This window comes from Gardnerella sp. DNF00497B, from assembly GCF_049262725.1.
GTDB classification, from domain to species: domain Bacteria; phylum Actinomycetota; class Actinomycetes; order Actinomycetales; family Bifidobacteriaceae; genus Bifidobacterium; species Bifidobacterium leopoldii.
The window spans coordinates 1,325,119-1,382,789 of the sequence record NZ_CP058400.1 but is presented as its reverse complement, the minus strand read 5'-3'; the positions used below and the strand labels follow the sequence as shown (position 1 = coordinate 1,382,789).

The following is a 57,671-nucleotide window of genomic DNA, read 5'->3' as shown; positions in this document are numbered from 1 at the left end:
GTTGCTGCATTATTGCCACTTAATTCTATTGCGTATGCGAAAAACAGCTATAACGCAGCCAAAGGATTGCATATAGCAAATGTTTCTGTTATGACAAAACAGAAAACTGTTCGCACTCAAGGCGAGTACATGTTTACTAAACGTTCTGCTTCGCTACTTATAACTTTTGATGGATTGGACGCTTCGGAAATTAGGAACGCGCATAAAGCTACTGTTAGCGTTGGAAGATATCAAATAGTGAGTGCCAAAGCTGATTTAGCTAAGATTGAGGCGGTGTCGTCGCTAGTTAATATTCGTTATAAGATCCGACCTCGAGTATTAGGAATAGTAAGAGTTGAATTGCAAAAAGAAGGAATATATGATTTGCAAGATATCTCTATAAGACTTGCTGCTGTAACAATGCATCCTAAACGCATATGGGGAGGAGTTGACTCTAATCCTCATGTTTCAAAGCAAACTAACTATATTTCTAATGAAAATAGACTTTCTGGCAACAAATTGTGCTCTCGTAAGCCAATATTAAGCATTCCTGATTCAGTTCTGAATGCCTCAGATTTAACAAAAGATAACTCTTATAGCAAGCGTTCACGATATATTGTTATTGATAAAATTGCTCCTCGCTTGAGTGTTAGCTATGATAACAACGCATCGTATGAAGGCAAATATTTTCGTAATAATCGAGCTTCAAGAATATTAATACAGGATGATTCGTTCGTTTTCTCGTATTTGCTTCATGATTCTTATCCTATTGCGAAAGTTTTTGCTGATGGTAAACAGGTTATGGTACTTACAGCTAAAAGCTTTAAAAACGATGGCGTGCATACAAATATGTGGTATGCTGATGTTTCTTTTTCGGGGGATGCTTCTTGGAATGTTCGCTATTGTGTTGAAGATCTATCAGGTAATGTGAGTTCTTCTATCAGTAATAAATTCATTATTGATACGCTTGCGCCAACTGTTTCTATTACTGGAGTGCAACAAGGCGGAGCATATTCTCATGCTGTAGTTCCAACATTAGTTATAAAAGATCGTTGGTTAAAACCTGAAAGCGTAACGTATTCGCTGAGAAGAATGCGATATGCTAAGGAATTGCATTCTTTTGTGCCTAAAAAAGCTGATTCGCAAAGCGTAAGTGTGCAATACGCAGGTTTTTATAATGGAACTCAAGACGATGACGTGTATCAACTTCAGTGGAGTGCTAAAGATTTAGTAGATCATGTTATTTCTGGTAAGTTGCAATTTTCTATAAATAGAAGCGGTTCATCATTTAGTATAGATAGTTCCACTAAAGCAATGAATCGTAAACAATTGCAAAATGCTAAAGATATTCATATTGAAGAACTCAATCCTAGCGGATTGGCAAGTCCTGCAAAAATTAGTGTTATGCGAGACGGTGTAGAGAAGATTTTGTCAAAACAGGATTTTTCTGTAAACAGTCGCATAGATCATGGCTGGCAACGATTGACTTACACTATTTTCAAACGGAATTTTGCCGATAATGCTCATTATCGTGTACGTGTTATGTCAGTAGACAAAGTAGGAAATCATTCTTGTAGCGAAAGTGCAGTTAGCAAAAAAGAAGGAATGTTGCAATTTGCACCAGCTTCCGTGCAATTTACAGTAGATAATCTTGCTCCAATCGCAACAGTGTTTGATATGCAAAATAATTCTACTTATCGCACTAATAAAGAAGGAAAAACTTTACGTATTAGTGCAAAAGATAACATAGCATTGCAATATGTAACAATCGATGTTGATGGTAAAACAAATCGCATTTGGAACGGTAAAGATGTGAATAAATCAGTTTTATCTACAAAACTAAAACCAGACGGTTTTACTCATGACGTATTAGTAAAAGCTGCAGATTATGCGGGAAATATAACAATTTTGCAATATAAAAATGTAAAAATTGTTTCTATTGCAAATAAGCTTGTAAAAAAATCTGAAGCAGATAAAAAATCTAAAAATAGCGAGAGTAAAGACACTGATAGTTCTGATGATGGTTCAGATGATGGCTCCGACAATAGCTCCGATAACGATGATTGGATAGCTCGTTCGCAAGTGAAAAAATCGGAAAAATCTTTTGAAAATGCTGATTCCTTTAAACGAAACTCGGTAAATTATATGGGAATTGTGGCTTATATTTGTGCTGGAATTATAGCAATTCTTTGTGCTGTATTAGGAATTAGCATTATTTTTAAAAAGAAAATTAACGTAAGTAAGCTGTTTTAATAGTTTTAATGGTTTTGATAGTTTCGATAGATTTGATAGGCATTGTGCAAGAAAATAAAAAGCCCACTGCGGTGGAATGAATGCAGTGGGCTTAGTGGAGCTAATGGTAATCGAAACCACGACCTCTTCGATGCGAACGAAGCGCTCTACCAACTGAGCTATAGCCCCAATGTCTAAGACAAATCATCTTACGACAACTCTGCACACTGTACTACAAAGCTTGTATAAAAACAACATTTCTTGTAGTGCAGCGTGCTTGAGTGTCGTAAGTTAAAATACTAGTTTATTTGTTTTCTTTATTAAGTTTTGCTGTTTTCTTTGCTTTGTGTGCTTTGTATAAACCAATAAAAGTTGGCACAAGCGAAATAAGCAAAATTGCAACAATTACTAATTCAAAATTCTTCTGTACGAAATCAATCTTGCCGAAGAAATATCCAAGAAATGTGAAAAGCGACGACCAAATGAGACCGCCTAGTACAGAAAATGGTGTGAAGCGTATCCAACGCATTCCAGAAATTCCGGAAATAAACGGCATAAAAGTGCGTATGAATGGGAAGAATCTACCCAAGAATACTGCCAGCGGACCCCATTTATCAATCATTTTTTCGGTTTTTGCAACTCGTTCTGGAGTGAGCGCTTTTACTTTCCCAGATTCTACAATCTTTCGTCCGAAGAAATGACCAATAAAGTAATTGCACTGATCGCCAATAATTGGGGCTAGCCACACTACGGCAAGTAATAGTGGAAGTGGAAGCGCGCTATGACCTGTTTGAGCGTCAGGAGCTGCAAAAAAGCCTGCTGCAAAAAGAAGTGAATCTCCTGGGAGGAATGGGAAGAATACTACGCCTGTTTCAATAAAAACAATGAGAAAAATAAGGCCTAATGCTGGAGCTGTGCCCATTGCAATCCAACTTGCAATAGCTGAGCGTGGATCCTTGAGTAGGTTAACAATAAAATGAATAAATCCCATAATGTCCTGTCATAAATTTTGCGTATTTAGTGACGCTTGTTAATTAAAAATCAAGCGAAACAACTGTTATTTTGAGCCTAGCAGTCGCCATAAACGGTTGACACTTTTTGTGCACACGCTATCAGTTAATTGCGTTATAACATACAATAATAATTAGTAATGTAATGTTGCATGGTTAAAACTTGAGAAATTGCTTGGCGATTAAAGATTGGCAGGAGAAGTAACGCATGAAGTTAAATGATGAGCATGATGGTGAACATCCACAAAGTTTTGCTCCGCTAAGGCCTAGGAAACGTTCTGCTCGCGTAATCAATGCTAATGAAGTTCCGAAAAAGAATGATGATTCGAAAAGCAAAATTCCTGACGAATATTTAAACATTGGTTTGCCGGAAACAGACTTATCGATTGCTGATTTTTCTCGTAAGCATTCTAATCCAAAGAATTGGTGGATTTATTTTGGCGTTCTGCTTGTTGCTATTGTTATTCCGTATTGGATTGGTCGCACTATGGCAGCTCGTCATACTTCGTGGGTTATTTCGCATTGCTCTGGATTATCTTCGCAAGGTGTTGTTTTTATTTCGTGGGTAATCACAGTGTCTGCTTTTACAAGTCTTGCTATGGCGTTAATTGACACTCATCGTTGGATTTGGCGGATAATGTTTGCTGTTTTTCTGGCTTTAGAACAACTTATTGCCGGATTATGCATGCTAAACATGAGCTTTTGGTATTCGACGTATGTGGTTTATGGTCACGCTTCAGGTTTAGCGAATGCGGCAAATCTTGGCATTATTTCTGCAGGTATTGGAGTAGCTGTATTTGCTGTCATTTTTGTTGGTTTGCTTGTCATTGTTCCTAAAACCTCGGCTTTGAATGTTCTTACGCGTAGTTGGGCGTCGTTCATAATGTTTTATGCAATTGAGGTTTTGGCAATATTAGCGGTTATTTTTGGTGGTTTTTTGACAGCAATGTAATATTTAGATTTTGCGAAAATAAGTTGTTTGCAAGTGGTTGTACAATAGACATTTGGCGTGTAACGCCCGCGGATTGAGAGCGCTACAGCAGAAGGTTGTGGCACCGCGCAGTGATATTAAGGAGGACGCCGTGGCATTAACGGCTGAAGATAAGAAGAACATTATCAACGAATACGCGACGCACGAGGGTGACACGGGTTCCCCAGAAGTGCAGGTCGCTTTGCTTAGCAAGCGCATTGCTGACCTTACTGAGCACTTGAAGGAGCACAAGCACGATCATCATTCTCGTCGTGGTTTGTTGCTTATGGTTGGTGATCGTCGTCGTCTTCTCGATTACTTGAAGCGTGTTGATATCAACCGTTATCGTTCTTTGATTGAACGACTCGGCTTGCGTCGATAGTCTTATTGCCCGGGCTTAAGCTCGGGCTTTTGTATTATTTATACGTTTTGCTTAATTGTTAAATGCATAAATTGTTCACTCATGCGCAATATTTGGGGAAAGTGTAGTGGGCAATATTTAAAATTTATAACTAAAAAGTAATTTATAACTAAAAAGAATTAACAAATAATTCAACACATAATTGAAAATTGAAGCATAACTTAATACGGATGATTGAAGTAACCGAAACAAAAAACACTACGAAATATTGACGTAACGCAAGTGTTGCAAAGAGTGCAAATATTCGCATATAGGTAATAATGCGAAGTCGTCAATGTTATTACGCATGTTGGTTGATTAGGTAAGTTAAGAAAAGGAGGAACCCGTGGAGGGTCCCGAAATTAAGGCTGTAGAAGCCGTTATTGATAATGGTTCATTTGGTAAGCGTACGCTACGCTTTGAAACTGGTCGACTTGCTCAGCAAGCAGATGGTGCTGTTGCCGCATATTTGGATGACGATTCCATGATTTTGTCGACGACGACTGCAGGATCTAGCCCGAAGGAAAATTACGACTTCTTCCCATTGACTGTTGATGTGGAAGAAAAAATGTATGCTGCTGGAAAGATTCCAGGTTCGTTCTTCCGCCGTGAAGGTCGTCCTTCTAACGAAGCAACGTTAGCATGCCGTATTATTGATCGCCCGTTGCGTCCATTGTTCCCACACACTTTACGTAACGAAGTGCAAGTTGTTGAAACAATTTTGGCAATTAATCCAGATGATGCTTACGATGTTATTGCTTTGAATGCGGCGTCTGCATCTACTATGATTTCTGGCTTGCCATTTGAGGGTCCAGTTTCCGGCGTTCGTTTGGCTTTGATTGATGGCCAGTGGGTTGCTTTCCCACGTTGGAGTGAGCGCGAGCGTGCAGTATTTGAAATTGTTGTGGCTGGTCGTGTGATTGAAAATGGCGATGTTGCTATTGCAATGATTGAAGCTGGTGCTGGTAAGAATGCTTGGAATTTGATTTACAATGATGGTCAAACCAAGCCAGATGAGCAAGTTGTAGCCGGAGGTTTGGAAGCTGCAAAGCCATTTATTAAGGTTATTTGCGATGCTCAAAATGAGTTGAAGCGTATTGCAGCTAAAGAAACTAAGGAATTCCAACTCTTCCCAGAATATACTGACGAACTTTATGCTCGTATTGACGAGATTGCTCATGCTGATTTAAATGAAGCTCTTTCTATTGCTGAAAAGCTTCCTCGTCAAGATCGTATCGCTGAAATTAAAGAAGGCGTGCGTGCTGCAATCGCTGAAGAATTCACTGATATGGACGAAGCCGAAAAGGAAAAGGAACTCGGCAATGCGTTTAAAGAATTGCAGCGTCAAATTGTTCGCCGTCGTATTTTGACTGAAGATTATCGTATTGATGGTCGTGGTTTGCGCGATATTCGTACGCTTTCTGCAGAAGTTGATGTTGTGCCTCGCGTGCACGGTTCTGCACTCTTCCAGCGTGGTGAAACCCAGATTTTGGGTGTGACTACTTTGAATATGCTTAAGATGGAGCAGCAGGTTGATGCGCTTTCTGGTCCACAGACTAAGCGTTATATGCACAACTACGAAATGCCTCCATACTCCACTGGTGAAACTGGTCGCGTTGGTTCTCCAAAGCGTCGTGAAATTGGTCACGGTGCTTTAGCTGAGAAGGCTTTGGTTCCAGTATTGCCTGGACGCGAAGAGTTCCCATACGCTATTCGTCAGGTGTCTGAAGCTATTGGTTCTAACGGTTCTACTTCTATGGGTTCCGTTTGTGCTTCTACGCTTTCTTTGCTTGCTGCTGGCGTGCCTTTGAAAGCTCCAGTTGCTGGTATTGCTATGGGCTTAGTTTCTGGCGATGTTGATGGAAAGCATATCTTTAAGACTTTGACTGATATTCTTGGTGCAGAAGATGCATTTGGTGATATGGACTTCAAGGTTGCTGGTACTTCTGAATTCATCACTGCTTTGCAGCTCGATACGAAGCTTGACGGTATTCCAGCTGATATTTTGGCTGCCGCTTTGCAGCAGGCACATGAAGCTCGTACAACGATTCTTGAAGTTATTAACGAGTGCATTGATTGCCCAGCTGAGATGAGCCCATTTGCTCCACGCATTATTACAACCACAATTCCTGTAGACAAGATTGGTGAAGTAATCGGACCTAAGGGCAAGATGATTAACCAAATTCAGGAAGAAACTGGTGCTGAAATCGCTATTGAAGATGACGGTACTGTTTACATTTCTTCTGAAGGCGGCGAAGCTGCTGAGAAAGCTAAGGGAATCATCGATTCTATTGCAAATCCTCGCGTGCCAAAAGCTGGTGAAACTTTCACAGGCAAGGTTGTTAAGACCACAAGTTTTGGAGCTTTTGTGAATTTGACTCCTGGAACTGACGGTTTGCTTCACATTTCACAGATTCGCAATTTAGCAAATGGTGAGCGCATTGACACTGTTGAAGATGTGCTGAAGGAAGGCGATAATGTTGAAGTTATCGTACAAAGCGTAGATGAGCGTGGCAAGATTTCTTTGGCTATTCCAGGTTTTGAAGATCAAGAATCTTCTGCTCCAGCAGTGCGTGAAAATCGTTCCCGCGGTTCTCGCGACGATCGCGATTCTCGTGACTCTCGTGGCGATTACCGTCGTTCTCGCCGTGACGATCGCGATAATCATGATCGTGCGGATCGTGCAGAGCGTCCTCGTCGCCGCATGCGCGATGATCGTGACGATCGAGATCGCATGGATCGAAATGACCGATACGCGGATCGCGATAACCGTTATGATGACCGCAGCACTCGTCGCGACGACCGTCGTGCAGATCGTGATGACCGTTACAGTGATAACGATTTTGATGAGCGTCCTCGTCGCCGCGTGCGCGATGACCGTGACGATCGTTACGAAAATCGCGACGACCGTGAAGAGCGTGCCGACCGTGACGACCGTGAAGATCGTTCAAATCGTCGAGATTCAGAAAATCGTCGCGTATCTGATCGAAAGCCGCGTTATGCAGCTGATGACGATCACTATGACGAGTATCGTTCGGCTCGTGAAGAGCGCGCAGAGCGTCCTCGTCGCCGCGTGCGTCGCGATTTTGATCCATTTGAGGAAGATTAATCGCGCAAATAGTATTAAAGCAAAATTATTGCTAGATACTAAGTAAAAAATAAATATTCGTAGAAATGCCTTCAAGCTGCGTTTGCGTTTGGAGGCATTTCTTTTAGATAGCTATTTAAATGTTTTATGTAATCTGTGCAATAAAATAAAATATAAAAAGTAGTAAAATATTGTGACTGCGTAAAGTAGCGTAATGCAATAATAAATACTTACGGAAAATATAAAACTTACAAAATAGGGGTGAAATATGGTCATGCATCGCGCATTAGGTTCGTTTGATACAACCGCTATTGGTTTTGGCGAAATGCCATTGACAATAGAAAATAATCTTGGTCACGATATGGGAATTAAGACAATTCACGCAGCTCTTGATGCAGGTTGTACGCATATTGACACAGCTTGGGCATATTACTGCTCTGGCGGCGAGGAACAAACTGGTGAAAAGCTTGTTCGTGAGGCTTTAGAAAGCTGGAAAGGCGACAAATCTTCTATTTTAGTTGCAACAAAAGTCGGTCACTTCCGTAACTTTACTGACGGACGACCAACGTGGGGTAAGGATGGTAAGCCAGAGCATTTGATTCGTCACGCTAAAGAGTCTGCAATGGCTTTAGGTGTTGACACTATTGACTTGCTTTACTTCCACAGGCCAGATCCGGAAGTTCCATACAATGAGTCTATTGAAGCAATGCAACAGTTGCTTGACGAAGGTGTGGCTCGAGAAATCGGTATTTCTAACGCTTCTGTAGAGCAAATCGATATTGCACGCAATATTTTAGGAGAAAAGCTAGTAGCAGTGCAAAATCAATATTCTCCAGTTCATTTAGAGAATGAAGATACGTTGCAATATTGTGAAAAGCTTGGAATTGCTTTTGTTTGCTGGAGTCCTCTTGGTGGATTCCGTCATCCTTATGACGAGCATCTTTTCGATCCATTCCGCAAAGTTGCAGAAAATCATGGCGTAAGCTATCAGCAAGTAGTTTTGGCTTGGGAGCTAGCTAAAGGCGATCACATATTCGTAATTCCTGGAGCTCACAGACCAGCTACAATTTTAGATAGTTTGAAAGCTTCCGATTTGCAATTAAGCAATGAAGAATTGGCTTATTTAGGCTGAAAGAAAACAATAAAATGCAAGAAACAAGCGTAACTGGTATGCCGTTGCCTCACGAAGATGAGGACGGTACGCCAATTCCTGTGACTATTCCGGTGGCTTTAGGAACTCACACTCATGCAGTTTTTACTACTAGATTGGGTGGAATTTCTGAAGGTTCATTTGCTTCACTTAATTTAGGCGGACGCGCAGGAGATAGTGAGGAGGCTGTAGCAAGCAATCGCGCAGCTTTACAAAAAGCTTTGCAAGCTGACTTGTCGCTTGTTGCTCAAGTTCATAGCAGAGAAGTATTTGACGCAGATAGTGTAGTAGATTCATGGAATACTTCTTACGGCTTTGATGCAACAGGTTTTGCGGATTCGCAATTGAGAATTGAAGCAGATGCGCAAGTTTCAACTGCGTGCTCGCTTGCATTAGGAATGTTTGCTGCAGATTGTTTGCCAGTTTTACTTGCGGACGACGAAGCTGGAGTAATCGCTGCAGCGCATTGTGGGCGAAAAGGATTGATGGCTGGAGTGCTTGATGCTGTTATCGAAGCAATGTGCGAAAAGGGAGCTGAGCGTTCTCGTATAACAGCAGTGCTCGGTCCATGTATTTGTGGAGATTGCTACGAAGTTGGTGAGAGTATTGCGCGCGATTTTGAAAAACGTTACCCGCAAACTGTAACAAAAACTCGTTTCGGTGGAATCGGTATTGATATTGCTGAAGCTGCTCGCATTGATTTAGCACTCGCAGGAGTTGCGAATATTGTTGACGCTTTGCCGCGAGTTACAGCTGCAGCGCAATATTTATCTGAAGATGAGGAATTGCGTACGATTTGCGAAGTAGATAGGGAAGGTGAATCTTTGCCAGAACGTTTGCAAAATTTGCAAAACCCAATGTGCACTTTGGAAAATCCACTCTGGTATTCTCATCGACGTGCTAGTTTAGCTGGAAAATCGCATGAAGGCAGACTTCTTGCTTTAGTAATTCGCGACAAATAAGCGCATATGCTATATAAACAGTACTGTATTTGAGCTAGGTAGTAAGTGCAGTTGTGTGAGCTTAGCAAAAACGTGCGCAACACACGAGTGTTTTTTGCTTGTAAGTGATAGCGTTGATTCTGATGGTGTAGCACAGCGTTTTGTGCAGCTGTGTGGGGGCTTGTGAAAGGAATATTATGGTGGCTGATTTATTCCCAACCGCGTTGCGTGGGTACGATAAAGACAAGGTAAATGAAGCATTTGCAAACTATGAGCGTACTATTTCTCGTCTGCGTGAACAAGTGCGTTCAAGTGATGAATCAATTTTGCAATTACAAGCGCAATTGCAAGAAGAAAAAAATAATGTAAAACGTGCCAAAAGCGGAAATACTTTTGCGTCTTTAGGTGCAAATGCGCAACAATTGCTGGCATCTGCAGAACAAACTAGTTCTCAATTGCTTGAGCGCGCTAAGCAAGATGCTGCATCAATTAAAAAGAATGCACAAGCACAAGCCGGAACTTTGCTGAACAATGCAAAGCTGGATGCTGCACATTTAATGCAAGAAGCACAAACTAAAGCAGACACAATGCTTTCCAATGCCACGCAAAAGTCGACACAACTTATGCAAGCTGCGCAAGAAGATTCTGCACGTTTGCGCGATACTACTGCTAAAGATGTGCAAGCTCAAAAAGACGCTGCAGAATTAGCTTTACAAAACGCTCAAGAAGAACATACAAAGCGTATGGCTTCAGAGCGCGCGCAACAAGAAAGCAGTATTTCGCAACTTAAGTCGGAAGCTGCTCAAAAAATTGCTGAGCAGCGTGCGGCTGCAAACGAAGAGATTGCGCGTGCTAAGGCTGAAACAAACGATCAGATTGAATCTGCTCTCGCTGAAGCAAATAAAAAGCTTGCTGATATGCGCGAACACGCTTCGAAGATGATGGCTGACGCACAGCGCAAAGCTGGCGAAATTACGGATGCTGCTGCCGCTAAAGCTCAAGAAATTGCAGATGATGCTCAAGTTGAACGTACGCGTACGTTAAGCCAAGTTAGTGCAGAAGTTGAGCAGATTCGCGCAGATATTGCTGCTCAACAGGAGGAAGCTACAAAGAAAGTCAATGCCTTGCTTTCTGGCTTGAAAGAGAAAGAAAGTGCAGCTCAGGAAGAAGCAGATGCTTTGGTTGCTCGCGCAAAAACTGTTCATCAAGAAGCTGACGAATATGCAGCGCAAACGCATCAGGCTGCGGATAGTCAGGCTGCTGATATTGTGCGCAAAGCTATGCAGGAGGCGACTGCTCAGGTTGAAGAGCGTAGAGCTGCAGCACAGCAAGAGCTTGATGGCATGACGACTCGATTAACCCAATTGCAGCATCGTGAGGCAACTATTACGCAGCGAGTTACGGAATTGCGCTCGCTGTTTGCGAATGCTTTCTCTGGATTTGATTTTGGAGATGCTCAACAAAACCAACAAGTTGTGCAAGCTTCTGACGATAATGAGGATTCGGCGAATGCTCAATCTTCTGCGGATGCGAAGCAGGCTCAGCGAGATGTTCAAGCTGCGTTGGCTGAATCTGAAGAAGCTAGTGAAGCTAACGAGTCTCAAGAAAACCAAGACACAGATAATCAATAAAGAAAATATTGTAAAATTTGTAGATTGGCTTAAGTATCGTACGTTAGAATGTGCTGGTATTTGAATAAATATTTGAAATAAATATTGATAATTAACAGGAAAGGTAGCATTGTGACTGAAATCACTGCTCTAACTGATGAAAAATTACAAGGTTTGCGTGAGGATTTTGACGCAAATCCTTTAAACCGTTTAGCTATGAATGGTGTGACTGCTGCTGGTATTGATAAAGTCGCGCGTAATTATGATCGTGCGCGCTTATTGCAGCGTCGTTTTTCTACCATTGTTGATAACGGAGATGCAACACATCAGGATCGTTCTGGCCGTTGCTGGCTGTTTAGCTCGTTGAACGTGGCTCGTTTCATTGCGAAGAAATCCCTTGGATTGAAGGAATTTGAGTTTTCTCAGAACTACGCAATGTACTATGACAAGCTTGAGCGAATTAACTACTTCTTGAAGGATGTTGCTGCTTTGGTGCGTGCAGGTGAGCCTTCAGATTCTCGTTTGATTCAGCATTTGTTGCATGACGTTATGGGCGATGGCGGTCAGTGGACCATGGCTATGAACGTTTACAAGAAGTATGGTGCTGTTCCTAAGGATTTGTTCCCAGAAACCGCTTCTTCTAAGAATACTGGTGCTATGAATACGCAGTTGCGTGCGCTTTTGCATACTGCTGTTGCTCATATGTATGCGAATGCCACTGAAATTGATGAGATTATTGCGGATGCTACTGCTGCAGGTCACAGGATTTTGACAATTCACTTGGGTGAGCCACCTAAGAGCTTCGATTGGGAGTGGACTGATAGCGACGGCAAGTTCCATCGCGATGGTGAGATTACGCCAGTTGAGTTCTGGAAGAAGTACGTGAATGCTGGTCTTGAGGATTATGTGTGCTTGGTTGACGATCCTCGCGCTGAACATCCTAAGGGCAAGAAAATTGCTATTGAGCACTTGGGTAATGTTGCTGGCGGAGACGCAACCGAATATTTGAACGTGCCAAACCAGTTTATGAAGGATTGCGTGCGTAAGATTTTGGTTGAGAAGGGCATTCCAGTGTGGTTTGGTGCCGACTGCCATCCTATGATGGATCGCGAGAATGGCGCTTGGGCTACTGATTTGTTCGAGTATGGTCGCGTTTATGGCGTTGATTTTGATTTGGATAAGGAAGCGCGTGTGCGTTTTGCTGATTCTGCCATGAATCACGCTATGGCTTTTGCTGGTGTGGATGTTGCTGACGATGGCACTACTACTCGCCGCTGGCGCGTTGAGAACTCTTGGGGCACTGATATTGCAGATAAGGGTTACTTTACGATGAGTGACGATTGGTTTACTGAGTACGTGTATGAGGTTGCAGTGCCGAAGAATCTGCTTCCGGAAGAATATCGCAAAGCCCTAGAAGAACCAGCAATTGTTTTGCCGGCGTGGGATCCAATGGGCGCTTTGGCTTAGCTTAAGCGCATTGGGCGCTTAAGCTAAGCCAAAGCGCCGCGCTCACTATTGCGAAAAGCACAGTGTGCTTTTCGCGTGAGCGCGGCGGTGCTTGCATCTTTATTCAAGATGCAAGCACCGACCACATCAAATGTGGTTGTGCTTTCAACGCAAGCTCGGCGGTGTACGCATCTTTATTTCAAGATGCGTACACCGACCCCACCAAGTTAGGTTGGACTCTCTGCATAAACACCGACCCCACCTAATTAGGTTAGACTTCCAACGCAAGCTTATCGTTAAAACGTTTAAGAATAAAGCGACGAAGGCACGCTCGCGCGGGTAGCGCGCTCGCTACGAAACTCGCGTTGGAAGTCCACTGGACTTCCAACTTAAGCGAGTTTCCGCTCCGAGTTGCCTTCGCGCGCTACGCTTTAAGCGCTTCGGCAGGTCGTCGCGCACACCAAGCACAGTTTTTATAGGATGGTGACAAATGTCTTCTGCAGCTGAGCAGCGTACTTCTCGCGCGGTAAAGAAGGAGGTTGAGGAGGGGCGCAACCCTCTTAACTCTGCGAAGTTCCAGCGCTGGGAGGACCAGGTTGGTGTGGATCGCATTATTAACCGCCGCGTGCTTGAGCTGGAGCCGCTGCCGACTCCTGCTCAGGTGCTTGGCGAGTTGCCATTGTCGTCGTATGCGCAGGATATTGTTGCGCAGTCGCGTGATGAGATTCGTGGCTGTTTGAATGGCGACGACGATCGCCTTCTTGTTATTGTGGGCCCGTGTTCTGTGCATGATCCTAAGGCTGCTCTTGATTATGCGAATCGTTTGGCTAAGTTGCGTTCGGAGCTCGAAGATGAGCTTCTTATTGTTATGCGCGTGTATTTTGAAAAGCCGCGCACAGCTCTTGGCTGGAAAGGTTTGATTAACGACCCGGATATTGATGGAACGCATGATATTCATAAGGGTTTGTTGCTTGCGCGTAAGACTTTGCTCGGCGTGTTGGATGCTGGTTTGGCTGCTGCTACTGAATTTTTGGAGCCGACTAGCCCTCAGTTTATTGCGGATGCTGTGAGTTGGGGCGCGATTGGTGCGCGTAATACGGAGTCTCAGATTCATCGTCAGCTTGCTAGTGGTCTTTCTATGCCGGTTGGTTTTAAGAATGCTACGGATGGTTCCGTTTCTGCGGCTGTAAATGGCTGCTTAGCTGCGAGCCAGCATCATACGTTCTTTGGTATTGATCATCTTGGTCGCGCTTGTGCTGTGCAGACTCTTGGCAACCCTGATTGTCACGTGGTTTTGCGCGGTTCTAGTAAAGGTCCTAATTATGATGCTGCGTCGGTTGCTTCTGCTGTTGCTTCGATTCGTTTGCGCTTGGGCACTGGTTGTATGGCTTCTAACGGCGTGGTTGTGGATTGTTCGCATGGTAATTCTGGCAAGGATGAGCGTCGCCAGATTGAGGTTGTGCGTGAGATTGCAGATCGTTTGGCTGATGGCGAGCAGGGTATTAAGGGCGTTATGATGGAGAGCTTCTTGCAGGGTGGCAATCAAGATCCTGCTCCTCTTAGCGAGCTTGAATACGGCAAGTCTATTACAGATCGTTGCATTTCTTGGGAAGATACTGCCAATTTGCTAAGAATTTTAGCTAAATCTGTAGCAACTCGCCGTAGAGCTTAGAGATTAGAGATTGTAGTAAGATAATCTCAATTAATTTCTACTTGGCTTATATTCCTTACTGTATTTGCCGCCTATTTTTGCATTATATTTTGCGTACAAGGGAGTGTGTTGAAATGTATAACAAAGACTTGAATAAAGCTAATAAAGCGAATAAAGGTTTTATGTGTAAAGCATTACCGGTGGTGCGTTATATATTGTTAGCTTTGATTTACAACGGTGTGCTTTTGTTGGCTCTTGCATGGTATCGTGGCACGCATAGCGCTGGGTATACGCTTGTTACGTTTTCTGCTTTGTGGTTTAGCGTTTTTATGCCGTTTGTAACTGGAATTGCTTTAATTGTTTTTGCTAGCGGATGGCGTCGCATTGTTGGTACTTTAGTTTGTGTGCTTCTTATAGCTGGATTTTTTGCTTTTCTTGCTTTGCAGGATCAAATTATTGCGTTTTTCAATGTTCCTGTTGTGAATCCTTGGTTTGATTTTACGTGCGGAGCATTGCTGAAGATTGCGACTTTGACTTTTGTTATTATGACTTTAGTATGCGTGTTTTTGGTTAAGAATAACGATAAATGCGTAAGTAGCGAAGTAAAAAAGGATGATTCTGCTAATGCCTAGTACTGAGAAAATTACGAAAGTCGCTGTTGTCGGTGCTTTAGAGGAAGAAGTTGCACATATTGCTAGCGCGCTTGAAAACGTGACTCACGATAAGTCTGCAAGTCTTGATGTATCTTGCGGCACTCTTGACTCGGCGAATGGCAGTAAAATCGAAGTTGCAGCTACGGTTGGCGGAATGGGCTTAGTAAATGCTGCTGCAACTGTGCAGTATCTTATTGACACATACAATCCTCAAGCTGTAATTTTTTCTGGAATTGCAGGAAATCTTAATAAAAATTTGCATACGAACGATGTTGTTCTTGGAAAGACTGTAAAATATCTCGATACTGATATGCGTCTAATCGGTCAGTGGAAGCCGTTTGCAAGCGAATTTCATTCGGATGATTACTTGCTTAAAGTAGCTAGCAATGTATTAACTGACATGAAAATCACGCATATTGCTGGAACGATTGCGTCCGGCGGATATTTTGTTGATTCGCAAGAAAAAGTTGCGGAAGTAATTGCAGCTACTAAAGCAGATGCAGTTGAAATGGAAGGTGCTGCTGTCTTGCATGTTGCTGCTCGTAATGACGTTCCTGCGCTTATTGTGCGCGCAATGAGTGATAATGCAGACACTGAATACGAAACTTTCCGCGCTTTCGATATTTCCGAATACGCGGACACTGCTGCAAAAATTACTGTAAATATAATTCGCAATTTGTGACATTTCGACACGCCGATGTAGTCGCCGACCTTCATTTTGCTTAGGTCGCGTCAAATATAACGCCAAATACCGCCGTTTTTGATACCCACTTTATTTTTGCCGGTGAGGTTTTACCCACCTGTTTACGATGGTTGCGTTAATAAAAAAAGATAGGGATTAATTAAGAAAATGCGCCCAATTCGCAATACGGCTATAGGAACGCGAAAATGTGGTGGGGCGCAAGGCAATTCTTCGCGAAAGGAAAGAAGAATATGCGTAACGATATGAATAAGTCAAATATGAATAAATTTAATATGAATAAAAGCGCACTTAAGTTCCGTAGTATTGCTGCTGCGGCGCTCACTTTCGGCTTGTGCGCAACTTGCGCTGCTTGCGGCGACAATAGTCCAGCGGGCAGCAACAACGCAACCGGAGCGCAGAATGCAAAAATTTCCGGCAATTTCCAAGGCTCGGGTGCTTCTTCCCAGCAGGTTGCAATGGAAGCGTGGATTGCAGGATTCCAATCTAAAAATCCGGGTGCAAAAATTGCCTACAATCCAACCGGTTCTGGTGCTGGTGTTACCACTTTTATGACAGGAGCCACGGCTTGGGCTGGTTCAGACAAAGCGTTGAGTAACGACGAAGTTGAAAAGTCTAAGTCGGTTTGTGCTCATGGAACTACGGCTTTCGACGTGCCTGTGTATGTTTCACCAATTGCGATTATTTTCAACCTTAAAGGTGTTTCTGATGCTGGCAAGCATATTAATTTGGACGCTTCGACGATTGCTAAAATTTTCGACGGAAAAATTACGCGCTGGAATGATGACGATATCAAGAAGCAGAATCCTAAACTAAAGCTTCCAGACACCCCGATTACTGTTGTTCACCGCTCCGATAAGTCTGGCACAACGCAGAATTTCTTAAGCTATGTGAAGGATGCGGCTCCAGACGATTGGTCGCACGATCTTAGCGAAAACTGGCCAAATAGCGTCGGTCAAGGCGCAAAGGGAACTTCGGGCGTTGTATCTACTATTCGCATGGCGAATGGTGCGATTGGTTACGCTGATTTTTCACAGGTCGGTAAGCTCGGCACTGTTGCAGTGAAAGTGGGGGATACTTACAATGAGATTTCTCCGGAAGCTGCTTCTAAAACTTTAGCTGATTCTGAAATTGACGCAGACGCTTCTGCAAAATATCCTAATCGCGTTGTTATGAAAATTAATCACAATACGCAATCTAAGGGCGCTTATCCAATTGTGTTAGTTTCTTACGATATTGCTTGCCCGGTTTATAAAGATGCAGGAACTGCTCGATTTGTGAAGTCTTGGCTGAGCTACGTAACTAGCGCGGAAGGGCAGAATGCTGCTTCTGCTGCTGCTGGAACAGCTCCACTCCCACAAAATTTGGTAAGCAAAATTAACGCATCGATTAAGTCTGTTAAAACAAGAAAATAAAAACTTTACAAACTGATATTATGAACGTATCGGTTATAAAGGAGAATGATTGAGTTCTACGAAAAATGCGAAAGCAGTCGCGAATAGTGCAAACGAAACTGCTAAAATTTCTGAGAGCAATAGAAAAAATTATGTTGGCACTCATCTTGCAGACCGTCTTTTTAAAGGCGTGGCTGCAGGCTGCGGCATGCTAATTTTGCTTGTTCTTACGGCAGTTGCAGTATTTCTGCTGTTTTGTGCTTTGCCTTTAATAAGTGGAAATCACGATCAAGTAAGTCATGTGTTTGCTGATTTTACTGGTGGTAAGGCACATGATTTTATAAGCTATGTGTCTCCGCTTATTTTTGGCACAGTGCTTATGTCTGCGCTCGCGCTGCTGTTCGCATTTTTTGTGGCAATTGGTATTGCTCTATTTATTTCTTATTATGCACCTAAAAAAATTGTTCCGCTTTTCAGTGGAGTAATTGATTTGCTTGCGGCAATTCCATCCGTAATCTATGGTTTGTGGGGCGGATTGGTTTTGGTTCCAGCTATGTATCCTTTCTGGGATTGGGTTTCTAAACTTTTTGGCTGGATTCCGTTATTTTCTGGTCCGGCGGCTAATCCTTCTCGTTCTGCTGCTACAGTTGCATTAGTTTTGGCTGTGATGATTTTGCCGATTATTACTTCTATGGCTCGCGATATTTTCCAGCAGGCTCCGCGTTTGCAGCAAGAAGGTGCGCTTGCGCTTGGCGCTACAAAGTGGGAGATGATTAGATTAGCGGTTCTGCCGTTTGCAAAGTCTGGTATTGTGTCGGCTTCTATGCTTGGGCTGGGTCGTGCTTTAGGCGAAACGATGGCAGTTTTGATGATTTTGTCTCCTGGATTTACTTTTGGTATCAATATTTTCAAGGCTTCTCAAAATCAAACTATCGCAGCAAATATTGCAGCGCAGTATCCGGAAGCAAACGGACTTGGTGTAAGTGCGCTTATTGCAACCGGCTTAGTTTTGTTTGTTATTTCTTTTGCAGTCAACTTTATTGCTCGCAAAATCACAGGAAAGGCGGGCGCATAAATGGGGAATCAAATTAATAATATTGAAGTGCTTAGCGAGAATACTTTTGCCGAAAAGTCTGTCGAAAGTTCTGTTGAGAATTCCGCAGAAAATTCCGCAGCTCCGGTTATTGACTTCAACAAATTCCGCCCAACTCGCTCACACATAGCTGCGCGCAAACGTAAAGACATGCTTATGCGCGTGCTGATTTTCTTATCTTTTGTTGTGGCACTTATTCCGCTTATTTCTTTGCTTTTAACAACCATTATTAATGGTATTAAGCGCTTGAATTTTGATTTTCTCACTCATAACATGACTTACGTTGTGGGCGGAAATGCTACTGGAACTGGCGGTTATGGCGGAATTTTGCACGCGATTATTGGAACTCTTGAAATAACGCTAGGAGCTATGGTTATTTCAATTCCGATTGGTTTAATGTGTGCTGTTTATTTGGTTGAGTATTCTCGCGGAAACAAAATTTCGCGCATAATTAATCTGCTTGTTGACGTTATGAGTGGTATTCCGTCTATTGTTGCTGGCTTGTTTGCGTTTTCAATGTTTGCTTTTCTTGCTGGCCCAGGTACAATCAATGGTTTTGAAGGATCTGTTGCTCTTTCGCTTCTTATGATTCCAACAGTTGTGAAGTCTTCTCAAGAAATGCTAAAAATCGTGCCTAACGATTTGCGCGAGGCGTCTCTTGCGCTGGGAGTTACTCAGCAGCGCACAATTACCAAAATCGTTTTGCGCACTGCTCTTCCGGGAATTGTGTCTGGCTGCATTCTTGCGGTCGCGCGCGTTATTGGCGAAACTGCGCCACTTCTTATGGCTTCAGGCTTTATTGTTTCCACGAATCTCAATTTATTTGACGGGCAAATGACGACTTTGCCGGTGTATGTTTATCAGGAATATTCCAAGCTTTCTGCGAATTGCCCGGCTAACGCGCCGGCTTCTTGCGTAACGTCAATTCCAATGGAGCGCTCGTGGGCTGCAGCTTTAACGCTTATTGTGTTGGTGTTGTTGCTAAATATTTTGGGGCGAGTTGTAGCTCGAGTGTTTTCTGTAAAGGCGAAATAAAGCGAAATAAAGCAAAGCAAAATAAAGCAAAGCAAAATAAAGCAAAATAAAGCGAATTAAATTTTTAGAAAGTGAGTACAAAATGGGTCAACGAATTGATGTGCAGCATCTGAATATTTACTATGGTGATTTTCTTGCTGTAGAAGATGTGAATATTAATATTGAACCAAATAAAGTGACGGCTTTTATCGGACCTTCCGGATGTGGAAAATCAACAGTTTTGCGCACTTTAGACCGCATGCACGAAATCACTCCGGGCGCGCGCGTAGAAGGTCAAGTGCTTCTTGAAGGCCGCGATTTATACGGCAAAGATGTGGATCCTGTGGCTGTCCGCCGCGATGTTGGCATGGTTTTTCAGCGACCAAATCCTTTCCCAACTATGTCTATTCGCGAAAACGTGCTTGCTGGAGTTCGCTTGAATAATCGCAAAATTGCTAAAAGTGATGCTGACGATTTAGTTGAGTGGGCTTTGCGAGGCGCGAACTTGTGGAATGAAGTTAAGGATCGCTTAGATAAGCCGGGTATTGGTCTTTCTGGCGGTCAGCAGCAGCGACTTTGCATTGCTAGGGCTGTGGCTGTGCATCCGCAAGTTTTGCTTATGGATGAGCCTTGCTCGGCACTCGACCCAATTTCTACGTTGGCTGTAGAAGATTTGATTAATGAGCTTAAAAACGATTACACGATTGTGATTGTGACGCATAATATGCAACAAGCTGCTCGTGTTGCGGATTACACGGCATTCTTTAATTTGAAGGCTGTTGGCAAGCCTGGTCATCTGGAATACTTTGCAGACACGACTACTATGTTCAACAATCCGCGCAACGCTGAAGCTGAGCGTTATATTTCCGGTCGTTTTGGCTGATTTGTTATATACTTTTTTGATTTCGGTGTATTTCCTTGGTCAGCACGTGCGCGTAAGGTCAGAGCTGTTCGGTTGTTCAAAGGTTTCGCAATTTTCATAATTTTATGTGAGATTTTGTGATGCCTTCGTTCATTCGACGAGTCGCAGTAACCTCTGCGTGAATGCCCAAATGTAATTGCGTACGCGATTGCTCAAGTGCTTTCGCTGCGCTTTTCTGGTCTTTTGCGCTTGTAAACCAAGGAACAGAGAGTATATGGAAAAGTTCTTCCATCTCAAAGAAAACGGCACGAATGTATCAACGGAGATCACTGCAGGTCTCACTACATTCTTCGCGATGTCGTACATTATCATCGTAAATCCAAATATATTAAAAGAAACTGGTATGCCATGGGGTGGCGTGTTCTTAGCAACAATTATTGCCGCTATTATTGGCACGCTTGTTATGGGCTTATTTGCTAACGTGCCTTACGCTCAGGCTGCTGGTATGGGCTTAAATGCATTCTTTACGTTCACAGTCGTAAAAGGTTTAGGCTTTAGTTGGCAGCATGCAATGTGCATGGTGTTCTTGTGCGGTTTAATTAACATTATTATTACCGTTACTAAAATTCGTAAAATGATTATTCGTGCCATCCCGACTTCGTTACAACACGCAATCGGCGGTGGCATTGGTTTATTTGTGGCTTATGTTGGCATGGTGAACGTTGATTTGATTAAGTTCACTCCAAAGGATGATAAAGCTGCAAAAGTTGCGTCTCATTTTGGTGCAGCTCCTGCAATTCCAGGTCTTGCTGTTTTAAAGAACCCGGTATTGTGGTTGTTCCTCATTGGATTGCTTTTGGCAATTATTCTTACTGTTTTGAATGTTCGCGGATCTTTGCTTATTTCCATTGTTGTTACAGCTATCATTGGTATTCCAATGGGTTTGACGACTATGAACAACTCTGTGTCAATCATGGGAGCTTTCCATGATTTGCCAACTACTTTCTGCGCAATATTTAGCGACAAAGGTTTCCCAACGCTGTTTGCAGACTCTTCGCGCGTTCCGCTTGTTTTGATAACTATTTTTGCATTCTCAATGTCTGATACTTTCGACACCTTGGGTACCTTCATTGGCACTGGTCGTCGTACAGGTATCTTCTCTGAGGCTGACGAAAAGGCTCTTGAAAACGGCTCCGGATTTAGCTCCAAGATGGATCGCGCTTTGTTCGCTGATTCCATCGCAACTTCTGTTGGTGCAATTTTCGGTACTTCTAACACCACTACTTATGTAGAGTCTGCTGCAGGTATTGGTGCTGGTGGCCGTACCGGTTTGACTTCCGTGGTTGTGTCTATTTGCTTCGCGCTTTCTATCGTGCTTGCTCCTGTAGTTTCCGCTGTTCCTGCTGCTGCAACTGCCGGCGTGCTTGTGGTTGTTGGTTGCATGATGGCAAGCTCTTTGAAGGAAATTGCTTGGGATGATATTTCTGAGGCAATTCCTGCATTCTTCGCTGCAGTGTTCATGGCATTCTCTTATAACATTTCTTATGGTATCGCCGCCGGCTTTATTATGTACTGCTTGGTAATGACTTGCAAGAAGCGTGCTAAAGAAGTTCATCCAATGCTTTGGATTGTTTCTTTGCTGTTCTTACTTGATTTTGTTGCTAATGCTGTGCTGTAAATGTGCATTTAATGTAAGGGTGCATTTTACAAGTAGTGAACTTGTGAAACAAAAAATATAAAAGTAAAAATTAAAAAATTAGAGGGTATGTAAATTGTATGCCCTCTTTTTTATTTCTATAATATTTCTCTTGACATTGTCCTAACAGCGTATTAAAATTACCCAACGTAAACCACAGACCGTTGGTGGGATCGCGAGATTCCTGAAATTGATGTGTCATGCCAGCACAGGTTGAGCGAGGATTTATAGCGGATCTCGTTATGAGTCGAAAATTTAGCACGCTTTAGTGCTTCTTATGTTGCTCTGCCAGTGCGCAGGGCTTTTTTATTGCCCTGTTTAATTAAGCTTGATGCGTTTCTTTCACCTACGGCCAATTTAGGAAGGAACGCCATGAAGAGGCCCGAAAAGGAAGCGGTAGTTGCCGAGCTTACGGAACTTTTCCGTAATGCAGACGCTATCTACCTCACCGAGTACCGCGGGCTTACCGTTCCGCAGATTTCTACTCTGCGCGAAAAGCTAGGCCGCGATACTTCCTACTCTGTGGCTAAGAACACGCTTGCTCGTATTGCTGCTAAGGAAGCGGGCATTGAAGGTCTCGACGAGCTTCTCGCCGGCCCAACTGCAGTCACCTTCGTTAAGGGTGATTTCATTGAGGCTGCTAAGACCTTGCGTGATTTTGCCAAAGAGAATAAAGCCCTCGTCATTAAGGGCGGTTTCGCAGATGGAACCGTTTACGATGCCGAAGGTGCAAAGCAGCTCGCCGACTTGAAGTCGCGCCCACAGTTGCTTTCCGAAATGGCCGGCGCGCTCAAGGGCACCATGTCCAAGGCCGCTTGCCTGTTCAACGCATTGCCAACCAAGGCAGTTCGTACAATCGACGCTTTGCGCGAGAAGCAGGAAAAGGCCGCTTGATTCCCTTGCAGCTTGCTGCATGAGACCAACCAAATATAAAAATGTTATGGTCGTAAGGCATAAGGTATGCCCGGCCAAGTAAGAAAGGAAGCCAATTATGGCTAAGCTCACTAACGAAGAGCTTCTTGAAGCTTTCGGTGAAATGACCCTCGTTGAGCTCTCTGAGTTCGTCAAGGCATTCGAAGATAAGTTTGATGTCGAAGCTGCTGCTCCTGTAGCCGCTGTTGCTGCTGCTCCAGCTGCTGCTGGTGCTGCTGAGGAAGAGAAGGACGAGTTTGACGTCGTTCTCACCGCTGCTGGCGATAAGAAGATTGCAGTCATCAAGGCTGTGCGTGCTTTGACCAGCCTCGGCTTGGCTGAAGCTAAGGCTCTCGTGGACGGCGCTCCAAAGGCTGTTCTCGAGAAGGCTAAGAAGGAAGATGCTGAGAAGGCTAAGGCTGCCCTCGAAGAGGCCGGCGCTTCCGTTGAACTTAAGTAGTTCTAACTTTTTGTTGCTTTGCGCGTAACGCAGTTTTATGCGTGTGTGCATAGTGAAAATTAGGCGGTAGGATTATTCCTGCCGCCTTTTTTGTTGCGTCCCAACCTTTTCTTTACTCGCGCGTAAAGTTTTTGCCGCTATTTCGCACGCAAACGACCTTTTATTTACACCGCTGTAAAGTTTCTGCCGGATTAAGGCGCGTAAACGACTTTTCCTTTACACCGCTGTAAAGTTTTTGCCGCGTGCGATACGCGAGAAGTGGGTTGTTGGCGTGTCGCGAGGGAATGGCGGTTTTGCAACGGTTTTGCGGCTGGTTGGGGGAGTATTCAAGAGTTTCCTGAGAGTTTTCTGAGAAAAATCTTTAAAAACCTTGAAATTGACATTTTTACGAAAAATAACGCATAATACTGTATTTTTTACTTTTAAAAATAATTTGACTGAAATATTTTCATAAAAATATGAATGTTTTTTATTAATGAGTTGTGTGTTGGCTCTTGACTTTTTCGAACGGGGGGGGGTATGTTAATAGCAAACGCCGGTCGGTCCTAGTTTGACGGGCGTGTGTGGCTCCGTTTGGAGTTGCACAGCAAATTTTTCTTCGTGTACCTAGCACGAAGGAGAAGAAGAAAGGAAATTATTATGTTGAATAAGAAGGCTATCGCCGCATTTGCTGCTGGCGCCACCCTCCTCTCCGGTTTCGCTTTTGCTGCCCCAGCAATGGCTGATAGTGCGAATTTACCTCAAACAGCCATTGAGAATGCTAAGAAGCAGGAAAAGGCTGATGCAGCTGAGTTGGCTAAAAAAGTTGAAGAGAACAAAGCTAAGGAAAATAAGGCAGTTTTAGATAATCTCGATAAGTCCAAGGCTTTTGACAACTTCCTTAACGGTTCCGAAAAGGGAGACATTGTAAATGGTTCTTTGGGCACCTTGAATGGTCGTGGTGCTGCAGAGGTTTCAGCAGCTAGGTCCAAGGCTAATGAAGCTACTGCTGCTTTGAATGCTTTGAAGGCTAAGTGGGCTGATATGTTGGCTCAGGCTGATTATCTTGACGCTGAAGGTGAACATGAAGCTGCTGCTGCTTTGCGTAAGGCTTACTACACTAATGTTCCATTCTTAGATAGTATTTCTGCTGCTACTAAGAATGAGAAGGAAGCCAAGGATGAGCTTGCTAAAGCTGAGAAGGCTTACAAGGAAAGTAAGGAACGCTTTGCTAAGTTCTTGAACAATCTTGGTGGCAAGAAGGCTGATGTTAAGAAGTCTGATAAGAAGTCTGATAAGAAGTCTGCTGCTAAGACCCCAGTTGCTGCTGCTCCATTGGCTAAGACCGGTGCTGCTGTAGCTTTGGCTGCTGTTGCTGCTTCCGTGCTTGCTGGCATGGGTGCTGCTCTTCGCAAGATTCGTCACTAAGCTGTTAGCACATTAAGTGTGTTGATTGTTTAATGATTTGTGAGCGTGCTGTATGTAAGTATGGTGCGCTCACTTGTTAAATCTTTCACTCAACGTGCCGTAAATACTGTTCAGTGTTTTGCGGCGAGTTGCTTGTAGGCTGTTTCATAATTTTACTGTTTTGCCAGATCTCTTTCTTGACAGTGGGATTGTGGTATGGTTTGTGAGTGGGACTGTTGAGTGTAAGGCTGGTTTATTTTTAGGGAGATAGGCCAGTTTATTAAGGGCTTGGGTTTAGTGCTTTTATTTGGTACTTATTCTCCGAGCCCTTTTCTTTGTATTTACGTACTTATTTACTTACTTGCTTACCTACCTATCTACTTAGGCACTTACTCTTTTTGCTTTTCCTATTCTTTCTTATACTTGAATCATTAAAGGAAAATAAATAGTTTTCTTAGTTATTTAGATTATTTTGCTTATGGATAGGTGGTGTTTCATGTTACAGACAGAGCAACTTATAGATAAGCTAAAAGGTAAGGGTGTTACTTTTCAAAAATGTACAATTAAGGATGCTATTTCATTTTTGAATGAGCATAATTATTATGTTAAGGTCACTGCCTATAAAACCAATTTTCATAAGCATAATGGTAAATATGTGGGTCTTGATTTTATGGCTCTAAAAGATTTATCTACTATTGATATGTATTTACGACGTTGGATTATTAGTGCAAGTCTTAGCGTGGAACATTCTTTAAAAGTTAATATATTAAAAAATATACAAGAAAAAAATATTGATGAATTCAGTATAGTAAGTGAATATATCGCAAAGTATCCACGCATTATAACAGAGCTTAATAACAGACGTTCTACTGCGTATGTAAAGACTATATTGGGTAAATATACTCACCCCAAGTATCCTATATATGTTTTTCTGGAAGTGATTCCATTTGGAGAATTTGTTAATTTTTATAAGTATTACTGTTCAAAGTATGAATATAATGAATTTAATTGTACATTGTTGGATAGCATAAGGAATATACGAAATGCTGCCGCTCATAGCAATTGTATTATTCATGATTTAACGAATAAAGATGGTTTTTACAATAGTTATTTAGCTTCTAGACTTGTTGAATTATTGCCTGATATAAGAAAAAGGACTATTCAAAACCGATTAAAAAATAACTGTGTGCAAGATTTTATTTCGCTGCTTATTGCGGTGGATGATGTTATAAAAAGTGAGGATTTGAAGAATCATTGTTTACAGGAAATCAAAGAATTGTTTGACGGTAGGATGATTAGTAATAGGGACTTGTATAAGTCATCTACATCAGTGCAACAGATGTATACTTTTTGTAAAGAGATTGTATATAATGTACAGCCATCATAGTAATTTATTAGATACGATTTGAAAACGAAAGTTTTGCGGGCGATGCATTTATGCGTCGCCCGATTTTTTTTATTTGCTGGGTTATAGGCCAAGAAGCGGTATTGTTTTTGTATGAACGTAGAGGAACTGCCGCGCGCGTCATGTAAAAGTGGGTTGTTGGCGTGTCGCGGGGGAATGGCGGTTTTGCAACGGTTTTGCGGCTGGTTGGGGGAGTATTCAAGAGTTTCCTGAGAGTTTTCTGAGAAAAATCTTTAAAAACCTTGAAATTGACATTTTTACGAAAAATAATGCGTAATACTGTATTTTTTACTTTTAAAAATAGTTTGACTGAAATATTTCCGTAAAAATATAAATGTTTTTTATTAATGAGTTGTGTGTTGGCTCTTGACTTTTTCGAACGGGGGGGGGGTATGTTAATAGCAAACGCCGGTCAGTCCTAGTTTGACGGGCGTGTGTGGCTCCGGTTGGAGTTACACAGCAAATTTTTCTTCGTGTACCTAGCACGAAGGAGAAGAAGAAAGGAAAATATTATGTTGAATAAGAAGGCTATCGCCGCATTCGCTGCTGGCGCCACCCTCCTCTCCGGTTTCGCTTTTGCTGCACCAGCAATGGCTAATGTTAACGTTCCAGATTGCCCAGTAAATAGGGAAGAATGGAATCTTAAGAGCGAGAATGAGTCTATCGCTGCTTTAGCTAAGAAGGCTTGGGATGATGCAAAGGCTGATGTCCCAGCTGTTCCACAAGAGCCACAAGAGCCATCTAAGGCTGAAGTTAAGGCTTTGTATGTGGCTGATGGCAATGATGGCAAGCTTAAGATGGTGACTCCTCTTCCTAATGGCACCAAGCCAGAAGATGCTGCAGCTGCTCAGGCATATGTAAATCAGAAGAACCTGTATGTTGCCAACAAAGCCAACTACGATGCTAAGCTCGCTGCTGCTAATGATGCTCATACCCAGTATCTCAAGGCTTTGGACAACGTTAATAACTGCTCTAACCCAGATCCAACTGAGGATCAGATTAAGAGGGCTCTTATTAACAAGGTTCGTCTTGCTAAGATGAACTTGGACAACAAGGATGATGAACTTGCTGTTGCTAAGAATAAGTTCAATGATGCTTATAAGGCTTTGGTTGCTGCTCTTGCTGAGTTCAATGCACGCGTGAATGCTTTCAATGATGCTCAGGAAAAGCTCAATGCATTCTTGACTTCTGGTACGAATGATTCTGCTACCGAGACTCGTTTGCGTGATGCTGTGGACCGCGCTAAGGCTCATCTTGTCCGTGCAATGAATGCTCTTGACAAGGCTACTGCCGACTATAATGCTGCTTTGGCTGCTGCCAAGGCTGCTGTAAAGGCTTATAATGAGGCTTTGGCTCTTTACAAGGCTGTTTACAATGAGGCTGTTGCTGCCGGTGTGAACCCATCTTTGTTGCCACCAGTTGTGACTTCTGATCCTTTGGCTCCAACATTCCCAGCTGTTCCTGGTTTGAAGCATGCTTATGCTTCTGCTATGAGCGGTAAGTTTGGTAAGGAAGTTCAGGCTGCTGCTAAGCAGGGTCAGAAGGGTAAGGATACCAAGGCTTCTGCTCAGCAGAACAACAATGCTAACGGTGCTGCTGCTGGTGCAAACGGTGCCGCTGCTGCTGGTTTAGCTAAGACTGGTGCTGCTGTAGCTATGGCTGCTGTTGCTGCTTCTGTGCTTGCTGGCATGGGTGCTGCTCTTCGCAAGATCCGTCACTAAGCTAAAAGCTGATTCAGCGATGAATCATTTGGGCTTTAGCTTACTGGTTGATCGTTGAGTCGATTTTACTGTGAATTACTTAGTCTAGTGTGCTAAAAGGTGCGCTAGACTAAGTGCTTTTATAAAAATTTTGTGCTTGGCACGCTGTGTAGATCTTTTAGTTTTATACAGCAATTACTTGGTTTGCGTTTGCTTGTTGATATGGTTTGCCAAATTTCCTTTTTTACTATTGATTCAGGCTTCGTTAACCGATTAATGCTGAGCGCTTTGCGTTGTTGCTTTCCGCTAGGGACGGTTGGCAATATCGCAAGTTTCGAGGCTCGGGAGTTTCTTCCGAGCCTTTTGTTATTTTTATGCTTAAAATCAACAAATACTAGCGCAATATACACAAAGCATGACACAATAGTAGGTAGTATGTTTTTTGAAGGGAGCAGATCACGTGAGTGAGCGACAAACCGTGCAGCGCTGGATGATTACAGTTGGTGGTGTCGAGCAGGCACGTGTGGGTGCAGGTCAGTCTGTAGAGATTGGTCGAAAGCCTATACGCCCGTTGCGTGAAGATGGTTTCGCGCGCGTCGACATAGTAGATAACAAACGTTCTATGTCAAAGAGGCATGCGCTGCTAATTGTAGACATGCGAGGCGTGGCAACAATACGAGATTTGCATTCAACTAACGGTACGTATTTAGTCAGCGAAAATGGTGATTTGCTGCGTCTAGAGCCTGATGTTGATTTTCAGCTTCCAGATAACTTAATGCGCATGCAATTCGGTGATGTTCCTGTTGATTTTGTGCGTGTAGAAGAAGAATCTGCTGAAGTTGAAAAAGATAACGCAGTGCGTAATCTGTTCTCTTATGCTACAGATGAATCGCATGATGAGCCTGCAGCTTCAGATTTATCGGTAGACCAAATTCTTGATTTGCGCGCTGGTGAGCCAACAGGTGTTTTCCATGCTCAATCAGTTTCGCATCCTGGGTTGTCTTGGAAACAAGGCATGCAAAATCAAACTCAGCTCAATGATGATTCGCAAACAGATGTTGCTCCAATCAATCATGATGTAACTTTGCCTGTTATGCGAGAGCAGCAGGAGGCTCCTGTAGAGCCGCGTAATTTATTTGCAGATGCGCAAGCAATTCAGCAAGAAAGTGCGACTAAAGAAGAACCTTCTCAACAAGATTCTGTGGTTTCTGCAGTTGATTCGGTTTCTGCAGTTGATCAAGCTGATTCGGTTGCTCAGGTTTCTCCGGTTACTCAAGCTTCTCCGGTTACGCCAGTTAATTCGGAAGCAAATGTATTGCAAAACGAAAGTTCTCAAGAATTTCCAGTATCTCCATTAAATTCAACTGAAACTTTTGCTGAAAATATTGCCAATACTTCAGCTTTTAATAGTGCAAATACAAGTTCTAATAATCTCGATATTAACAGTTTTGGCTCTACGAATCTCGGTACTACAAATCTCGATATTAACAATTCTGATGCGGAGTACACACCTGCATTTGAGCCAGGCTCCGTATTTGAAAAAGTATCAAAAGGCGAATTTGACTCTCAAGAAAATGTAGTGGAAGCCGGCGGATTCACGTCAAAAGAAGCTGAAGAAAGTAGTGATTTTTCAAAGCAATTTGAGATGGCGCAATATTCGCAGTTGCTTCCGTTCTTGGCTGCAAACACTGGGTTATACGATGACTTATACGCGTGGCTCGCAGCTCAAGGTAATTCTGAAGTAGATGCTGCACTAGCTAGAAACAGCGGTTATAGTGCATATCGCAAAGCTATTGAACAGTAAGCAAGTAGGGTGGGAATATGAGTGATACAAACAACGTGGAGCAGGATTCGTCAGAGCAAGTTTTTACTGATGCAGTAGTTGAAAATACTACGTCAGAGGATGGTTCTTTAGAAAAATCTGGCTCTAATAATACGAACAGCGCTCGTACTAACGCTTTACAACATATAGTTGAGTGGAAGCAGCAATATCAGGCTCAGCTATCTCCTTCTCCACTAGAAGATGTAACGCAACTTGCTGCTCAATTAGAGTTGACGCATGCTCATCCTTCCGGAATTGCGCAACTTTTTGCAAGCGGAAAAGTAACATTAAAATCTTTATTCCGGGACGCTGGAATGTTGCGAGCTGCTGGGCGAAGGCTAGATCGAGTTTTTGAAGATAGAGACGCAAAAGCGCACGAAAGTGGTGTTTCCGAGCTTTCTTTAATAGTCGGTGTTGCATCGTGGAATGGCAACCATGTGCCTGTTCTTACGTATCCTGTGAAAGTTGTTCGTGACACTAATCAAGATGAAACCTCCGCCACTATTTATTTCTCTGGAAGTGTTGGGCTGAACAATTCGCTTGTGTCGCGTTTAAGTGAGCGTGGTGTTCAACTTAGGGAAGATGTTTTATTCGACGGATCTCAATATGAAAGTGGAACGCCAGAAACTTCTGTAGTGTTTGATGCTATTTGTAAGCAAGCTCGCTCAGCTTTTCCAGATTTTGATATTGAGCGCGATATTATACTTGGCTGCTTCACAGATGCTGGTTCGCGTTTCGTAGCAGAAAGTGAACAAATTATTAACGCTTTGCAATCTGGCAATGTTGGGAATGCAATGATTGACGCTATGGCTGGCGATGATCGAGCTATTCATAAGCTTCAGTCTGCAAATAAGCCAGAATATAGTCCTTTCGACGCAGATCCTCATAGCGAATGCGAAGTTGGTGAAGTAGATAACGTTGTGCGTTATGCAGCGGAGCTTGTTGCTTCTGGAAACTCTCTGTTCGTGGATATTGATTCGGGATCGGATTCAGCTGCGATTGCTGCTGCGATTGCTTCTCGTTCTGTAATTGCAGGACGTTCTGTGTTGTATGTGCCTAATGTTGTTGAGCAGCAGAGGCGTTTCCGTTACACGTTGAATGCGCATGAAATTTCCTCATTAGCATTAGACGTTGCGGATGGTCATATTGCTAAGCATGTCGATGCGCAGTTGATTGCAGCAGTTGGCGCTAGACATAGTATTGCGACTTCACGATTTGAGCAGGTTGCAGATGAGTTGGTTGGAGTGCGTTCTCGCCTTACTCGTTATTTAGGTGATCTTCATGGTATCAACGAAACTTGGGGAGTATCTGCATATCAAACAATCCAGAATCTTGCAGCAATTGCGATGTTCCCAACCCATCCGTCTACGCATGTGCGTTTAGATGTTGCCGCAGCGCACGCTATGACCGGTCATATTGAGGAGTGGTCGAAGAAATTCCACCAAGCCGATGAACTTGGAGAGTTTAGGATAAATCCTGAAGATACTCCTTGGTTTGGCGCGTCGATATTTGACGAAAATGAAGCTATATCTGTATATCAGCGTGTTGTAGACGTGCTTCTTAAGCTTCTTCCAGCAACTCGAGAACAAGTTAAAAGCACTGTGCAAAGCTGTGGTTTCCCTGTGCCAACAACAGCTCGTGAGTGGAGTCGTCAAGTTACAGTTCTCAAAAATTTGCGACGTGTACTTGACGTATTCCAGCCTGAAATTTTTGAGCGCGATTTAGATGCAATGATTGAAGCGAGTAAGCCGAAAGCTCAGCGTAAAGCCGAAGGCACAATTATGGGCTTCTGGGAACGTAGACATCATGTTCGAGAAGCGCGCAGCTTGCTAAGAGTTGGAGCTAAAGTCGATGATTTGCATGAGGCATTAAAGATTGTTGCGCAGCAAGCAGCTCAGTGGCGTACTTTCGTGCCTCACGGCGGATGGCCTGTTTTGCCGCCAAAATTGGATGATATTGTAAATACTCAAGAATTATTAGCAAGGCATTTAGTTGCTCTTGATGCAGTGTTAGCAACAACTCTTAAGGGCGCAGATCTTGAAAATATTGAATTTGCGCAGCTCGAAGCTCGTTTGCAAGATTTACATGACGACAGAGCATCTCTAGATACTCTCCCTGGTCGTTGCAATTTGGAACGCGAGTTCAGCAAAGCGGGCTTATCTGATTTAGTCAGCGATTTGCGTCGTCGCAACGTTACAGGTAATGCAATTGACGGTGAGTTGCAATTAGCTTGGTGGACTACTGTTTTTGAAGATATCGTTAATTCTTCTGCAATTATTTCTCACCAAGATGGCTCAGCAATGCAAGATGCTTCTGATCGATTCGTGCAAGTTGATACAGAACATGTGCGTTCAATCGGTCCAATGGTTCAGCAAGAAGCTATGAGGCATTTGTGTGATTTATTGTTCTCGCATACGCAAGAAGCTAATCAGTTACATACTATGCTTGCCGGAAACCGTTCTGGAATTACTTTTAATAAATTATTGCGCAATTATGCGGAACTTGTTTTGGCTGCGAAACCAATACTTGTAGCTATGCCATCTACTCTTACTATGATGACTCCATTGAGACCTATTGCAGATACTGTAATAATTGATTCGGCATCTCATATATCAAATATTGAGTTGCTATCTATTTTGTCTCGTGCTCATCAAGTAGTAGTTTTAGCACATAAGCAAACAATAAGTTCTGAAAGCTTGCGTTCGCTTATTTCATTACTCCCATCTGTAACAGTAGTTTCTAGAGCAACAAGGCGCTCGCTTCGTTTAGCGCGATTCTTGGAAGAACATGGTTACGGAAAGTTGCGTCACGACGTTCCTGTTGAGCGTTTGCAAGGCAAAGTTCGTTTGCATCAAATTGAAGCAACTGGAGTTCCAGTAATGTCTTCTGGGCTTATTGAAAGCAGCCAGCGTGAAATTGATGAAGTAGTTGAGCTTATTCGTCAGCGCGCAAATACGTTTACGGTTGTTCCTTCAAGCTATGTGCTTGTCGTAGTTACGTTGACAAACGTGTTCCGTAGTCGTTTGGGAGCGGAGTTGAAGTCTTTGTCTATTAAAGACGAAAACATGGCTAGATTCTTGCGACATGTGAGACTTTTGGGCGTTAATGAAGCTTCTGGAGCAATAGCAACAGATGTAATTATGTCGCTTTGCTATGCAAAGACATCTCATGGCAGACTTCTTCAGCAGTTTGGATTGCTTGAAGAAGAAGGTGGAAGCAGTATGCTTCTTGACGCTTTGGCTCTAGCTCGTCGTCATCTAGATATTGTTAGTGCGTTTACATCTAAAGATATGGAAGATGAGCGTTTGCACCAAGATGGTCCAAAGCTTTTGAAGAGTCTTTTGCAATGGGCTGAGAAGTTAAGTGATAAGCCGCTTCGTCCAGAAGATGCTAACGATGTTGAAGCGCAAATTGCTGCAGAAGCTGCGCAAAGGAATGTGCTATTTACTGATTTAGCTGAGCGTATTCGCTCGCGTGGATTAAAAGTTGCAGTCAACTATGGCTTCGATAATGGCGTTAGAATTCCTCTAGTAGTTGGACTTGCGGATAAGCCATTTGCTGTTGCTGTGCTTACGGATGATGCGCAATTTATGAGCATGCAATCAACTCGTGAACGTCATCGCATGATTATTCAGGATTTGGAATCCTTGGGCTGGTCAGTTATGACAGTGTGGAGTGTTGGAGCTTTTGTCAATCCTGAAAAAGAGGTTGATCGTGTTGTTTCTCGTCTCGGGGAATTGTATGGTGACAACGAATGAGTAAATACGATCCCAATAGAAGATCTCCCCGCAGGTCGGTTAGGGTTGTTCGTGAAGGCTCAGAGCTTTTTGATGCAGATGGCGTTAAACTCGAGCCTTCTGACGAGCTTACTTTGCAACAGCGCAATCAAGACGACGATAATCGCATTTTAAGCGAATTGCCGCCTCACTGGGCTGTATTTTCCGAGCGTATGAGTTGAGCTTGAAATACGCGAGAAGTAGCAGAATGATTTATTCTTGTTGCTGACTGGCTATTATCGCTAATTGCTAGTAATTACCGCTGATTTCTACTAATCGTGTACGTATTCCATGACGGCAATCTCATTGTGACAATTTCATGGCAATAATTGCCAAAGAGGGGTTTGCAGACTGAGCTTGTAATAATCGCAACGCATCTGCAGCAGGCATAGCAAGAGTGGTAGTATTCTGCTGATTTTGTGAAGCTTGAGTGCTTTGAGTTATTTGCATTACCATAACATTATGAACTACGCTAACATAGCGTTCGTCAATTTCTGCAATATTGTTTTCTTCAATATCGTGGTTTTTGTTTTTATCGTTATTTGTCACAGTGTTGCTTTTGGATTTTTCGCTGTTGTGGATTTCTGCATTTTGAGAGTTAGAAATTTCTTCATCTTGCACAGGCTTGCTAAAAGCTAAATCGATTTTTTCGCCAGGAAGCAGTGTGTGATCTGCACTAGCTAAATGAATGGTAATAGAAGTGAATCCTTTTGGAATGCGCGGAATTTTACTTAATAGTGTTTGCAAAATTGGCATGCCTTTACGTATTTCGCATGTTGCAATAATAGAAGCATTCGCGCTTATATTATTGGATAGCGCTTGATTAAATACTTTATGCTTAGGCACTCGAACGTATGCAATATCGTTTACGCTAACGCGTGAACCTTGCTGAATATTGTGTTTAGCTACTGCTATGACTTGAGTTTCTTGTGAGTCAATAATAGTTGACACAACAAGTAAAGCCATCATTCCAGCACATAACACAATAATGATTTTCCGCACGAAAGCGCGTTGCCTTCGCTGCAATAACGCACTATTTTTTGCGTTATTTTGAGATTTAAATAAAGAAAAATTTATGCTCATACTTGCATTTTGAAATATAAAAAATGCAAGAGCAAGAAAAATTGCGCGCTGTGGATAAAACCTATTAGCGCGCAATATTTAAACAATAATTAATATTTATAATTTTACAAAATCATTTATCGGTTCGATAAAAGCCTTTGCCTTTAAAGTTGATTGGAGGAGCGGAGTACACTTTGTGCACTGCATCTTTCCCGCACTGAGGGCAAATGGTAATAGGGTCATCTGAAAATGATTGATGTTCTGAAAAATCGTATCCGCATTGCTTGCAACGATAATGATAAGTAGGCAAAAGTCCCTCCGAAGTTACACGAGCACGTAAGTAGAAACTTACTGTTCCTTCACATATCCTAGTACATACTATGACAGTTATTATAGGTGTTAAATTTGCTTAGTGAATGATTGCGGCACAGCATATTGTGTGATGGCGCGCGCAATAATCCCATATTTTGGCGACACGCCGAAATGTTTATGTTGCTACACATCCTATGACTTCCTTATATTAATAGTTATGGGTTATGAATCGGTGAGTGCGGTACTCGTATTAGTCATCCTCGTAGCCTTATGGTTCGGGTGGTTGCCTAAACGCACGGTTAACGGCATGAAGTCTATGCTTGAACATCGCGAGGATAGGTTTTCACCAACACTTCATCTTGTAGGTGAGTGGAGTACTACGCGTATTTGCGACGGTACTAGTATGTTGGCAAAAGGGGCTTGTATGCAACCGACACAACAAAAACGAACATTAACTCCTGAATATATTGCGCGCATTCGCGCTGCTAGGCGTGCTGCGATACGCCGTCGTTGTGTGTTGGTAGTTGCGCTTGCTGTCTTGACTTTTGTCGTATTCTTAGCAGGATGCTCTGGTATATTTTCTCCAGTTTTTGCTCTTATTCCTGGAGCTATGTTGGCAGTAGTGCTTTATTTTGGAGCTCGTGCTTCTAAGCATGCTCGTGCTTGGGAGGCGCGTATTGCAACAATGCGCGCTGCTTCGAAACGCAAAGCTGAGGATGAATTATGTGAACGCCGCAATAGTGCTGTTATACGTCAGTTGAAAGATTATTCTTCTGCATCTGATTCTGATTTTAATGGAGAAATCAACAGTAGTGATGCGATTTCCCAAAACGACAGTGCTGAGTATTCTGTATCTCAGACTGTAGTGCCTGTTCGAAATGGCGCATCTCGTGACAATACTGAAACTTCGGTTATGGAGCAGAGCGAAATTCGTGTTGCGTTACATCGTGCGGAGCAAGAGCGCAATGCAGCGTTGCGTGAGCGTTCATATAAAGAAGAATCTGAATCTAAAGAATCTAATATCGTTGAAGCGGAAAATAAAGACGCATACGATTCTTCTAACGCTTCTGTGGCTTCGGGGCAAAACTATCAGTCTAATCAAGATTTAATTTCGTTCTCGCTTGATTCACAAACTAAGTCTGATTCAAGTAATGCTAATTTGGCATCTCGTACTCCAGAAAGTTTGGAAATTAAATCAACTAAGCAAGTAGTTAAAGCTGTACCAGTTGCTAACGCTGATAGTGCTGCTGCCGCTACTAATTTTGTTGCTGCAAACTCTTCTCAGTTCCACGAAAAAGAAAAAGTAAGCGAAGTGGATGCTCCAGAAAGTTCTGAAGACTCACTTGGTGTGGCAAATTTGCATGATGTTCTTGCTCGTCGCAATGCCTGATTTAAGAGTTTTCTAAAAATTTTCTTAAAAGATTAGCACTCGAGTTGTTAGAGTGCTAAATTCGCGCTATTATGAGGCACAGAGCGTAAGTGCGGTTGCGGACGTGATCGTCAGCCTCGTCGGATTGTTTCTTGCGTACGAAATTAATATCTCTTATGAAAGGGGTGGCAACAGTGTCGATTAAGCTCACACCGTTGGAGGATAAGATTATTGTTAAGCAAGCTCAAGCGGAAACTCAGACTGCTTCTGGCTTGTATATTCCAGATAATGCCAAGGAAAAGCCACAGCAGGGTGAAGTTCTTGCCGTAGGTCCTGGTCGTCGTGACGATAAGGGCGAGCGCATTCCTATGGATGTTAAGGTTGGAGACAAGGTTCTTTATTCCAAGTACGGCGGAACTGAAGTGCATTACGAAGGTGAGGACTACTTAATCGTGTCTTCTCGTGATGTGCTTGCGATTCTTGGCTAGTATTTAGCTGGTTGAAACAATAAAACTTACGCTGGAAATGACGGAAACGTTATTCCCAGCGTTTTTTATTGCGGTACGTAAGAATGTGCCGTGAAATATTTGGATAGCCGGCAGAAACTTTACGCGGTTGTAAGGTTTTGGTCGGATTTTGGCTTGGAAACGGCAGAAAGTTTACATGGCTGTAAAGTTTTGGTCGGATTAAGGCGATAAAGCGGCAGTTTCTTTACATGTGTGCGCAATTTTAGTCAGATTTTCGCTATTGCACAGTTAAGGTATGTGTAGAGTATGATGGAGAAGTATGACATACAAACACCGCAATATTGTAGATACAATTCCTAGCTACAAGCAGGGTAAGCCAGCTCCTAAATTGGACGGCATTCGTGCGTATAAGATTTCTAGTAACGAAAATCCTTATGAGCCTTTGCAAAGCGTAAAAGAAGCAATCTCAAATCGCGCGCTTAATGTAATAAACCGTTATCCTAATATGCGCGGCACAGAAGTTGTTGAAGAACTTGCTAAGCGTTTTGGTGTGACTGCAGACGAAGTAGTGCTTGGTTGCGGCTCTACGGAAGTTATTACGCAGCTTGTTGACTTGGTTGCAGGTCCGGGAGATGAGGTCATATATCCTTGGAGAAGCTTTGAAGCTTACCCGATTATTGTAACGGGAGCTGGTGCTACAAGCGTTCAGATTCCTAATCGTGCCGATGGTTCTCACGATGTTGACGCTATGATTGCAGCTATTAACGATCGCACGCGTTTGATTATTTTGAATAATCCTAATAATCCAACTTCTGCTTCACTTAGCGAGAAGGAAGCTCGCAAGGTGTTAGATGCTGTGCCAAGCGACGTTCTTGTACTTATTGACGAAGCTTATGTGCAGTTTAACACAGCAAAAGGCACTGCAAATGGCATAAAGCTGTACCATGAGTATCCAAATGTAGTTGTTGCTCAAACGTTCTCCAAGGCTTATGGATTGGCAGGTTTGCGCATTGGTTATGGTATTGCTCCGGCTGAAGTCGTAGAGGGTATGCGTAAAGTTGCTGTGCCATTTGGAGTGTCTCAAATAGCGCAGGTCGCAGCTTTGGCTTCTTTGGAAGATGACGCAAGCAAGGAGATGAGTACTCGTGTTGCATCTCTTGTTGCTGAGCGCGAGCGCATTGTTGAAGCTTTACGCGAGCAAGGCTGGAATATTGAGGATGCGTACGCAAACTTCTTCTGGATGCCATTTGGGGCAGATACTGAGAAAGTAACAGAACATTTTATTGCTGCAGGATTGTCTGTTCGCGCTTTTGCTGGTGAAGGTATTCGCATTAGTATCGGCGAGCGCGAGGCTAATGACAGAGTTTTGACAGTTTGCGAAAATTTAAAAAAAGAGGGTTTTTCGCTAAATAACTAGCTTTTTTGCATAAAAGTTTTGCTTTCGGCGTGTCTTAATCTTGCATTAGTCGCGATTTCGTGGCAAAATAACAAAGTTGCCGTTTGAAGTTCACTTCTTACGGAGACTGCTGGCGGGTTTCCCAAGTGGTCAAAGGGAGCTGACTGTAAATCAGCCGCTTCGTGCTTCAGTGGTTCGAATCCACTACCCGCCACGCCTCGATAGCTCAGTGGTAGAGCACTTCCTTGGTAAGGAAGAGGTCGTGAGTCCGATTCTCACTCGAGGCTCTCTGGCGGGGTAGCTCAGCTGGCTAGAGCGTACGACTCATAATCGTAAGGTCAAGAGTTCGAGTCTCTTCCTCGCTACAACGGCCAGTAGGAGACTGGCTGGCCAATAATGAATTGTAGAGGTGAACGAAATGGCAAGCAAGAGCGCCGACATCCGTCCGGGCATTACGATGGCATGCACGGAGTGCAAAGAGCGTAATTACATCACGACGAAGAATCGTCGCAATACGCCTGATCGTCTTGAGTTGAACAAGTTCTGCCCACGCTGCGGCAAGCATACGCTTCATCGCGAGACTCGCTGAATTTTCAGCTTCCTGCGCTCACGATTTCGGCTTGTTTAAGCTTGTTGCTAGTTGCGCAGATTTTATGCTTATTACCCCGCTTAATGCGGGGTTTTTGTTATTTATTGCTGTTAATATTTAAACCATGAGTATGCAAGCATCTTTAGTAAATAATCCATCATTTGCAGATATAACAACTGTCGGCGTAGGTGGCAAAATTGCGCGTTTTATAGAGCCCAAAAGTCGCGTTGCTGTTATTGAAGCGGTAGAAGATGCTGATGAGGCTGGTCTGCCTTTATGTGTTATCGGTGGCGGCTCTAATATGCTTGTTAGCGATGAGGATTTCAACGGCGTTGTTGTGCGAGATGCTAGACGCGATATTCATGTGCTTGATGAAGCAGCACCTTCAGAAGATGGCATTGATTTGCAAAGTGGTGCTCATTTAGTGCATATCAATGCTGAAGCTGGTTGTAATTGGGATGATTTTGTTTCACATACGATTTCTCTTGGCTTAGAGGGTGTAGAAGGTCTTTCTGGCATACCTGGCACTGTTGGGGCTTCTGTTGTACAAAATATTGGCGCTTATGGTCAAGAAGTATCTCAAAGTGTTACTTCCGTAGAAGTTTGGGACCGCAAAACAAAATCAACTATAGAGCTGCAGAAGGATGCTTTGAATTTTGGGTATCGCACTTCATTGCTTAAAAAAAGCATGTACTCTTCAGTAGGAGTCCCTGCGGATTCGTATTTTCCTACTCCTCGTTACGTTGTACTGTCTGTTACTTTTTGTTTGAAGCATAATTCAACTGGCGTTGTTTCTCATTCGCAATTAGCTAATGCTTTGCACGTAGAATTAGGCGAGCGTATGCAAACAGCAGCAATACGTCGTGAAGTTTTGCGCGTTCGTGCTTCTAAAGGCATGCTTGAGGATGCTTCTCGTTACGATAAGCTGTGGATGCGTGGTACAAAGTGTGCTGAAGGTGTTGAATTTGCTTTGCGATTGCAAAGTGAAGACTATGTTACTGGCGAATTTTTAGAGGGCGATAATATTTACAGTGATCGTCATAGTTGCGGTAGTTTCTTTATGAATCCAATACTTAGTACTAGTGAAGCCGATACTTTGCCAGAAGATGCTCCTAAATTTGATGCAATTATGCAAGATGGATCGCATGGTATAAAAACTTCTGCAGCTTGGCTTATTGACCATGCTGGATTCCATAAGGGTTTTAGGCTTATAGAAAATGGGAAACCTTCGCCTGCAGGTCTTTCTTCATTGCATACTTTGGCGCTTACCAATCGTAATAATGCTTCTTGTGACGACATTGCAAATTTGGCAAAAACTATTATCCGTGGTGTGCAAAGTAAGTTTGGTGTAACGCTTATTCCTGAACCTGTTGTAATAAATATTTCTATAAACTGAAAATTTTACGAATATAATATGTTTTATGCAGTAATATATAAGTTTATTGTTTAAATTTTCACAAATAATAAAGGAACACACGGTAAAACTACCGTGTAAGCAATGTTTTGTGTAATATTTACCTACATTATCTATATAAATTTTTTATTTAATTACATTTACAGGAATAAATAAAGAAAATTAAGTAGAAATTTTATATAGGTGAAGTCGCAACTGTTTCGCAAATTTATTAATTCGCTTCTGATTGCGGCATACCTTTATACCTATACCTCAACGAAAGTGCGTTTATTATGCAAATATGGAGAAAGAAGTCTGTTGAACAGACTATCGCTGAGACTATGGATGGTGAACGCCATCTTAAACGTACATTAAATGCTTGGGATTTGGCAGTTATGGGTGTTGCTGTCGCTGTTGGTGCCGGTATTTTCTCTGTCGGTGCTCAGGCTGCAGCATTCCATGCTGGTCCTGCTGTAATTATTAGCTTTATTATTGCAGGCATTGTATGCGGTTCTGCTGCAATGTGCTACGCAGAATTTGCTTCAATGATCCCAGTTGCTGGATCTGCTTATACGTTTACATATACTACAGTTGGTGAGCTTATTGCTTGGATTATTGGCTGGGATATGATCCTAGAAATGCTGATGGCTGGCTCAGTAATTGCAAAGTATTGGGGCGTTTATCTTAACGATTTAATGAAGCTTTTCGGTTTGAATATGACCACCAGTTTTAACGTAGGTGGTTTCACTATTGATGTTGCTCCAATTATAATCGTTGCATTCTTTACAACTATGCTTGTCCTTGGAACTAAGCTTTCTGCACGCTTCGACGGCGCTTTAACAATCTTGAAGATTGGTATCGTTCTGTTCGTGGTTGTTGTGGGCTTCTTCTACATTAAAGCTTCCAACTTTACGCCATTTGTGCCACCTGCAACCGACGCTGCAAGTGTAAAGGGAATAGAAGTCTCTGGGGTTATGGCACAGCCTTTGTGGCAGTGGGTAACAGGCATGCAGCCAGCTGTTTATGGCGTTCCAGGTATTCTTTCCGGCGCGGCCCTCGTGTTCTTCGCGTTTATTGGTTTTGACGTTGTGGCAACCACAGCAGAAGAAACTAAGGATCCTCATAAGAATATTCCACGAGGCATTGGTCTTGGATTGTTTATTGTTACTGTTCTTTACATCCTCGTTGCAGTTGTAACAACTGGTATGGTTTCCTATAAGGATTTGGCAAAGCAAGCCGCTCCTTCGCTTTCTACAAGCTTCGAACTTGTGGGCGCTACTTGGGCTGCAAAGATTATTTCCCTCGGTATTGTTATTGGTTTGACAACCGTTGTGATGGTGCTTTTGCTTGGTCTTACGCGCATTATCTTCGCTGTTAGTCGCGATGGTCTGCTTCCACGCAGCTTCTCTAAAGTGAGCAAGCGTGGTATTCCTGCAAGACTTCAGATTGTTGCTGGTATTGTTGTGGCAGTCGTTGCTTCCACTCTCGATATTGGCATTCTTTCCGATATGGTGAACATTGGTACGCTTTCTGCATTCCTGCTTGTTTCTGCTGGCGTGCCGATTATGCGTATGCGCAGACCAGATTTGCACCGTTCATTTAGCGTTCCTGGTAATCCATGGCTTCCGCTGTTTGCAGCACTTTCTACATTCTGGCTCATGCTTAACTTGTCTGTGCTTACGTGGATTCGTTTTGCAGTGTGGCTAGCAATTGGTTTTGCGGTGTACTTCGGTTACTCTTACCGCAATTCTTTGCTTGGCAGGCAGTTGCGTAAAGCTAAGCAGCTCGGTGTTCCGGTTGAAACTTTGTTTGCTCAAGATGCCGCTGCTGCAGCGAAGGTAGCTGAAGGAGAAACAGAGGAGCAGGCTCGTGCAGAAGTTCAAGCTGAGGCGTCTGCTGCGGCCTCGCAAAATAATCAAAATTAATAAATTATTTATTTAGCAAGAAGTCGGCATACGATTATATTCGCATGCCGACTTCTTGTGTTATAAACTTTTCAAAAATGTTCTATAATAGAAAAGTTGCATAAAAGCAGAAAGGAGGGCATTATGCCATATGTAATCGCAGAGCCTTGCGTTGATGTAAAAGATAAAGCGTGTGTAGATGAATGCCCTGTAGACTGCATTTATGAAGGTGATCGAACGCTTTATATTAACCCGAACGAGTGTGTGGATTGTGGAGCTTGCGAACCGGCTTGCCCAGTAGAAGCTATTTTTTATGAAGATGATTTGCCAGAAGGCTGGGAGTGGTATCGCGATGCTGCGGTTGATTATTTCGACAAGCTCGGAGATTTGGGAGGAGCTACAGATGCTGGAGCTTCCGGATGGGATGAAGCTCGCGTTGCAGCCTTGCCTCCGCGTTCAGATAAAGCAAGTAATTAATCATTTGAAAAAGTATTGTTTAATGTGGCGCGAGTTCATAATCCAATATGAGCTGCGTTGTTGCCGTATTTTTTGCGAACGGCATCTAAAGCGTGTTCTGCGTGACGCAATCTAGTATTTTTATTCATTGCGGACATGCTGTTTTGTGTAGGATTTTTAGATTCGCGAGTATTTTCCTCCAGAATATCGTTTAGAGAAGGCTGAAGTGAAACCTTATTTGTTGGCACAAGATTATTCGCTGTAACACCAGCTAAACGAACTGGGCTTAAAAGCTTTGTATTATTGCCTCCAAGAATGTAATTATGCACAATTGGATTAGCTTTAGAAAGCAAAACAACGACATGCTCGTAAAACTCGTGTGTTGAATCAGTTGCGTTTTGCAAAGTAGAAGATCTAGTAACATAATGCAAGTCGCCAAAGCGTAGTTTTAACGTTATAGTGCGTGCCATAAGTTTTCTGTTTCGCAACTGTTGAGTTACTTCGCTGCAGCATTGCTGTAGTAATTGTTTAACAGCATTCTCGTCCGTGGTATCTGTATCAAGAGTTCGCTCACTTCCAATGGATTTTTCAGGGGTATGTGCAGTCACAGTGCGCTCGTCTATGCCCCTAACTGATTGATATATCATTCTTGCTAAGATTTGCGAACCTGTTATGCGAGTAAGCGTTGCTTCGTCAACATTTTTAAGCGACGTAACAGTAGATAAGCCCCAATCCTCAAGCTTATGTATTAAAGATGAGCCAATTCCTGGTATTGCGCGCAATGGCATTATTGATACAAAATCTTCATTGCATTTTTGCGGAATAAGAAGCATTCCATTAGGTTTTGCATTAGTGGAAGCCATTTTTGCAATAAGTTTATTGTTAGCAATACCAACTGAACATGTAATATGATACTTTTCAAATACTTCTTTTCGTACCCAAGTTCCAATATTTACAGGCGATTTCCACTGTAATAAAGCCGATTTAACATTCATATAGCATTCGTCAACAGAAACTTTTTCAACTTGATTAGTAATATGCAAAAAAATATTTTCAAAAATACTTTTGGAAACGTTTGAATAATAAGGAATGTCAACTGGCAAGAAAACTCCTTGTGGACAAAGATTTCTAGCTTTAACAACGGGCATAGCGGAATTAACGCCGTAAGCGCGCGCTTCGTAGCTTGCTGCAGAAACAACAGCACGATTGCCTGTGCCAATAATAAGCGGCTTTCCTTTAAGCTCCGGATGTCTTGCAACTTCTAAAGAAGCATAAAATGCATCCATGTCGACGTGAAGTATGTTACAACCTGAGGTGTCGTGCCCCCAATCACGTTTCGCTGCTTGTACTCTCGGTGCTGTACTCATAAGTTTATAATAGAACAAACGTTCGATTTTATGGAAAAAATTTGTGGATTAAACTAATGTTTTTGTAGAAAAGCGTATGTCGGATCAATATTCATGTAGGGTTGTTGCTATGAAGCAATTTGTCGTCAATCTTTTACATCGCATGCCTGTGCTGCTTATTATCGTCATTGAGGCTTCAATGGTGTATACAGCAACCTCTGTTGCAAAAGTAGCTTTTAGCCAATTGGATCCTCTGTATGCAGTGTGGTATCGCGTAGGATTTATGACATTGTTGCTTTTGGCTTGGAGAAGACCATTTTCTCGCAGCAAACGTAGTCTTTTGCCAAAAACGCTACGAGAATGGGGGATTGTTGCAGCTGTTGGCGTGTCGTTAGTTGCTATGAACACTATGTTCTATGTTGCTATTAGTTGCATGGCTGTTGGCGTTGCGGTAACCATAGAATTCATAGGCCCCTTGCTTGTAGCTGTTATTACAGGTCATGAATGGCGAGAGCGTGTGGGAATTGTGATTGCTGTTTGTGGCATTATGCTGTTAGCTAGTGCTTCTATACATAGTTCAGTAAGCCCACATTTTCTAATTGGGTTATTCGCCATTCTTGTTGGCGGTTCAATGTGGGGTCTATATATTGTTTCAGGTCGCATGTTGGCAAAAAGTTCACATGCTATTGATCGTGTAAGTGTTGCAGCTCTTATCGGTTGGCTGCTGCAGTCTATTGTTCTTGCTATTCCTGCAGTGCAGCATGTTATTTCGCCTAAACCAGAAGCTACTTGGGCTGCTCGCCCTGGTGGTTCTTTTGCTTTACTTGCGTTAATGTTGGTTATTGCAATATGCGCTTCTTTCTTCCCAACTTTGCTTGATCAGGTTTTATTGAAACGTGTTACTTCTGCAAAATACTCTGTTATGCAAGCGTTGTATCCTGCGATCGCGGTTATTATTGGAATGGGATTTGGTGAAATTCCAACATTGACTGATATTGCAGGAATAATTCTTGTTATGTTTGCTGTAGTCGTAACGTTTTCTGGAGATCATAATCCTGTGTAGCACTGGATATTGTTATATTAATGTTATCTTAAAGTGTGTCGCCAAGCTTGTTTACAGTCCTTAAGAGGTGCTATAGTGTCAATCTGTTGCTGTTATGTACAGTAAACAAGTGGAGTCATGCCTGAGTGGCCGATAGGGGCACCCTGCTAAGGTGTTAGTCGTGTAAGCGGCTCGAGAGTTCGAATCTCTCTGACTCCGCGGGTTACTCCGGATTGCTTTTCGCGGTCCGGAGTTTTTGTTTTTTTATCGATTGCGTATAGAAAACGTGCAGTATGCAATTAAAATGCGCTTATTTTACACTTTAGAAATAAAAAATAATATATCAAAAGAAGAAATTGTGGATTTGTGAATAGCTCCGTAATTTTACTCAAGCTTTTAACCACAATAGTAAAAAAATATTTACTCATACTTTCTTTAAGCTCATAGTTGACTCATGAATGCTTATTAAAAGTGTTCAAAATAATATTTAAAGGGTTGGGCTAAAGGAGATTTTTATGAAAAAGTATGGAGGGAAGCATAATAGTGCTCGTAGCGATAACAATATGCGCGCTAGTATGAAACGTAAAACTATTCGTAGTCTGTCAGCATTTTTTGCTTCTATTTTTGTAATTCCTGCTATATTCTGCACGCAGTCAGCTTTAGGTTATTATGATGAACCTGGTGTATTTTATAAGGTTTCAGACAAAATAGAATGGCTTAAAGATCATACTCTTCGCACAAAGCTTGGTCCTACACCAAGTTATTGGGGCAAGAAACATATATCTTATTGTATTGAATCAAGTGTAGATTTTGGTCGCTCATCAGGTGATTGGAAGCAAGAACTCGACAAAGATTATCGCATTGCTGCAGAAATGATAAAAACTTCTAGTAATAATGACGATTTGCTTACTCAAACATCTATAGCTTTCGCAATGCACGATCATTTTGATCTTAAAAAAGATGAGTGGAAAAGAGCTGTAGATAATGGTTTTGAAAAAATCTCTACTGAGGATTTGAAAAAAACATCTAAGAAATTGTGGGAAGAAGCCGAAAATAATACTCCTATGAACTTAGAAGTTAATCAAGAGTATACTTCAGGAAAGCATGCTGGAGTTGTGCATGTAAGGGTGAAAAATATCAAGGGCTATGCTCTTAAAGATGTTCCTATTAGGCTTGAATCTGAAGATGCTTTAGTTGAGTTTAATGATGGTAAACAATCTGTTGAATTAAAGTCAAAAGATGAAGTAGTGAATATTCCTTGGAGTTCTAAGAGGAATGGTACTGCCATCGTTAAAATTGGATTTTTAGCTCCTAAAGCTGAAAGATATTATTCACCTGAATATCAAGACGAGATACGTTCCATAAACGATGCTGAATATAGTGAAAAACTTGCTTTCGGAGTAAAAGACAGTTTCCAGCCGACTCTTACTTCAAAAGTTGCAAAACATGAGCTGCATGTGGGCGAGAAGGTTGATAGCACGGTAACCAGTGGAGTGTTGGCAAAAGATAGTTGGTTAAATGGAGTTACTTTGCGTGCCCAAGGATATTATTTCGTTGGATCTGCTAAAGATATTTTGCAAATTAGGCAACGTAACAATGGCGAATCTGCAGTTCAATACCTGAAACGTATTAGAGCTTTGCCAGATTTGCGACAGGTTGCTGCAGCAAAAGCTGACTTTTCTAAAGCTAACGAAAGTGTGAATGCTAAGGCTAAACGCGCAAATGGCGATATTAGTGCATCAGATTTGAAGGAAGCTGAAGATTACAAAGTCGCTGATAATGAAGCTGGTCTTTTTGGCACATGGGTTTGGATTATTTCTCGTGATGCGCAGAAAAAAGAAGATGCAGATAAATTAGATGATGAAGTTGTGAAAGTATTTGGTTCTGCAGATTCTACTTCTGTATACCAAGCAACTATAAGTTCTGATGTTGTTACAAAGCAGAAAATTGTTGGTATTGGCACAGAAATTGTTAGTGAAATCACTGTAAGAGGTCTTCCGGAAACATATGGATCGTTTAAAGGTAATGAAACATATGGTTTTAATGCCGACAAGAAGGCACACATTCGCGTTTGGTGGGCTGGAGAAGGCAGTGAAAAAAGCACTAAAAAAGATAATGAAAAATATATGCCGGGATCTAAAGGTGAAGCAGCCGAGCAAGAGCCAAAAGAAGATGCGCATCATCATTTAATTGGTAATTGGGAGGTTCCAGCAGTAAATGGAGTTTATAAGGTTGGTAATGGAAGCATTACAATGCGCCCTATTGCTGGAGTCAATAAATCTTCTTCGGATCCGAAAGTTTTGAAAGATAATGTGCATATTCGCGCTAACAAAAATAGTGAGTCAGGATGGTATGTGTTTGTTTATGATTTTCCTGGTTCTTCGCGCGCTTTAGCTCATAAATCTGCGTATAACGGATTGTGGAGTCGTGCCTTAGTTGAACCAAATATTTTAACTACTCCTGTATCTGTTACAACTAGAGTAAGCGATGAAAAAGTTAAGGCTGGTGAAAAGTTCCACGATAATGCTCGTATTACTGGCACGTTGCCAAAAGGCAGTTACGTAGTGTTTAGTGCATACGAGTATGAAGATGGTAAGGAAAATAAGAGCGATTGTGACGGAGCTAAATGTAGCGATGCTAAGAAGGGTGATGCTAAGAATAGTGAAACTAAAAATAGCGGTACAAAAAACAGTAATTCTGAAACTAAGGAAACTAAGGAAGCTAAAGAAACTAAAGAAACTAAGGAAACTGCAATATCTGTTGAAATTGAGAAAAAAATGCCTCAATCTCGCGTAAATATTACAGATAAGCAGGCTGAAGAAAGTAAGAAGTCTTCTATTTCTGTAAGTTCTGCAGATATTACATTAGATCATGAAGGAACTATTTATTGGAAAGCTGAAGTTTACGATGCTCAGGGTAATCCTTTAGCAACTCATGTATTGGGTGTAGAAGGAGAGACTGTGCAAGTTTCCGGCGGCGAGGATCGTTCTAAGAATGATAAGAATGATGGAAATGATGAGCATGATGCAAATGATGAGAAAAATGAAGAAACTTTGAGTAATGAAACTGATGGAAAAAATAGTAATGAAAATAAGGAGAATGGTAAAGAAAGCAAAGAAAAAGTAGAAGAAAATCATAGTAAAACTGGTAGTGATGAAACGGTTAACAGTGATGATTTAACTGATTCAAAAAATGATGGGAACGATCATACTTCCAATCAACATGTCGGTACGAATAGCAACGAAAATGCTAGTAAGAATTATGTTAATCAAAGTAATACAATTCCAACATCGCTTGCTGTTACTGGCGCTTCTTCGGTAACTGTGATACTTCTTGCTGTTATTATGTTAACCTTTGCTTCAGGTTTATCGTTAGGTCGTTTTTCAGCTATAGTTCCTAAACATGGGAGAATGTCTACTGGGGCACGGCATAGCGAAATTCCTCCAATGAGGCGTAGATTAGTGCGATAATATGTTTTGATATAGAATATTTGACGCGTTAGTCTATTGAGATCTTTTTGAAGTAGATTAACGCGTCATTTTGCAATAAATAATACGATGATGCATAATATAGATACAACGATTTATTGTATTAATTTGTATATGATGTTATAACCTTTGTGTGGTTATGTAATTGATAAATCGGAGTAACGATGAAAAGTTATGATATTGATAAAGAAAAACTGATAGTACGCATGCATCGAGTACAAGGTCAGCTTGCAGCAGTCAATACTATGATTGAAAACGATGCGAAGTGTCAAGATGTTCTTATGCAGCTTTCCGCTGCAACTGCTGCTTTACATTCTTTAGCAGTGATAGTGGCAAGGGAACATGTCAATAAAGAAATACATGAATCTGTAAAAATTGGTACCGAAGGAGGTGCCGATGCAGCAATGGAAGATATTTCTGGTATCATTGACAGGTTATTGCGTTACGAAAAAGCGTAGTATTGGTAGTATCTAGTGATTAATTCGCATAATATTCTGCACACTGTTCGTCAATTGCAATCGCAGCCTTTCGAGGCTTCTTTCGTAGAGAAAAAATCAGAGTTTATTGGATGTATTTGTCATATTGACAATCTTGACGATGCTGTGGAATTTATGCAATCAGTGCGTTTTAAGAATCCTAAAGCTCGTCATGTTGCTTATGCTGCAATTTGTGGCTCATCGAAAGCTCAATTGCGTGAGCGCATGAGTGACGATGGTGAGCCAACTGGGACAGCAGGAAAACCAATATTAGATGTACTTAGATCGTCAAATTTAACAGATTGTGTAGTAACAGTAACGCGATATTTTGGCGGTATTTTGCTTGGAGCTGGTGGTCTAACCAGAGCTTATGCGCGTGCAGCAAGTATGGCAGTAGAATCTGCGCAAATAGTTGATATTATTACGTGCACTCGTTTTACTTGCAAGTTGCAATATCAACAATTGCGAATGTTGCAGCATATTGTAAGTCAAATGGAAGGCATAATTGACAACGAAATTTATGGTGCTGAAATTTCTCTTAATATTGCTATTCCAACTTTAAAATCACAAGAATTTCTTGATATGGTTCAGAATGCTTTTTCTGGAAGCGTTGTGCCGGAAGCAGATGGTACTCTAAGTAATAAGCTGATAGATACTAAGCGTTAAAGGTGATTTCATGGAAAAGACTAATGAAAAAACAAACACTACTGACGATTCATCTTATGAACCTTTAACTGCTGTATATGAGCATTTACGACATAGCGAAGATTCAGCTGAGCTTCATGAATTTGCTAGGAGAGAATTACCGGATCGATCAGATCAAGCGGCATTTTCTAGAGCCACTTCCTTGCTTGAAGCAGTTGCAGGTAATATCAATACTCCAGAAGAAGACCGTATTTATTTAGCTACAGAAATGCCTTTTCCAAACATATTAGTGAAACTTTCTGAAGATTCTGCTGATAAAGTGCGTTTGGCTGTTGCTGAAAATAAAAATGCTAAAAATTGGTTAGTTGGAAGACTTACTAAAGATTCATGTAATGCAGTTCGAAATGCTGCATTATGCAATCCAAAAGCTTCTTGGAAAATGCGTTTAGAGGGTGCGCAATCGGATGGCATAAGTGCTGAAACATTGAAATATTTGGCCTCCCTTGGTGTTAGTGCAGAAGAAAACGCTCCAACTGTATTAGCTTCCATGGTACGAAGAGCTGTTGCGTTAAATCCTGGTGTTCCACAAAATGTGCTGCAAGAATTATGTAACGATAAATCTGAAGATGTATCATCAGCGGCGCGCAGTCGTTGCTAACGCGAATAATGGAGCGTATGGATAATACAACAGATGAAGAAGTAGCAATGAAGCCATTACACCGTCTTGCTGAATTAATGGGCGTTGGCGTGAGTTTTATTGGTTCAGATAATCAAAAACACGAGATTCAAGATAACGTATTAGTTTCGGTTTTAGGCGCATTAGGCGTGGACGCTTCGACCAATGAGGCAATAGAAAAATCTACAAACGACGTTTTAGCGTATCGACATGGACGCATTATTGCGCCAACTATTTTGCACACTGTTGGCAAATGTGATGAAGTTACAGTTAATACGGGAATATTAGAATACCCAGTTGCAACATTGACATTGGAAAATGGTGAACAATATAAAGGCGATTTAACTATTGTTCCTAACGAAAATGATGTTGCATACCCTGTAAATGGGAAATTTGTTGCAACATCTCTTATAAAAATTCCTGAAGATGTGCCAATGGGTTATCACACATTGCGTGTGACGGTTGGTGAGCGTCAAGAAGAGGCAACACTTATTAGTGCTCCAGAAAGCATTGATACGCTTAATTCCTTGGAACCAAATGGAGAACAGCTTTGGGGATGGATGGCGCAACTTTACTCAATCCGTTCTTCAAAGTCTTGGGGCGTTGGTGATTTTGCTGATTTGGCGACTCTTCTTACTGAAGCTAAGCAAAAAACTGGTGCTGACTTTGTGCTAATAAACCCAATGCATGCAGGTGAGCCTATAACTCCGCTTACTCCATCTCCATACCTGCCGGTTGCTCGAGGAATGGTAAATGTAACGTATATTCGCCCAGAAAGTATTCCTGAGTACGAAACGTTAAACGATAAAACTCGCAAAGAAATTGAAAAGCTTCATGGACAGGTTGAGCCGCTTAACAATGACGCGCAAATAATAGACCGTGATTCCATGTGGCGTGTAAAAATGCGTGCATTGTGGCTGATTTTCAAGGCTGGTATGTCTGAAACTCGCGCTCGCGTTTTTAATGAGTTTAAGCAGGAGATGGGTGACAGGCTTGAATCTTATGCTACTTGGTGCTTGTGCTATGACAAGTGGGGTGCTCCAAAGGGTGACGATTGCTGGGAGAGGACTCTTACTAAGGATTCTGATCAAGTTCGCGAATTAGCTAATCGTTTCCCAGATACTCTTGAGTTTTATCGTTGGCTTGAGTGGGTTGCTTTTACGCAATTGCATGATGCTCAAGTTGCTGCTCGTAACGCTGGTATGAAAATCGGCATTATGTCTGATATGGCTGTTGGCGTGCATCCTGCAGGATCTGAAGTTTGGTGGAATCCAGAGCGATTTGCTAACGGAGCTACTGTTGGTGCTCCGCCTGATTACTTCAATCAGCAAGGTCAAGATTGGTCTCAGCCACCTTTGCATCCATTTGAGCTTGAGCGTACTGGTTTTAAAACATACCGAGATATGGTTCATGGAATGTTTGCTTCAGCAGGCGCTGTTCGCATCGACCATATTCTTGGACTTTTCCGCTTATGGTGGATTCCAGAAGGTTCAGCTCCAAGTGGCGGTGCTTATGTTTACTACGATGCTGATATTATGCTTGGCATTTTGGCAATTGAAGCCGCTCGCGCTCACGGTGTAGTTGTTGGCGAAGATTTGGGTGTTTTGCCTGCAAATGCTTTGGAAGTGTTGCGCAAGAAGGCTGTGCTTGGTTGCACGGTTGAATGGTTCGAAGAGCGTGACGGCGAATTCCGCACTCCAGACAAGTGGCGCGAAATGACGCTTGCATCTGTAAATACGCATGATTTGCCTCCTGCTGCCGGCTATTTGCGCTATGAACAGGTTAATATTCGTGAGCGTTTGCACTTGCTTACTGGTTCTGTTGAAGAATTCCGCGCTGGCGCTGAGGCAGAGCATCGCGCTATGATGCGAATGTTGGTCAAAGGTGGTTATTTGGATGCTCAGTTGCTTGAAGATGAGGATGCTCATACTCAGGAGATTATTGAGGCATTGTATCGCGCTTTGAAGGATGCTCCTTCGCGTTTGCTTGCTGCTTCTTTGGTTGATGCAGTTGGAGAGTATCGTACGCAAAATCAGCCTGGAACGAATGACGAGTATCCAAATTGGCGTATTCCGTTAGCTGATGGTGAAGGCAATCCTGTGTCTTTGGACAATATGTTTGATTTGCCTAGAGTGCGGTCGCTTTCAGCAATTATGAACGCGTGACGTTTTGCGATTCGTTTTGCGATTCGTTTTGCGATTCGTTTTGCGATTCGTTTTGTAATTCGTCGCAGCCTTATATAAAATATACATTTGCAAGTAGTCGCCACTTGGCGATATACTTGCAGATTGTTGTGTTTCCCTAAGGGGTCCTTCAAAGCGCTTTTCCCACTCGCCATCGAGGACTTTCAGGGAGCCCACGGATTATGAGTAAAATATTTTCTATAAACCAAGAAAATATACGCTCGAAACACAATAGAGAAAAGGTACGATTGTGAAGACTTTCACACCGAAACCAGCAGATTTAACTCATGACTGGTACATCATCGATGCCACTGACGTGGTACTTGGTCGTTTGGCCTCTCAGGTAGCAATCTTGCTGCGTGGTAAGAATAAGCCAACGTTTGCTCCTCATGCTGATTCTGGCAATCACGTTATTATTATTAACGCTGAAAAGATTGCTTTGACTGGCAATAAGTTGAGCAAGGAACTGTATTCCCACTCTGGTCGTCCAGGCGGCCTTCGTCGTGATAGCTATGCAGAGCTTTTGGAGAGGAATCCAAAGCGTATTATCATGACTGCCGTTAAGGGCATGCTTCCAAAGAATCGTCTTGCTAAGGTGCAGCTTGACCGTCTTCGTGTGTTCACCGGCGCTGAGCATCCGCACACTTCGCAGAAGCCACAGGTCTTCGAGATCGCTCAGGTCTCTCAGCAGGCTAAGTGAGATCAAGGAGAATAGATATGGCAGAAAATAACAACTCCGCGGTTCTTGAGAACGAAGAAGAACTGACTAGCTACACCACTGAAACCAATGCTGGTGCAGGCACTGGTACTTCCGCCATCGAGCCAGGCTATGGCACTGGTCGTCGTAAGGAAGCTGTTGCTCGCGTGCGCTTGGTTCCTGGCTCCGGCAAGTGGACTATCAATGGTCGCACTTTGGAGGAGTACTTCCCATCTCGTTTGTTGCAGCGCGAAGTGAATTCACCAATCGTGTTGCTCAAGCTTGAAGGCAAGTTTGATGTTGTAGTCCTCGTTGACGGTGGTGGTACCACTGGTCAAGCTGGTGCTATTCGTTTGGGTGTTGCTCGTGCATTGAATGCTATCGATCGCGATGCAAACCGTGTTGCTTTGAAGAAGGCTGGCTTCTTGACCCGCGACGCTCGCGTTGTGGAACGCAAGAAGGCTGGTTTGCACAAGGCACGTCGTGCACCTCAGTTCTCGAAGCGTTAAGTTTCGCGAATTTATATTTGCAAATGGCTCCTGGTTTTGCTGGGAGCCATTTTTTGTATTTTTTATTATTTATTAAATTAAATTAAATTAAATTTGTTGAGTAAATGTTATAAATAGTGTGCAACTAGCCGTTAAAATTGACATTCTAGAAAAATTTATCTATTAATCGAACATAAATTATTACAAATAAGAACAAATAACGAACAATAGAGGATAAAGCTCGCTCATAAATAGCGCAACTCGCTCCAAAGATGCGAAAGTACAGCAAAGAGGCTAAATTGTGACTTGTATCACATATTTAGCGGTGAATACTAAATTAGTCTGCTCATAAGTCTATTGGTACCGCTGGTGGAACTATCGAGGAGGATACTCATGGTTGAGGCACAACACCAAGCCGAGACTGGCAAAACTGCTAGTGCTGATGACGTTGCGTTAGCTGCTCAAAATGAAGTTGATCAACTTGTTGAAAAAGCAACTGTCGCTTTGAATGAGTTTGAGAAGCTTAATCAGCAGCAAATCGATCATATTGTTGCTAAAGCTTCAGTGGCAGCGTTGAATAAACATTTGGTTCTTGCAAAGATGGCTGTCGATGAAACAGGTCGTGGCCTAGTAGAAGACAAAGCTACAAAAAATATCTTTGCATGCGAACATATTACGCATTATCTAGCAGGTCAAAAAACAGTTGGTATTATTCGCGAGGACGATGTTCTCGGAATTGACGAAATAGCTGAACCGGTTGGTATTGTTGCAGGCGTAACTCCAGTTACTAACCCAACTTCTACAGCTATTTTTAAGTCGCTTATTGCACTTAAGACTCGTTGTCCAATTATTTTTGGATTCCATCCTTTTGCGCAAAAGTGCTCTTCTGAAGCAGCTCGAATTGTTCGCGATGCTGCTGTGGCTGCAGGCGCGCCAAAAGATTGCATTCAGTGGATTGAACATCCTTCAATTGAAGCTACCGGTGCATTGATGAAACATCCAAAGATCGCAACTATTCTTGCAACAGGCGGTCCTGGAATGGTTAAGGCAGCATATTCTTCAGGAAAACCTGCTCTTGGTGTGGGTGCAGGAAATGCTCCTGCATATGTCGATAGTGACGTTGATATTGTGCGCGCTGCAAACGATTTGATTCTTTCAAAGCATTTTGATTACGGAATGATTTGTGCAACAGAGCAAGCAATTATTGCGCATAAGGATGTGTATGAGCCATTACTTCGCGAATTGAAGCGCAGGAAAGCATATTTTGTTAATGCTGACGAAAAAGCTAAGCTTGAACAATATATGTTTGGATGCACTGCATATTCTGGAAATACACCAAAACTTAATTCCGTTGTTCCTGGTAAGTCTCCGCAATATATTGCGCACGAAGCTGGATTTGAAATTCCAGATGATGCTGTGATTTTGGTTGCAGAGTGCAAAGAAGTTGGCGAAATGGAGCCGCTTACTATGGAAAAGCTCGCTCCTGTACACGCAATGCTTCGTGCAGAAAATAAGGAACAAGGCTTCAAGATGTGCGAGCAGATGCTTGTACATGGAGCTGGTCACACTGCTGTAATTCACACAAATAATCAAGATCTTGTGCGCGAATATGGTGTTCGTATGCATGCTTGCAGAATTGTTTGGAATTCTCCTGGATCTCTTGGTGGCGTTGGAGATATTTACAACGCGATTGCTCCTTCGCTTACTCTTGGATGCGGATCTTATGGTGGAAATTCCGTTTCCGGCAACGTACAAGCTATAAATCTTCTTAATATTAAGCGTATTGCACGAAGGAATAATAATATGCAATGGTTCAAGATTCCGGCTAAAACTTATTTTGAGCCGAATGCTATTCGTTATTTGAGGGATATGTACGGCGTTGAGCGCGCAGTTATTGTGTGCGATAAGGTTATGGAGCAACTTGGCGTAGTCGATAAGATTGTTGATCAGCTTCGTGCTCGAGATAATCGCGTTAGCTTCCGTATTATTGATTACGTTGAGCCTGAGCCAAGCGTTGAAACAGTTGAGCGAGGGGCTGCAATGATGCGTGACGAATTCCAGCCAGACACAATTATTGCTGTTGGTGGTGGTTCGCCAATGGATGCTTCTAAGATTATGTGGCTTATGTATGAGCATCCGGAGATTTCTTTCGCTGATTTGCGAGAAAAGTTCTTCGATATTCGTAAGCGCGCATTTAAGATTCCGCCTCTTGGCAGCAAAGCTAAGCTTGTTTGCATACCAACTTCTTCCGGAACTGGTTCTGAAGTTACGCCTTACGCTGTTATTACAGATCACAAGACTGGATACAAGTATCCTATTACGGACTACGCTTTGACTCCAACGGTCGCAATAGTCGATCCTGTTTTGGCTCGTACGCAGCCGCGTCGATTGGCATGTGATTCTGGTTTTGATGCCTTAACTCATGCTATGGAAGCTTATGTTTCTGTTTACGCAAATGATTTTACGGATGCTATGGCTTTGCATGCTTCGAAACTTATTTGGGAAAATCTCAACGATTCCGTGAATTGCGAAGATTCTCAGCGCAAGGTTGAAGCGCAAGAAAAAATGCATAATGCAGCTACTATGGCTGGAATGGCGTTTGGTTCTGCATTCTTAGGAATGTGCCACGCTATGGCTCATACTATTGGTGCTTTGTGCCACGTTGTACACGGTCATACAAACGCAATTTTGCTGCCTTACGTTATTCGCTATAACGGTCAAATTCCGCAAGAGCCAACTAGCTGGCCAAAGTACAACCGCTATATTGCTCTTGAGAGATATCAGGAGATCGCTAAGAATCTCGGTGTAGATCCTGGTAAAACCCCTGAAGAAGGCGTTGAAAATCTTGCTCGTGCTGTTGAAGAGTATCGAAATGAAAAGCTTGGAATGGACGCTTCGTTTAAGGCTTGTGGCGTAGACGAAGAGTACTACTGGTCGATACTTGACAATATTGGCATGCGTGCTTACGAAGATCAGTGTGCGCCTGCAAATCCTCGTATTCCGCAAATTGAGGATATGAAGGATATTGCTATTGCTGCATATTATGGTATTTCTCAAAAAGAAGGCCATCGCATGCGTTTGGAGCGTGAAGCGGCGTAATTATTTGCGTATTTAGTTAATAATGGCAGAAGCTCAACTAATTGTAGTTTCTGCCATTTTTTGTTGGAAAATAGCCGACACGCCCGGTTTTTAATAATCGAAGGTTGATGGTTTAATTACTTAGTTGCCTGTTTTAAGGCTCGCATATTGTAATTAAAAAAAGCGAGCGCGGAAGCAAAAACTTTGAATCGAAATCTTTTTGTATGAATAGGTTTTTGATGCCGCGCACTGATGTGGAATTACCCTAGGGGTTTATTCTCGCCGGTGCCCTTGAATTCAGGTTGGTAAACAGTAAACGAATCGCTAGAAAGGGCGGACGGCAATGGCGGGACAGAAAATCCGCATCAGGCTTAAGTCCTATGACCATGAGGTCATCGACCAATCGGCGAAGAAAATCGTCGAGACGGTGACGAACGCGGGCGCCACAGTAGTGGGTCCGGTTCCTCTGCCGACCGAGAAGAACGTGTTTGTTGTTATCCGTTCTCCTCATAAATACAAGGATTCTCGCGAGCATTTCGAGATGCGCACTCATAAGCGCCTCATTGACATCGTAGATCCAACGCCAAAGGCTGTGGATTCTTTGATGCACATTGACCTGCCTGCGGATGTAAACATCGAGATCAAGCTGTAGGAAGGGGGAGAAAGTAATGTCGCAGAATAAGAATCGCACTGCATTGCTCGGCCGCAAGCTGGGTATGTCGCAGGTTTGGGATGAAAACGGCTTCTTCGTCCCCGTAACTCTGGTTGAAGTTGCTACTAACGTAGTTACCGCTGTAAAGACTGTAGAGTCTGACGGTTATTGCGCAGTACAGCTCGGTTATGGCCAGATTGATCCTACCAAGGTGACTAAGCCATTGGCTGGTCATTTTGCAAAGGCTGGTGTAACTCCTCGTCGTCACCTCGCTGAGGTGCGCACCGAGAACGCAGCAGATTATCAGCCAGGTCAGGAATTGACTGCTGAATTGTTCGCTGAGGGTTCTGAAGTAGATGTCACTGGCACTACCAAGGGTAAGGGCTTTGCTGGCACTATCAAGCGTTGGGGCTTCAAGTCCTATCGCCGTACTCACGGCTCGCACAAGAACGAACGTCGCCCAGGTTCTGTGGGCGCTTGCGCAACTCCAAGCCGCATTTTGAAGGGCAAGCGTATGGCTGGTCGCATGGGTCATGTGACTTCCACCGCGCTTAACCTCACAATCGTTTCTTCGGATGTCGAGAACGGCATTCTCGCTATTA

General features: G+C 42.6%; 46 protein-coding genes and 5 tRNA genes (2 of these 51 only partly in view). 46 read left to right on the top strand and 5 right to left on the bottom strand.

The window, feature by feature from the left end:
• Window positions 1-2,232, top strand: the 3' portion of a protein-coding gene (locus HXT26_RS05410) for a hypothetical protein (protein WP_422111968.1). 111 nt of this gene lie to the left of the window's left edge; only the last 2,232 of its 2,343 coding nucleotides appear in the window; its start codon lies beyond the left edge, outside the window; the stop codon is at window positions 2,230-2,232.
• 95 nt (window positions 2,233-2,327) lie between these two features.
• On the opposite strand, the gene HXT26_RS05405 is transcribed toward HXT26_RS05410, so the two are convergent.
• A tRNA-Ala gene (locus tag HXT26_RS05405) sits at window positions 2,328-2,400 on the bottom strand.
• Between the two features lie 115 nt (window positions 2,401-2,515).
• Window positions 2,516-3,202 (bottom strand): DedA family protein, encoded by a 687-nt coding sequence (locus tag HXT26_RS05400; protein WP_004105614.1) that lies wholly within the window; start codon window positions 3,200-3,202, stop codon window positions 2,516-2,518.
• A 227-nt stretch (window positions 3,203-3,429) separates the two neighbouring features.
• On the opposite strand from HXT26_RS05400, the gene HXT26_RS05395 reads away from it, so the two are divergent.
• The 23 genes from HXT26_RS05395 (at window position 3,430) to HXT26_RS05285 (ending at window position 33,532) form a co-directional block, all read left to right on the top strand.
• Window positions 3,430-4,173, top strand: coding sequence for a teichoic acid transporter (locus HXT26_RS05395; protein ID WP_112928870.1), 744 nt, complete (start codon window positions 3,430-3,432; stop codon window positions 4,171-4,173).
• A gap of 130 nt (window positions 4,174-4,303) precedes the next feature.
• Window positions 4,304-4,573 (top strand): 30S ribosomal protein S15, encoded by a 270-nt coding sequence (rpsO, locus tag HXT26_RS05390; protein WP_004109774.1) that lies wholly within the window; start codon window positions 4,304-4,306, stop codon window positions 4,571-4,573.
• 364 nt (window positions 4,574-4,937) lie between these two features.
• Window positions 4,938-7,700 carry a polyribonucleotide nucleotidyltransferase gene (locus HXT26_RS05385; RefSeq protein WP_004105607.1) on the top strand — a complete coding sequence of 921 codons (2,763 nt, stop codon included), beginning with the start codon at window positions 4,938-4,940 and terminating at the stop codon, window positions 7,698-7,700.
• Window positions 7,701-7,947: 247 nt separating this feature from the next.
• Window positions 7,948-8,811, top strand: a complete 864-nt coding sequence (locus tag HXT26_RS05380) for an aldo/keto reductase (RefSeq protein WP_064340693.1) — start codon at window positions 7,948-7,950, stop codon at window positions 8,809-8,811.
• Window positions 8,812-8,825: 14 nt separating this feature from the next.
• Window positions 8,826-9,791 (top strand): polyphenol oxidase family protein, encoded by a 966-nt coding sequence (locus HXT26_RS05375; protein WP_064340694.1) that lies wholly within the window; start codon window positions 8,826-8,828, stop codon window positions 9,789-9,791.
• A 176-nt stretch (window positions 9,792-9,967) separates the two neighbouring features.
• A complete protein-coding gene (locus HXT26_RS05370; protein ID WP_064340695.1) occupies window positions 9,968-11,401 on the top strand; it encodes a hypothetical protein in 1,434 nt (477 codons plus the stop codon).
• A 111-nt stretch (window positions 11,402-11,512) separates the two neighbouring features.
• A complete protein-coding gene (locus tag HXT26_RS05365; protein ID WP_004105599.1) occupies window positions 11,513-12,847 on the top strand; it encodes a C1 family peptidase in 1,335 nt (444 codons plus the stop codon).
• Window positions 12,848-13,316: 469 nt separating this feature from the next.
• Window positions 13,317-14,498 carry a 3-deoxy-7-phosphoheptulonate synthase gene (locus HXT26_RS05360; protein ID WP_004574114.1) on the top strand — a complete coding sequence of 394 codons (1,182 nt, stop codon included), beginning with the start codon at window positions 13,317-13,319 and terminating at the stop codon, window positions 14,496-14,498.
• A gap of 113 nt (window positions 14,499-14,611) precedes the next feature.
• Window positions 14,612-15,109, top strand: a complete 498-nt coding sequence (locus HXT26_RS05355) for a hypothetical protein (protein ID WP_004105595.1) — start codon at window positions 14,612-14,614, stop codon at window positions 15,107-15,109.
• Window positions 15,102-15,812, top strand: coding sequence for a 5'-methylthioadenosine/S-adenosylhomocysteine nucleosidase (gene mtnN / locus HXT26_RS05350; protein ID WP_004105593.1), 711 nt, complete (start codon window positions 15,102-15,104; stop codon window positions 15,810-15,812). Before HXT26_RS05355 ends, mtnN begins: the two co-directional genes overlap by 8 nt.
• A gap of 206 nt (window positions 15,813-16,018) precedes the next feature.
• A complete protein-coding gene (pstS, locus tag HXT26_RS05345) occupies window positions 16,019-17,245 on the top strand; it encodes a phosphate ABC transporter substrate-binding protein PstS (RefSeq protein ID WP_112928872.1) in 1,227 nt (408 codons plus the stop codon).
• A gap of 106 nt (window positions 17,246-17,351) precedes the next feature.
• Window positions 17,352-18,299: a phosphate ABC transporter permease subunit PstC gene (pstC, locus tag HXT26_RS05340; RefSeq protein ID WP_032835357.1), complete on the top strand. Its 948-nt coding sequence runs from the start codon at window positions 17,352-17,354 to the stop codon at window positions 18,297-18,299.
• Window positions 18,300-19,352, top strand: coding sequence for a phosphate ABC transporter permease PstA (gene pstA / locus HXT26_RS05335; RefSeq protein WP_422111967.1), 1,053 nt, complete (start codon window positions 18,300-18,302; stop codon window positions 19,350-19,352).
• Between the two features lie 82 nt (window positions 19,353-19,434).
• The gene (gene pstB, locus HXT26_RS05330) at window positions 19,435-20,214 is read left to right on the top strand and encodes a phosphate ABC transporter ATP-binding protein PstB (RefSeq protein WP_422111966.1); all 780 of its coding nucleotides are present in this window, start codon (window positions 19,435-19,437) and stop codon (window positions 20,212-20,214) included.
• Window positions 20,215-20,467: 253 nt separating this feature from the next.
• Window positions 20,468-21,871, top strand: a complete 1,404-nt coding sequence (locus tag HXT26_RS05325) for an NCS2 family permease (RefSeq protein WP_422111965.1) — start codon at window positions 20,468-20,470, stop codon at window positions 21,869-21,871.
• Between the two features lie 390 nt (window positions 21,872-22,261).
• The gene (rplJ, locus tag HXT26_RS05320; RefSeq protein ID WP_004105577.1) at window positions 22,262-22,783 is read left to right on the top strand and encodes a 50S ribosomal protein L10; all 522 of its coding nucleotides are present in this window, start codon (window positions 22,262-22,264) and stop codon (window positions 22,781-22,783) included.
• Between the two features lie 97 nt (window positions 22,784-22,880).
• Window positions 22,881-23,261, top strand: coding sequence for a 50S ribosomal protein L7/L12 (gene rplL / locus HXT26_RS05315; protein WP_004105575.1), 381 nt, complete (start codon window positions 22,881-22,883; stop codon window positions 23,259-23,261).
• Between the two features lie 639 nt (window positions 23,262-23,900).
• Window positions 23,901-24,668, top strand: a complete 768-nt coding sequence (locus tag HXT26_RS05310; RefSeq protein WP_004574110.1) for a hypothetical protein — start codon at window positions 23,901-23,903, stop codon at window positions 24,666-24,668.
• A 475-nt stretch (window positions 24,669-25,143) separates the two neighbouring features.
• Window positions 25,144-26,034, top strand: a complete 891-nt coding sequence (locus HXT26_RS05305) for an Abi family protein (RefSeq protein WP_100066575.1) — start codon at window positions 25,144-25,146, stop codon at window positions 26,032-26,034.
• 530 nt (window positions 26,035-26,564) lie between these two features.
• Window positions 26,565-27,773, top strand: a complete 1,209-nt coding sequence (locus HXT26_RS05300; protein WP_422111964.1) for a hypothetical protein — start codon at window positions 26,565-26,567, stop codon at window positions 27,771-27,773.
• A gap of 439 nt (window positions 27,774-28,212) precedes the next feature.
• Window positions 28,213-29,556: an FHA domain-containing protein gene (locus HXT26_RS05295; RefSeq protein ID WP_410294698.1), complete on the top strand. Its 1,344-nt coding sequence runs from the start codon at window positions 28,213-28,215 to the stop codon at window positions 29,554-29,556.
• 17 nt (window positions 29,557-29,573) lie between these two features.
• The gene (locus HXT26_RS05290) at window positions 29,574-33,332 is read left to right on the top strand and encodes a helicase (protein ID WP_422111963.1); all 3,759 of its coding nucleotides are present in this window, start codon (window positions 29,574-29,576) and stop codon (window positions 33,330-33,332) included.
• Window positions 33,329-33,532: a hypothetical protein gene (locus tag HXT26_RS05285; protein WP_004105564.1), complete on the top strand. Its 204-nt coding sequence runs from the start codon at window positions 33,329-33,331 to the stop codon at window positions 33,530-33,532. The genes HXT26_RS05290 and HXT26_RS05285 overlap by 4 nt, the downstream gene beginning before the upstream one ends.
• A 121-nt stretch (window positions 33,533-33,653) precedes the next feature.
• Here the strand turns inward: HXT26_RS05285 and HXT26_RS05280 are convergent, their stop codons facing one another.
• Entirely contained in the window at window positions 33,654-34,433 is a 780-nt protein-coding gene (locus HXT26_RS05280) for a hypothetical protein (protein ID WP_064340655.1), read from the bottom strand.
• Window positions 34,434-34,545: 112 nt separating this feature from the next.
• On the bottom strand, window positions 34,546-34,722 hold the full coding sequence (locus tag HXT26_RS05275; RefSeq protein WP_004574103.1) for an FmdB family zinc ribbon protein: 177 nt from the start codon (window positions 34,720-34,722) through the stop codon (window positions 34,546-34,548).
• Window positions 34,723-35,031: 309 nt separating this feature from the next.
• Between HXT26_RS05275 and HXT26_RS05270 the strand changes: the two genes are divergently transcribed.
• The 10 genes from HXT26_RS05270 to fdxA all read left to right on the top strand — a co-directional run bounded on the left by HXT26_RS05270 (window position 35,032) and on the right by fdxA (window position 42,319).
• Window positions 35,032-36,114, top strand: a complete 1,083-nt coding sequence (locus HXT26_RS05270) for a hypothetical protein (RefSeq protein WP_032835317.1) — start codon at window positions 35,032-35,034, stop codon at window positions 36,112-36,114.
• 173 nt (window positions 36,115-36,287) lie between these two features.
• Window positions 36,288-36,581: a co-chaperone GroES gene (gene groES / locus HXT26_RS05265; RefSeq protein ID WP_004114319.1), complete on the top strand. Its 294-nt coding sequence runs from the start codon at window positions 36,288-36,290 to the stop codon at window positions 36,579-36,581.
• A gap of 298 nt (window positions 36,582-36,879) precedes the next feature.
• On the top strand, window positions 36,880-37,977 hold the full coding sequence (gene hisC, locus HXT26_RS05260; RefSeq protein ID WP_101885879.1) for a histidinol-phosphate transaminase: 1,098 nt from the start codon (window positions 36,880-36,882) through the stop codon (window positions 37,975-37,977).
• Between the two features lie 111 nt (window positions 37,978-38,088).
• Window positions 38,089-38,170, top strand: a tRNA-Tyr gene (locus tag HXT26_RS05255).
• A 1-nt stretch (window position 38,171) separates the two neighbouring features.
• Window positions 38,172-38,243 (top strand) — tRNA-Thr (locus HXT26_RS05250).
• A gap of 4 nt (window positions 38,244-38,247) precedes the next feature.
• Window positions 38,248-38,321 (top strand) — tRNA-Met (locus HXT26_RS05245).
• A 53-nt stretch (window positions 38,322-38,374) separates the two neighbouring features.
• The gene (gene rpmG / locus HXT26_RS05240; RefSeq protein WP_004105548.1) at window positions 38,375-38,545 is read left to right on the top strand and encodes a 50S ribosomal protein L33; all 171 of its coding nucleotides are present in this window, start codon (window positions 38,375-38,377) and stop codon (window positions 38,543-38,545) included.
• A 124-nt stretch (window positions 38,546-38,669) separates the two neighbouring features.
• Window positions 38,670-39,941 (top strand): FAD-binding protein, encoded by a 1,272-nt coding sequence (locus HXT26_RS05235; RefSeq protein ID WP_064340682.1) that lies wholly within the window; start codon window positions 38,670-38,672, stop codon window positions 39,939-39,941.
• A 290-nt stretch (window positions 39,942-40,231) separates the two neighbouring features.
• On the top strand, window positions 40,232-41,863 hold the full coding sequence (locus HXT26_RS05230) for an APC family permease (RefSeq protein ID WP_064340729.1): 1,632 nt from the start codon (window positions 40,232-40,234) through the stop codon (window positions 41,861-41,863).
• 123 nt (window positions 41,864-41,986) lie between these two features.
• Window positions 41,987-42,319 (top strand): ferredoxin, encoded by a 333-nt coding sequence (gene fdxA, locus HXT26_RS05225; RefSeq protein WP_004105541.1) that lies wholly within the window; start codon window positions 41,987-41,989, stop codon window positions 42,317-42,319.
• Window positions 42,320-42,354: 35 nt separating this feature from the next.
• Here the strand turns inward: fdxA and dinB are convergent, their stop codons facing one another.
• Window positions 42,355-43,665 carry a DNA polymerase IV gene (gene dinB / locus HXT26_RS05220; RefSeq protein WP_032835315.1) on the bottom strand — a complete coding sequence of 437 codons (1,311 nt, stop codon included), beginning with the start codon at window positions 43,663-43,665 and terminating at the stop codon, window positions 42,355-42,357.
• Between the two features lie 109 nt (window positions 43,666-43,774).
• On the opposite strand from dinB, the gene HXT26_RS05215 reads away from it, so the two are divergent.
• From HXT26_RS05215 to rplC, 12 genes are all read left to right on the top strand, one after another.
• Window positions 43,775-44,707: an EamA family transporter gene (locus tag HXT26_RS05215; RefSeq protein WP_004574098.1), complete on the top strand. Its 933-nt coding sequence runs from the start codon at window positions 43,775-43,777 to the stop codon at window positions 44,705-44,707.
• A 111-nt stretch (window positions 44,708-44,818) separates the two neighbouring features.
• Window positions 44,819-44,905: transfer RNA gene (locus HXT26_RS05210), tRNA-Ser, on the top strand.
• Between the two features lie 296 nt (window positions 44,906-45,201).
• Window positions 45,202-48,156: a peptidase gene (locus HXT26_RS05205; protein WP_174143427.1), complete on the top strand. Its 2,955-nt coding sequence runs from the start codon at window positions 45,202-45,204 to the stop codon at window positions 48,154-48,156.
• Window positions 48,157-48,338: 182 nt separating this feature from the next.
• Complete coding sequence (locus HXT26_RS05200; protein ID WP_004574096.1) at window positions 48,339-48,632, top strand: metal-sensitive transcriptional regulator; 294 nt, start codon at window positions 48,339-48,341, stop codon at window positions 48,630-48,632.
• A 15-nt stretch (window positions 48,633-48,647) separates the two neighbouring features.
• On the top strand, window positions 48,648-49,316 hold the full coding sequence (locus HXT26_RS05195) for a YigZ family protein (RefSeq protein WP_004574095.1): 669 nt from the start codon (window positions 48,648-48,650) through the stop codon (window positions 49,314-49,316).
• A gap of 10 nt (window positions 49,317-49,326) precedes the next feature.
• Window positions 49,327-49,953 carry a hypothetical protein gene (locus tag HXT26_RS05190; protein WP_004105530.1) on the top strand — a complete coding sequence of 209 codons (627 nt, stop codon included), beginning with the start codon at window positions 49,327-49,329 and terminating at the stop codon, window positions 49,951-49,953.
• A gap of 8 nt (window positions 49,954-49,961) precedes the next feature.
• Window positions 49,962-52,136 (top strand): 4-alpha-glucanotransferase, encoded by a 2,175-nt coding sequence (malQ, locus tag HXT26_RS05185; RefSeq protein ID WP_100209130.1) that lies wholly within the window; start codon window positions 49,962-49,964, stop codon window positions 52,134-52,136.
• A 268-nt stretch (window positions 52,137-52,404) separates the two neighbouring features.
• Entirely contained in the window at window positions 52,405-52,854 is a 450-nt protein-coding gene (rplM, locus tag HXT26_RS05180; RefSeq protein ID WP_004574093.1) for a 50S ribosomal protein L13, read from the top strand.
• Window positions 52,855-52,871: 17 nt separating this feature from the next.
• Window positions 52,872-53,360 (top strand): 30S ribosomal protein S9, encoded by a 489-nt coding sequence (gene rpsI, locus HXT26_RS05175; RefSeq protein ID WP_004105525.1) that lies wholly within the window; start codon window positions 52,872-52,874, stop codon window positions 53,358-53,360.
• A gap of 372 nt (window positions 53,361-53,732) precedes the next feature.
• Window positions 53,733-56,438 (top strand): bifunctional acetaldehyde-CoA/alcohol dehydrogenase, encoded by a 2,706-nt coding sequence (gene adhE, locus HXT26_RS05170; RefSeq protein ID WP_410295685.1) that lies wholly within the window; start codon window positions 53,733-53,735, stop codon window positions 56,436-56,438.
• A 322-nt stretch (window positions 56,439-56,760) separates the two neighbouring features.
• A complete protein-coding gene (gene rpsJ, locus HXT26_RS05165) occupies window positions 56,761-57,069 on the top strand; it encodes a 30S ribosomal protein S10 (protein WP_003808013.1) in 309 nt (102 codons plus the stop codon).
• A 16-nt stretch (window positions 57,070-57,085) separates the two neighbouring features.
• On the top strand, window positions 57,086-57,671 hold the 5' portion of the coding sequence (gene rplC, locus HXT26_RS05160) for a 50S ribosomal protein L3 (protein ID WP_004105519.1). Its footprint extends 65 nt past the window's final position; 586 of the gene's 651 nt are visible here — the first part of the coding sequence; it begins with the start codon at window positions 57,086-57,088; the stop codon falls past the right edge of the window.

What these genes read in the sequence shown, in the direction of transcription:
- HXT26_RS05400 (WP_004105614.1), bottom strand. Translation starts at nt 3,202, where the DNA reads ATGGGATTTATTCATTTTATTGTTAACCTACTCAAGGATCCACGCTCA.
- HXT26_RS05395 (WP_112928870.1), top strand. Translation starts at nt 3,430, where the DNA reads ATGAAGTTAAATGATGAGCATGATGGTGAACATCCACAAAGTTTTGCT.
- HXT26_RS05380 (WP_064340693.1), top strand. Translation starts at nt 7,948, where the DNA reads ATGGTCATGCATCGCGCATTAGGTTCGTTTGATACAACCGCTATTGGT.
- HXT26_RS05375 (WP_064340694.1), top strand. Translation starts at nt 8,826, where the DNA reads ATGCAAGAAACAAGCGTAACTGGTATGCCGTTGCCTCACGAAGATGAG.
- HXT26_RS05370 (WP_064340695.1), top strand. Translation starts at nt 9,968, where the DNA reads ATGGTGGCTGATTTATTCCCAACCGCGTTGCGTGGGTACGATAAAGAC.
- HXT26_RS05360 (WP_004574114.1), top strand. Translation starts at nt 13,317, where the DNA reads ATGTCTTCTGCAGCTGAGCAGCGTACTTCTCGCGCGGTAAAGAAGGAG.
- HXT26_RS05355 (WP_004105595.1), top strand. Translation starts at nt 14,612, where the DNA reads ATGTATAACAAAGACTTGAATAAAGCTAATAAAGCGAATAAAGGTTTT.
- mtnN (WP_004105593.1), top strand. Translation starts at nt 15,102, where the DNA reads ATGCCTAGTACTGAGAAAATTACGAAAGTCGCTGTTGTCGGTGCTTTA.
- pstS (WP_112928872.1), top strand. Translation starts at nt 16,019, where the DNA reads ATGTGGTGGGGCGCAAGGCAATTCTTCGCGAAAGGAAAGAAGAATATG.
- pstA (WP_422111967.1), top strand. Translation starts at nt 18,300, where the DNA reads ATGGGGAATCAAATTAATAATATTGAAGTGCTTAGCGAGAATACTTTT.
- pstB (WP_422111966.1), top strand. Translation starts at nt 19,435, where the DNA reads ATGGGTCAACGAATTGATGTGCAGCATCTGAATATTTACTATGGTGAT.
- HXT26_RS05325 (WP_422111965.1), top strand. Translation starts at nt 20,468, where the DNA reads ATGGAAAAGTTCTTCCATCTCAAAGAAAACGGCACGAATGTATCAACG.
- rplJ (WP_004105577.1), top strand. Translation starts at nt 22,262, where the DNA reads ATGAAGAGGCCCGAAAAGGAAGCGGTAGTTGCCGAGCTTACGGAACTT.
- rplL (WP_004105575.1), top strand. Translation starts at nt 22,881, where the DNA reads ATGGCTAAGCTCACTAACGAAGAGCTTCTTGAAGCTTTCGGTGAAATG.
- HXT26_RS05310 (WP_004574110.1), top strand. Translation starts at nt 23,901, where the DNA reads ATGTTGAATAAGAAGGCTATCGCCGCATTTGCTGCTGGCGCCACCCTC.
- HXT26_RS05305 (WP_100066575.1), top strand. Translation starts at nt 25,144, where the DNA reads ATGTTACAGACAGAGCAACTTATAGATAAGCTAAAAGGTAAGGGTGTT.
- HXT26_RS05300 (WP_422111964.1), top strand. Translation starts at nt 26,565, where the DNA reads ATGTTGAATAAGAAGGCTATCGCCGCATTCGCTGCTGGCGCCACCCTC.
- HXT26_RS05290 (WP_422111963.1), top strand. Translation starts at nt 29,574, where the DNA reads ATGAGTGATACAAACAACGTGGAGCAGGATTCGTCAGAGCAAGTTTTT.
- HXT26_RS05285 (WP_004105564.1), top strand. Translation starts at nt 33,329, where the DNA reads ATGAGTAAATACGATCCCAATAGAAGATCTCCCCGCAGGTCGGTTAGG.
- HXT26_RS05280 (WP_064340655.1), bottom strand. Translation starts at nt 34,433, where the DNA reads ATGAGCATAAATTTTTCTTTATTTAAATCTCAAAATAACGCAAAAAAT.
- HXT26_RS05270 (WP_032835317.1), top strand. Translation starts at nt 35,032, where the DNA reads ATGAAGTCTATGCTTGAACATCGCGAGGATAGGTTTTCACCAACACTT.
- hisC (WP_101885879.1), top strand. Translation starts at nt 36,880, where the DNA reads ATGACATACAAACACCGCAATATTGTAGATACAATTCCTAGCTACAAG.
- rpmG (WP_004105548.1), top strand. Translation starts at nt 38,375, where the DNA reads ATGGCAAGCAAGAGCGCCGACATCCGTCCGGGCATTACGATGGCATGC.
- HXT26_RS05235 (WP_064340682.1), top strand. Translation starts at nt 38,670, where the DNA reads ATGAGTATGCAAGCATCTTTAGTAAATAATCCATCATTTGCAGATATA.
- HXT26_RS05230 (WP_064340729.1), top strand. Translation starts at nt 40,232, where the DNA reads ATGCAAATATGGAGAAAGAAGTCTGTTGAACAGACTATCGCTGAGACT.
- fdxA (WP_004105541.1), top strand. Translation starts at nt 41,987, where the DNA reads ATGCCATATGTAATCGCAGAGCCTTGCGTTGATGTAAAAGATAAAGCG.
- dinB (WP_032835315.1), bottom strand. Translation starts at nt 43,665, where the DNA reads ATGAGTACAGCACCGAGAGTACAAGCAGCGAAACGTGATTGGGGGCAC.
- HXT26_RS05215 (WP_004574098.1), top strand. Translation starts at nt 43,775, where the DNA reads ATGAAGCAATTTGTCGTCAATCTTTTACATCGCATGCCTGTGCTGCTT.
- HXT26_RS05205 (WP_174143427.1), top strand. Translation starts at nt 45,202, where the DNA reads ATGAAAAAGTATGGAGGGAAGCATAATAGTGCTCGTAGCGATAACAAT.
- HXT26_RS05200 (WP_004574096.1), top strand. Translation starts at nt 48,339, where the DNA reads ATGAAAAGTTATGATATTGATAAAGAAAAACTGATAGTACGCATGCAT.
- HXT26_RS05190 (WP_004105530.1), top strand. Translation starts at nt 49,327, where the DNA reads ATGGAAAAGACTAATGAAAAAACAAACACTACTGACGATTCATCTTAT.
- malQ (WP_100209130.1), top strand. Translation starts at nt 49,962, where the DNA reads ATGGAGCGTATGGATAATACAACAGATGAAGAAGTAGCAATGAAGCCA.
- rpsI (WP_004105525.1), top strand. Translation starts at nt 52,872, where the DNA reads ATGGCAGAAAATAACAACTCCGCGGTTCTTGAGAACGAAGAAGAACTG.
- adhE (WP_410295685.1), top strand. Translation starts at nt 53,733, where the DNA reads ATGGTTGAGGCACAACACCAAGCCGAGACTGGCAAAACTGCTAGTGCT.
- rpsJ (WP_003808013.1), top strand. Translation starts at nt 56,761, where the DNA reads ATGGCGGGACAGAAAATCCGCATCAGGCTTAAGTCCTATGACCATGAG.